Source organism: Streptomyces sp. NPDC001492 (genome assembly GCF_053597275.1).
This window is the reverse complement of record NZ_JBSFHW010000038.1, coordinates 57,672-107,671: the sequence shown is the minus strand read 5'-3', so window position 1 is coordinate 107,671 and position 50,000 is coordinate 57,672. Positions and strand designations below refer to the sequence as shown.

Genomic DNA, 50,000 nt, shown 5'->3' with positions numbered 1-50,000 from the left:
GGTGTACTGCTCCCGTTCTTCTCCTTCATGACGTTCCTCATCGCCGTACCGACCGGCGTGAAGTTCTTCAACTGGATCGGAACGATGTGGAAGGGCTCCCTGTCCTTCGAGACCCCGATGCTCTGGGCGACCGGCTTCCTGGTCACCTTCACCTTCGGTGGTCTGACGGGTGTCATCCTGGCCTCGCCGCCGATGGACTTCCACGTCTCGGACTCGTACTTCGTGGTGGCGCACTTCCACTACGTGGTCTTCGGCACCGTCGTCTTCGCGATGTTCTCCGGATTCCACTTCTGGTGGCCGAAGATGACCGGCAAGATGCTCGACGAGCGCCTCGGCAAGATCACCTTCTGGACGCTGTTCATCGGCTTCCACGGCACCTTCCTGGTCCAGCACTGGCTGGGTGCCGAGGGCATGCCCCGTCGTTACGCGGACTACCTCGCGGCCGACGGCTTCACCGCCCTGAACACGGTCTCGACGATCAGCTCGTTCCTGCTCGGCATGTCGATCCTGCCGTTCCTCTACAACGTGTGGAAGACGGCCAAGTACGGCAAGCCGGTCGGCGTCGACGACCCGTGGGGCTACGGCCGCTCGCTGGAGTGGGCGACGTCCTGCCCGCCGCCGCGGCACAACTTCCTCACCCTGCCGCGGATCCGCAGCGAATCCCCGGCGTTCGACCTGCATCACCCTGAGATCGCCGCTCTCGACCAGCTCGAGAACGCGCCTCACGGTGAGAAGGCTCTGGCTGGTGGCAAGGAGGCCGGCAAGTGAAGATCCAGGGCAAGATGTTCATGTGGCTGAGCATCTTCATCCTCGCCATGGCCGTCGTCTATGGCGTGTGGTCGAAGGAGCCGGCCGGTACCACGGCCCTCTTCCTGGCCTTCGGTCTGTGCATCATGGTCGGCTTCTACCTCGGCTTCACGGCCAAGCGGGTCGACGCCGGTGCGCAGGACAACAAGGAGGCGGACGTCGCCGACGACGCCGGCGAGGTCGGGTTCTTCAGCCCGCACAGCTGGCAGCCGCTGGCCCTCGGGGTCGGTGGTGCGCTCGCCTTCCTGTCGATCGCGATCGGCTGGTGGCTGCTGTACTTCTCGGCGCCGATCATCATGATCGGCCTGTACGGCTGGGTCTTCGAGTACTACCGCGGTGAGAACCGCACCCAGTAGCACGCGCAGGGCGCACAGGGAGCCCGGACACTCCGAAAGGAGCGTCCGGGCTCCCGCTTTTGCCCCAAAACTGTTCCCTCGTACGGATTACTGCGCGCGCCGTCCTTGACGAACGTCCATAGCGTGAGGGACATGAACCACTCTCCGCGCACCCGCACCGTCGTCAGCTGCACTCTGCTGGTGATCGCCCTCGGCGCGGGCGGCACCGCTTGCAGCAGCGGGGGCAACCCGCTGGCCGGCAAGCCGTACGACGCGACGGACCAGCTCTCCTTCAACGGCCTCAAGGGCGGCGCGAAGACGGCCGACCCGGACAAGCCCCTCGAGGTCACCGCCGAGGACGGCGGCCGCATCACGGACGTCACCGCCACGGACGCCGCAGGCCGCTTCGTGGCGGGCGAACTCTCCGCCGACGGCACCCGCTGGCACAGCACCTCCCCGCTCGCCGCCAACGCCCACTACACGGTGCGGGTGAGCACGGAGGACGAGGACGGGGCGCCGGGCCGCAAGGTCCTCACCTTCGACACCAGCACCCCCACCACCAAGAAGAGCCTGGACGTGAAGTTCGGCCCCGACTCCGGCGACTACGGCGTCGGCCAGCCCGTCACCGCCCAGCTGAACCGGCCCGTCAAGGACAGGACCCAACGCGCCATCGTGGAACGGGCGCTGCGGGTGGACTCGGTCCCCGCCGTGCAGGGCGCCTGGCACTGGGTGGACGACAAGGAACTCCACTACCGCCCCAAGGACTACTGGCCCGCCCACGCCGTCGTCCAGGTGCACAGCAACCTGGACGGCATCAAGGTCGGCGACCGTCTGTGGGGCGCCAGGAGCAAGCCGCTGAAGCTCACCATCGGCGACAGCATCATCGCCGTCACCGACGCCTCGGCACACTCCATGACGGTGTACAAGAACGGCGAGGACATCAGGGAAGTCCCCGTCACCACCGGCAAGCCCGGCTTCGAGACCCGCAACGGCGTCAAGGTCGTACTGGGCAAGCAGTCCTTCGTACGCATGCGCAGCGCCACGGTGGGCATCGCCGAAGGCAGCTCCGACTCCTACGACCTGCCCGTCTACTGGGCCACCCGCCTCACCTGGAGCGGCGAGTACGTCCACGCCGCCCCCTGGTCAGTGGGCTCCCAGGGCTACGCCAACGTCAGCCACGGCTGCACCGGCATGAGCACCGCGAACGCCGAGTGGTTCTTCAACACCGTCCACGAGGGCGACGTGGTGAAGGTCATCAACTCCAACGGCGACACCATGGAACCCTTCGGCAACGGCTTCGGCGACTGGAACCTCACCTGGAAGAACTGGCGCACGGGCAGCGCCCTGGTGGGCGGCACTCCGGACGGCCCGAGCCCGGACGATGCGGCACGACTCCGCCCAACGGCAGTGTGAGCGCCCCTGAAAGGGGCGCGGGGCTGTATCGATATGCGGCTCCGCCGCGTGGGCGCGACCAGCCACGACGGGCTCGCAGACGTCTGACTGCCTCGACCGCTACATCCAGCGAAGCGCTTACGCGCTCTGCTGAAGCGCCTTCTGCCGCAACAGCGAAGCCAACGCCGCAGCGAACTCCACAGGCTCCACAGGCAAGGTCACAGCGGCATCCGCCCGACTCCACGTGGCCAGCCAAGCGTCCTGAGGCCGCCCGATGAGCAGCAGCACCGGCGGGCAGTTGAACACCTCGTCCTTGATCTGCCGGCACACCCCCATGCCCCCCATGGGCACGGCCTCGCCGTCCAGGACGCACACGTCGATGCCGCCCCGGTCCAGCTCCTTGATGACGGCGGCCGGCGTCGCACACTCCAGGAACTCGACGACGGGAACGTCGGGAGCGGGCCTGCGCCCGGTCGCGAGCCGCACCTGTTCGCGGGTGTTGGAGTCGTCGCTGTAGACCAGCACCGTGGCGGTCGGCTGCATAGTTCCTCCGAGACGTCAGCGTCGTACGGAAAGGCCCGATGGGGCGGATGTTACTCCGTTCAACACCACGTCAACACCGGTATGGACGGTAGCAACACTCCGAACGGCACCCCCCGGAGTGAGGGCGGGATAAGCGACCGACATAATGTCGGTCGTGGCGACAGCAACGACAGTAGAAACCGGGCACGCGCACCCGTCGGTCAACCGGCCGAACCTCACCAGCGTCGGAACCATCATCTGGCTGAGTTCCGAGCTGATGTTCTTCGCGGCCCTCTTCGCGATGTACTTCACCCTGCGATCGGTGACCGGTCCGGATCACTGGAAGGAGATGGCGAGCCATCTCAACCTTCCGTTCTCCGCGACCAACACCACGATCCTGGTGCTCTCCTCCCTCACCTGCCAGCTCGGCGTGTTCGCCGCCGAGCGCGGGGACGTGAAGAAGCTCCGGGGCTGGTTCATCATCACGTTCGTGATGGGTGCGATCTTCATCGGCGGTCAGATCTTCGAGTACACGGAGCTGGTGAAGAAGGACGGGCTCTCCCTGTCCTCCGACCCGTACGGCTCGGTGTTCTACCTGACCACCGGGTTCCACGGCATGCACGTGACGGGCGGCCTCATCGCCTTCCTGTTCGTTCTCGGCCGCACCTACGCGGCCAAGAGGTTCACCCACGAGCAGGCGACCGCGGCCATCGTCGTGTCCTACTACTGGCACTTCGTCGATGTCGTGTGGATCGGCCTCTTCGCCACGATCTACCTGATCAAGTAGCCGGGCCCGTTCCCGCGTGCGCCCGCGCGGCGCACAACCCACAAGCATCGACGCAGAAGATCCTGACACCGGGGTAATCCGTGAAAAAGCTCTCCGCACGACGACGCCATCCCATGGCGGCTCTCGTCGTCCTACTCCTCGCGCTGGCATGCACCGGGGGGCTGTACGCCGCGTTCGCACCCGCGAGCAAGGCGCAGGCCGATGACACCGCCCAGTCCCTTGCCATCGACGAGGGCAAGAAGCTCTACTCCGTGGGCTGCGCCAGCTGCCACGGCACCGGCGGTCAGGGAACCACCGACGGTCCGAGCCTCATCGGCGTGGGCGCCGCGGCCGTCGACTTCCAGGTCGGCACCGGCCGTATGCCGGCCCAGCAGCCGGGCGCTCAGGTCCCGAAGAAGAAGGTCATCTACTCGCAGGCCGAGATCGACCAGCTCGCCGCGTACATCTCCTCCCTCGGCGCCGGCCCGTCCATCCCGACGAAGGCGCAGTACGGTCCGGACGGTGCCGACATCGCCAAGGGTGGCGAGCTGTTCCGCACCAACTGCGCGCAGTGCCACAACTTCACCGGCAAGGGCGGTGCGCTGACGCACGGCAAGTTCGCCCCCAGCCTCGAGGGCGTCGCCCCGAAGCACATCTACGAGGCCATGCAGACCGGCCCGCAGAACATGCCGTCGTTCCCCGACACCACGATGTCGGAGCAGAACAAGAAGGACATCATCGCGTACCTCCACGCGGTCAACGGAGACGACACCGAGAGCCCCGGCGGCCTTGAGCTGGGCGGACTCGGCCCGGTCTCCGAGGGCCTGTTCGCCTGGATCTTCGGACTCGGCGCGCTGATCGCGGTCGCCGTCTGGGTCGCCGCTCGGACCGCAAAGGCCAAGAAGTCATGAGTAGCCAAGACATTCCAGAAGAGAACCTGCCCGCTGAGCAGGACGCGCACGGCACCGTAAGCCTCGCGGACGAGAAGAACCCGTTCGCGGACCCCGGTCTGCCGCCCCACGAGCACCGGGTGCAGGACATCGACGAGCGGGCCGCCAAGCGGTCCGAGCGTGTGGTGGCCATGCTGTTCACGGTCTCGATGCTGGCCACGGTCGGCTTCATCGCCTCGTATGTGGCGATCCCGCACGACAAGGCGATCTTCGTCTTCCCGATCGGCCACATCAACGCGCTGAACTTCGCGCTGGGCCTGACCCTGGGTCTCGCGCTGTTCGCCATCGGCGCGGGCGCGGTCCACTGGGCCCGCACCCTGATGTCCGACGTGGAGATCGCCGACGAGCGGCACCCGATCGAGGCGTCCCCCGAGGTCAAGGCCAAGGTCATGGCCGACTTCAAGCAGGGCGCCAAGGAGTCCGCGCTCGGCCGCCGCAAGCTCATCCGCAACACGATGTTCGGTGCGCTGGCCCTGTTCCCGCTCTCCGGTGTCATGCTGCTGCGCGACCTCGGACCGCTGCCGGGGACCAAGCTGCGCCACACGCTGTGGTCCAAGGGCAAGCTGCTCGTCAACATGAACACCAACGAGCCGCTGCGTCCCTCCGATGTCGCGGTCGGCTCGCTCACCTTCGTCAAGCCCGAGGGCCTGGAAGAGCACGACGAGAACTTCCAGACCGAGATCGCCAAGGCTGCCCTGATGATCGTCCGGATCCAGCCGGAGAACATCAAGGACAAGCAGGAACTCGACTGGTCCTACCAGGGCATCGTGGCGTACTCGAAGATCTGCACCCACGTCGGTTGCCCGATCTCGCTGTACGAGCAGCAGACGCACCACGTGCTGTGCCCCTGCCACCAGTCCACCTTCGACCTCTCCGACGGTGCCCGGGTGATCTTCGGCCCCGCCGGTCACGCCCTGCCGCAGCTGCGCATCGGCGTGAACGACCAGGGCTACCTCGAGGCGCTCGGCGACTTCGAGGAGCCCGTCGGTCCTGCATTCTGGGAGCGCGGATGAGCACCAACGAGAACAACGAGTCCCGGCGCGGCAAAGCGCCGGCCGGCGAGCGCGTCGCCGACTGGGCCGACGGCCGGCTGGGGATCTACTCCCTGGCCAAGACCAACATGCGCAAGATCTTCCCCGACCACTGGTCGTTCATGTTGGGCGAAGTGTGCATGTACAGCTTCATCATCATCATCCTCACGGGTGTGTATCTGACGCTGTTCTTCCACCCGTCGATGAACGAGGTGGAGTACCACGGCAGCTACATCCCGCTGCAGGGCCAGATGATGTCCGAGGCGTTCAACTCGACCCTGCACATCTCCTTCGATGTGCGCGGTGGTCTGCTGATCCGGCAGATCCACCACTGGGCCGCGCTGATCTTCCTCGCGGGCATGTTCGTGCACATGATGCGTGTGTTCTTCACCGGCGCGTTCCGCAAGCCGCGTGAGGTCAACTGGGTCTTCGGCTTCCTGCTGTTCGTCCTCGGCATGTTCACCGGCTTCACCGGTTACTCGCTCCCGGACGACCTGCTCTCCGGTACCGGTGTCCGCTTCATGGAGGGCGCGATCCTGTCCGTGCCGATCGTCGGCACGTACCTGTCGATGTTCCTCTTCGGCGGCGAGTTCCCGGGCGGCGACTTCGTGGCCCGCTTCTACTCGGTCCACATCCTGCTGCTGCCGGGCATCATGCTCGGCCTGATGGTGGCGCACCTGATCCTGGTCTTCTACCACAAGCACACGCAGTTCGCGGGCCCCGGAAAGACGAACAACAACGTCGTCGGCATGCCCCTGCTGCCCGTGTACATGGCGAAGGCCGGCGGCTTCTTCTTCCTGGTCTTCGGCGTCATCGCGGCCATCGCGGCGATCGCCTCGATCAACCCGATCTGGGCCATGGGCCCCTACCGTCCGGACATGGTGTCCACCGGCGCCCAGCCGGACTGGTACATGGGCTTCTCCGAGGGCCTGATCCGTGTCATGCCGGGCTGGGAGATCAACCTGTGGGGCCACACGCTCGTCCTGGGCGTGTTCATCCCGCTGATCATCTTCCCGCTGGTCCTGGTCACGATCGCGGTCTACCCGTTCATCGAGTCCTGGGTCACCGGCGACAAGCGCGAGCACCACATCCTGGACCGCCCGCGCAACGCCCCGACGCGTACGGGGTTCGGTGCCGCGTGGATCTCCTGGTACTTCGTGCTCCTGGTCGGTGGCGGAAACGACATCTGGGCCACGCACTTCCACCTGTCGATCAACGCGATCACCTGGTTCGTCCGGGTCGCCTTCTTCGTCGTGCCGGTGCTGGTGTTCATCGCCACCAAGCGGATCTGCCTCGGCCTCCAGCGTCGCGACAAGGACAAGGTGCTGCACGGCCGCGAGTCGGGCATCATCAAGCGCCTGCCGCACGGTGAGTTCATCGAGGTCCACGAGCCGCTCAGCCAGGACGCCCTGCACACCCTCACGGCGCACGAGCAGTACAAGCCGGCCGAGATCGGCCCGACGGTCGACGAGAACGGCGTCGAGCGCAAGGTCAAGGGCTCCGAGAAGCTGCGCGCCAAGCTGAGCGAGGCGTACTACGGCGAGGAGTCCCAGATTCCGAAGCCGACCGTCGAGGAGTACAGGGAGATCACGAGCGGCCACGGCCACCACTGATCGCTGCGGCTCGCCACGCCACGGCAGAAGGGCCCCCGTCCGGTTCTCGGACGGGGGCCCTTCTCCATGCCCTGAGCTGGATAGGGTGGCCTCACACTCGTTTTCTTCTTCTACGACGACCAGGAGCGGCCCTATGAGCGCTGTGACCCCCGCTGGAGGCGACACCGCGGCGGGCCGATCCTGGCCCGAGGTACTGAACGCCCTGCTGTACGGCCGTGACCAGAGCGCCGAGGCGACCTTCTGGGCGATGGACCAGATCATGCGGGGCGAGGCGACCGACGCGCAGATCGCCGGGTTCGTGGTGGCGCTCAGGGCCAAGGGCGAGACCGTCGAGGAGATCAACGGGCTGGTCCGGGCGATGTACGAGCACGCCAACGTGATCGAGGTGCCCGGCCGGACCGTCGACATCGTCGGCACCGGCGGTGACGGCGCGAAGACCGTGAACATCTCCACCATGTCCGCGATCGTCATCGCCGGCACGGGCGCGAAGGTCGTCAAGCACGGCAACCGGGCCGCCTCCTCGGCGTCCGGTGCCTCGGACGTCCTGGAGAAGCTCGGCGTCAATCTGGAGCTGACGCCGAAGCGGGTCGCGGAGGTCGCCGAGGAAGCCGGGATCACCTTCTGCTTCGCCATCAAGTTCCACCCGGCACTGCGTCACGTGGGCGCCGCGCGCGGCCAGTTGGGCATCCGTACGGTGTTCAACGCGCTCGGCCCGCTGACCAACCCGGCGCGGGTGAGGGCGCAGGCCGTCGGCGTCGCCGATCCGCGCATGGCGCCGATCATCGCCGGTGTCTTCGCCGAACGCGGCAACTCCTCCCTGGTGTTCCGCGGCGACGACGGCTTCGACGAGCTGACGACGACGGCCACCTCGCGCGTCTGGGTCGTCCGCGACGGCAAGGTCACCGAGGAGGCCTTCGACCCCCGTGACGTCGGCCTCGAACTGGTCCCGGTGGAGGCCCTGCGGGGCGGCGACCCGTCGTACAACGCGGAGGTCGCCCGCAGGCTCCTCGACGGCGAGAAGGGCCCCGTACGGGACGCCGTACTGCTGAACTCGGCGGCGGCCCTCGTGGCCCTCGACCCGGGCCCCGGGACGCTGGCCGAGCAGCTCCGGGCCGGCATGGACAAGGCGGCGGAGTCGATCGACTCCGGCGCGGCCAAGCGGGCGCTGGAGCGCTGGGTGGCGGCCAGCAACGCATAGCAGGAGAGCGCGGTCCCGTAATGCGGACACGGGTTGCGGGACCGCGATCACTTCACGTACGTTCCTGTCCAGGTCATGAGTGACAGTCATGAGGCCCCGGCCGACTGTCCGGCAACCCTCCGTCCGTGGCGGGGTGCCCCGGGTGAAGACCAGGCCGTAGGCAGCGAGGTCTACGGCAAGCGCGGACCCCTCGAGCAACCAGGGGTCCTGGTCGTCGAGGAGCCTTCCGTGAGCAAGCGAATGCGATAGGGCCGCAGAGCCCCGCCTCCGCATCCCCTTTCCTTTTCACGCCCCTGCTTGAGCCGTGCCGCTCGCGGGGCGAATTCCGCCTGCTTCCACGGGAGTTCCGCCATGTCTGTCTCCACCGCTGCCGTCGCCACCTCCATTTGTGCCCCTCTGCCCGTTCTAGGCAGGGATGTCACCGTCCCGCTCGTCACGGGCGGCGAAGTCACCTATGCGGCACTCGACTACGCGGCCAGCGCGCCGGCCCTCCAGCGGGTGTGGGACGACGTCGCGGCGTACGCGCCCTACTACGGCAGCGTCCACCGCGGCGCCGGCTACCTCTCGCAGCTCTCCACCGACCTGTTCGAGAACGCCCGCAGGACGGTCGCCGAGTTCCTCGACTGCCGCCCCGACGACCAGCTGATCTTCACCCGCTCGACCACGGACTCCCTCAACCTGCTGGCGCAGGCCCTTCCGGCCGACTGCCAGGTCTTCGTCTTCGAGACCGAGCACCACGCCAGCCTGCTGCCCTGGAAGGACGCCCGGGTCACCTACCTCAACGCCCCGCGCACCCCGCAGCAGGCCGTCGAGTCCCTGGAGCGCGCCCTCGCCGGCCGGGACCCCTACGGTCCCGCCCTGGTCTGCGTCACCGGCGCCTCCAACGTCACCGGCGAGCTGTGGCCGGTGCGCGAGCTCGCGGCCGCGGCCCACGCGCACGGCGCCCGTATCGTCCTGGACGCCGCCCAGCTCGCCCCGCACCACCCCGTCTCCGTGCAGGACCTCGACGTCGACTGGGTCGCCTTCTCCGGCCACAAGCTGTACGCGCCCTTCGGCTCCGGCGTGCTGGCCGGCCGCGCGGACTGGCTGCAGGCCGCCGACCCCTACCTCGCGGGCGGCGGCGCCAGCCGCAAGGTCACCCGGCGCGAGGACGGCGGCGTCGACGTGGAATGGCACGACAGCGCCGCCCGCCACGAGGCCGGCTCCCCGAACGTGATCGGCGCCTACTCCATCGCCTCCGCCTGCAAGGCGCTCACCGAGGCCGGCTTCGACACCCTGGTCGCCCGCGAGCAGCACCTGATCGAGAAGGTCCGCGCGGGCCTGGCGGAGGTCCCGCAGGTCAAGGTGCTGTCCCTCTTCGGCGACGACGCGCCCCGGGTCGGCGTCCTCTCCTTCGTCGTCGAGGGCTGGAACAGCTCGCACTTCGCCGCCGCGCTCTCCGCCGAGTACGGCATCGGCGTCCGCGACGGCCTCTTCTGCGCCCACCCGCTGGTGCGCACCCTCCTGGGCAGCGACCCCCAGACGCAGGGCGAGTGCGGCGCCCCCGAGGCCGCCCCCGGCGAAAAGTCCCTCAACGCCATCCGCGTCAGCTTCGGCGCCGGCACCCCCGACGAGCACGTCGAGCGCTTCGTCACCGCCGTCAAGGAACTGGTGACGGACGGCGCGAAGTGGCAGTACCGCACGGAGGACGGCCGCTGCGTCCCCGCGGTCTGAGCAGCGGCACCTTTAGGGGCGCGAGGACCTGCGCGACCAGCCCCGACGGGCCGGGAGTCGCACACGAACCGCGCCCCGCAAAGGCCTAGGCGCCCCTCACGAGTCCAGCCCGATGGCAAACGCGGCCTCAAGGTCATGCTGCGAGTACGTCCGAAACGCAACATGCGTGTCCGTGGCCTCGACACCGGGGATCTTGCTGATGCTGCCAGGGATCACATCAGCAAGATCCTCATGCTGCTTCACCCGAACCATCGCGATCAGGTCATACGTCCCGGTCACGGAAAAAACCTCACTCACGCTCTCCAGCGAAGCGATCCGCTCTGCGATCTCGGGGATCCGGTCCACGCTGGTCTTGATGAGGACGATCGCGGTGATCACGGCTGGTTCTCTCCCTTGGGGGCCATTGTTGGGCCTCTCACCCTACTCGCGGTCCAGCCGGCCTGGTCTTTCTGCCGGGGGTCCGGGGGTTGTCCCCCGGGAAGACACAGCAGTGGTACGGCCGAACCGGACCCAGGCGTAGACGAAGCCCAGGCCGAAGCCCACCAGGTGGGCCAGATAGGCCACCCCCGGTCCCGTCGCCGCATGCCTGGCCGCCAGCCACTGCAGGGCCGCCCAGAAGGGCAGCACGATCCAGGCAGGGAAGCGCAGGGGCAGGAAGAACAGGAACGGCAGAAGACTGGTCACCCGTGCCCCGGGGAACAGGTACAGAAACGCGCCCAGGACCGCTGAGATCGCCCCGGACGCGCCGACCAGGGACTGCTGGGACGTGGAGTTCGCCGCCGCGTACCCCAGCAGGGCGAGGTAGCCGCAGCCGACGTAGAAGAGCGTGAACTGGACGCGGCCCATCCGTTCCTCGGTCATCGCCCCGAAGACGTAGAGGAAGAGCATGTTGCCGAGCAGGTGCACCCAGCTGCCGTGCACGAACAGAGCCGTGGCGGGGGTCAGGGCGGCCCTGGGGGAGCCCTGGAACAGCTCGGCCGGGACGACACCCCAGCGGTGGAAATAGGTGCGCTGGGCGGCGAGCAGCGCGTCGCCGGAGCCGTGGGCCGGATCGAGGCCGGCCGCCGGGCCGGTCACGAAGAGCAGACAGCACAGGGTGATCAGCGTGTACGTCATGGGCGCCGAGGGGCGCCGGATCGCTCTGCCGACGGTCGCGCTCCACTTGCCGATCATGAACACAGAGCATGACGTAACGGGACGCAGTCGCACAGACCGCCTCGCCGCCGTGGACGGACGGGCGGCGAGTCCGTGCCAGGCCGTAGGGTACGAGCCACACGCCCGGGGAAGCTCGGGCGTCGTTGACAATAGAAGACCTAGAAGGAAAGAGCACAGGCACGATGACGGTTCCCCTCCCGACCGCCACGACGCGGTGGCGCTGCACCCTCTGCGGCAACCTCACGCGTTTCGACGTGACCCGCTCGTCGAAGGTGGTCGAGTACGTCCACCTCGATCTGGCCGGCGAGCCGAAGGTCGAGGAGCGCGAGGTGGTCAGTGAGACCATCGAGTCGGTGCGCTGTCGCTGGTGCAACGCGGTGGATCAGGTGGAACTCGTGGACAGGCCGGGCGCCGACTCCTGAGCGGAGCGGCCCCACAGGTAATGGGGTGTGACGGATGGTGGAGACCACAGGCGGGGGGCCGGGCGACGGCACCGCTGAGGTGCTTGACCGTCCGCTGCCCGACGGAGTGCGCCGCAGGGTCGTCCAGATCGTCTCGGACGGCTTCGGCGGGCTGACCGTCGGCGAACTGCCCGCACAGCTGAGGCAGTACGCCCGTTTCGCGCCGAACCGGCGGGCCAAGTTCGCCGGCAACGCGATGGCGGCCGCGCTGGAGACCGATCCGCTGTTCCGGCAGCGCATCGGGGAGAAGCTGAGAGAGGCCCAGCCGGAACTCACCGGCGCTCTCGACTCCGGCTCGCCGCCCCCGGCCGCGGATCCGCTCGACGTGGCGGCCGCGGCCTATGTTCTGCGGCCCACCGGCTGGGTGAAGCTGGTGACCGCGGCCGGCGAGGAGGCCCAGCGGGCCGATGCCGAGCGCGCCGACGAGGAGAGCCGGGCCGAGCTGGAGCGGCTGCGTGCGGAGCTCGACCGGGCCCGGGAGCAGACCCGGGTCGACACCGAGCGGCTCCGTGCCGAGCTGGACGCCGCCAAGAAGGAGGCCGACTCGCTGCACCGCAAGCTGCGGGCGGCCCACAGCGACGTCAAGCGGGGCGAGGCCGCCCTGCGCAAGATCCAGGGCGAGGTCGAGACCGTACGCGCCGAGGCGCAGGCCCAGGTGTCCGCCGCCGAGAGCGAGTCCCGGCGGCTGAAGTCGCGGCTCGGGGAGGCGGAGGCCGCCCTGGAGGCCACGCGCAAAGCAGCGCGCGAGGGGCGCAGTGTCGAGGACATGCGCGTGCGCCTGCTTCTGGACACCGTCCTGGACGCGGCCCAGGGACTGCGCAGGGAGCTGGCGCTGCCGCCGGTGTCCGTACGGCCGGCGGAGACCGTCGATGCGGTCGAACCGGGACGAATGACCCCGAAGGACATCGCTGCGCGCGCTTTGTCCGAGAACGACCCCGCGATCCTGGACCAGTTGCTCGCACTGCCGCAGGCGCACCTGGTCGTCGACGGTTACAACGTCACCAAAACGGGTTATCCCCAAATGCCTCTGGAGAAGCAGCGGTTGAGGCTCCTCGGGCAGCTTTCGCAACTCGCTGCACAGACCGGCGCCGAGGTCACCTGTGTCTTCGACGGGGCCGAGCTGGCCGCTCCGGTGCTGCTCGCGCCGCCGCGCGGAGTGCGGGTGCTGTTCTCCAAACCGGGCGTCACGGCGGACGAGTTGATCCGCCAGCTGGTGCGCGCGGAGCCCCCCGGGAGGCCCGTGATCGTGGCTTCCACGGACCGCGAGGTGGCCGACGGAGTGGCCCGCGCGGGGGCGCGGCCCATCGCCTCGGCGATGCTCCTGAAGCGGCTGTCCTGAAGCCGCTTCCCGGGCCGCTGTCCCGTAGGTCGAACTTCTAGGTTTAATGACCGAATTGGCGCAATCGTCACGCAACGTAGCGTCAACCTGGCGTCACCGCATGTGGGTTATGTGCAAAGAATGCATTGCGTCACTAAGATTTTTCACGCGAGGATTTGAAGTGATCACAAGAAGGTCACTAAGGTCGGGCCTCGAACCTCCGAGCGGGTGATCACTCACAAGAAGGAGCCCTCTTCCGTGGCGTCCCATCGTCGACCGAAGCAGCCGAGCCGGGCTCGCGTGACTGTGCTCACCACCGCAGCTGCTGCCGCTGTTGCCATCAGCGCCCAGGCCGCGAACGCAGCGCCGAGCGAGAAGCCCTCCAAGGACGAGGTCAAGGCCAAGGTCGACAAGCTGTACGAGGAGGCCGAGCAGGCCACCGAGAAGTTCAACGGCGCCAAGGAGAAGCAGGAGAAGCTCCAGAAGGAGATCTCCACCATCCAGGACAACGTCGCCCGCGGCCAGGAGGAGCTCAACCAGCTGCGTGACTCCATCGGTCTGGCGGCGGCCGCGCAGTACCGCACCGGCACCATCGACTCGTCCCTCCAGCTCTTCCTGTCGTCGAACCCGAACGACTACCTGGACAAGGCGTCCACCGCCGACCAGCTCAGCGCCCAGCAGGTCGAGGCGCTGAAGAAGATCCAGGAGAAGCAGCGCGAACTCGCCCAGGAGCGCGCCGAGGCCTCCGACAAGCTCAAGGACCTCGCGGCCACCCGCACCGAGCTGGGCAACAAGAAGAAGGACATCCAGGGCAAGCTGGCCGAGGCGCAGAAGCTGCTCAACTCGCTGACGGCCGCGGAGCGGGCCGCGCTCGCCGCCGCCGACGCCCGCGCCAGCCGCTCGGCCAGCGAGCGGGTCGACCTCGGCGACGCGACCGCCGCCTCCGCCCGGGCCCAGGCGGCCTTCGACGCCGCCAAGACCCAGATCGGCAAGCCGTACGTCTACGGCGCCACCGGCACCGCCTCCTACGACTGCTCGGGCCTGACCTCCTGGGCCTACGCCCAGGCCGGCGTCTCGATACCGCGCACCTCGCAGGCGCAGGCCAACGCCGGCACGCGGATCTACTCCGAGGGCCAGCTCCAGGTCGGCGACCTCGTGCTCTTCTACGGCGACCTGCACCACGTCGCCCTCTACGCGGGCAACGGCATGGTGCTGCACGCCCCGCGCACCGGCACGACCGTGCGCTACGAGTCGATCAACAACATGCCGTTCCAGTTCGGTGTCCGCATCTGACACGCGCCCCTGAGGATCCGTTCCAAGATCAGGACACCGGTCCGCCCGAACGGGCGAATTACGTGAACCCGCACTGACCCCACGCCCCGCCCATGACCTGCGTCAGAGGCGGGGCGTCGCGTTTTGTGTGCCCGCAGAGGTCGCTGGCCGCCGCGCACTCACGTGGCTAGCATCACCGCGTCCCTCGACGGAAGTCGTCGGACCTACCGCCGGACGGGCGGGAAGTCACGCCTGCGGAGGCCGCGCAAGACCTGCCCACCTGGGCCGGCGGAGGCCTGTGAAACAGGAACCCGTGGTGGCATCGCGAAGCGGTGCGGACCGGAATCTCCTGCCCTCCGGGGTCGGAGAGGGCGTCAATGTCCGCCGTCTTTCCCCCGGCGTCCGGGGGAGGCCGGTGGCGTCCGGCAATGGAAGGAGCGTCGCTACTCGTGAGGTCCCACCGCCGCCCTGCACCGTCCGGGTTCAACCGGGGCGCCGGCACCGCCCTGTGCGTGCTGTCCGCCGCGGCCTCCGCCCTCGGGGCCGTCCCGGCCGACGCCGCTCCGTACGACCACACCCGGGCCGAGGTGGACCGCCTCTACGCGGAGGCCGAGAAGGCGACCGAGGCCTACAACAAGGCCGACGAAACCGCAGGCAGGCTGCAGAAGCAGGTGCACGACGCGCAGGACCTGATCGCCCGGCAGCAGGAGCGCATCAACTCCGTGCGGGAGTCGCTCGGTTCGCTGGCCGTCGCCCAGTACCGCTCCGGCGGCATCGACCCGACCCTCGCCCTGCTCTTCTCCGACAACCCGTCCGACTACCTCGACAAGGCCTCCGTCCTGGACCGGATCAACGCCCATCAGGCGGGCGAGCTCAGAGACCTCCAGTCCTCGATGCGGGACGTGGCCCAGGAGCGTGCCGAAGCGGTCGGCAAGCTGGCCGAGCTGGAGAAGAGCCGCAAGGCCGTCGCCTTCCACAAGAGGATCGTGGAGAAGAAGCTCGCCGAGGCCCGTCGGCTGCTCAACTCCCTGCCGTACGGGGAGCGTGCCGCCTACAGCCGCGCCTCCCGGGGCGACCGCGGCGAGCTCTTCCCCGACTTGGGCGGCGCCGTGCCGGCCTCGGCCCGCGCGGCCGCCGCCATGGCCGCCGCCCGCTCCGCCCTCGGCATGCCGTACGTCTGGGGCGCCACCGGTCCCTACGGCTTCGACTGTTCGGGGTTGATGCAGTGGTCGTACGCGCAGGCCGGGGTCCAGCTGCCGCGCACCTCGCAGGAGCAGGCGTACGCCGGCCGGCAGATCCCGCTCTCCGAGGCACGCCCCGGGGACCTGGTCGTCTACCGTTCCGACGCCAGCCATGTCGGGATGTACATGGGCAACGGCCAGGTGATCCACGCGCCCTATCCCGGCGCGCCCGTGCGCTACGACCCGGTGGACATGCTGCCGGTGTCCTCGGTCACCAGGGTCTGACCAACCGGCCCTGTCGGCCTTACGATCGGAAAGTGGCTGGTCGTGGGCGGGCGTCGAAGTTCTCGGTGGTGGCGCTCGTGCTGCTGCTCGTCTCTTTGGTGGCGTGCGGCGGGCAGCCCGCCGGCGGCGGTGCCGGGGCCGATCTGCAGCGGGTCCTCGACCGGCGCTCCACCGCCGTCCTCGACCGCGACCGGGCGGCCTTCCTGAAGACGGGCGCCCCGGGCTGGTTCGAGAACCTGCGCGGAGTGCCGCTGGCGTCCTGGTCGTACCGCGTGACCGCCCTGCACCGCACCGGCGACGAGGCGACCGCCGACGCCGAACTGCGCTACCGCATCGAGGGATACGACAACGCGCCCGTGACCGTCGGCCGCACCCTGAGCCTCTCCCGAGGGAGCGACGGGCAGTGGTACGTGGACGCGGACAGGCCCGCCAGGAAGTCCGCCCAGCAGCTGTGGGACCAGGGCGCGGTGACCGTCGTACGCGGCAGCCACAGCATCGTTCTGGGCACGGGGCAGTCCAGCGAGGCGCTGCACTCCTACGCGGACCTCGCGGACCGTGCGGTGCCCGCCGTGTCCGGGGCCTGGGGCGGCGACTGGGCGGGACACGTGGTGGTGCTCGTGCCGGGGTCGGTGCAGGGCATGGCGGGGCTGCTCGGTTCGCCCGCCTCCCAGTACCGCGGGATCGCGGCGGTCACCACGGGCGAGGTGGGCGGCCCGCCGACCGCGCCCGCGGACCGCATCATCGTCAACCCGGACGCGTACGCCCTCCTCGGCCCGCTGGGCAAGCAGGTCGTCCTCACCCACGAGACGACCCATGTCGCGACCCGTGCCCACACCAATGCGGCCACCCCGCTGTGGCTGTCCGAGGGGTACGCCGACTGGATCGGCTACCTGGGCACCGGCCGCACTTCGCCCGAGGCCGCGCCCGAGCTGGCGCGGGCGGTGAGCGAGGGGCGGGTGCCGGAACATCTGCCCACCGACAAGGACTTCGGCTTCAGCGGCGACGCGACGAAGCTGGCGCAGGCCTACGAGGGCGGCTGGATGGCCTGCCGGCTGATCGCCCAGCAGTGGGGTCCTGAGCGGCTCGGGCGGTTCTACCGCGCGGTCGGCGACCACCGGCAGCGGGCGGGCTCGGTGGCGGGCGCGATGCAGAAGGTGCTGGGGACGACACCGGAGAAGTTCACCCGGCAGTGGCGGGCCTACCTCCGGGCCCGACTCGGCTGATCAAGCCGGGTACCGGCGTCGCGGGGTGGGTCAGGGGGAGGTCGAGGTCTCCCTGGTGCGCGTCGCCTGAGTGGGCAGGGGCGGTACGGGCTCGCGGGAGACCGTCGACTGCCACAGTTCCACGGCCCCGAGCACGGCGGCGACGACCAGCAGGCCGTTGCGGACGACGAGCAGGGCGACGCCGAGGGTGTCGCTCATGACGACGTGCTGGAACCAGAGGGGGAACTCCAGCACCGTCACGAACGAGGCCGCGAGGACCAGAGCAACCGGCACCTTCATCCGGCTGCTGCGGAAGCACAGGCAGACGGCCGCGAGACCGACCAGCCACACCAGGTACTGCGGGCTGATCACCCGGCTGGTGACCGTGAACATCAGCACCGCCACGAAGGCCGCGTCCGCGAGCGTGTTCGGCAGGAACCGGGTCGCCATCAGCCGCCACAGCAGCAGCCAGCCGAAGACGACGCCGGTCAGGCACAGGGCCGCGGAGCTGACGAGGCCGACGTACGGGCCGAGGAACTCGATCGAGCCGTAGTTCAGCAGCACCTGGCCGTTCCAGCCGAACTGCCGGGCGATGTGGAAGACGAGGGAGCCCAGCGACTCCACCTCGGTGCCCCTGCTGCGCTGAAAGGTCAGAAAGGCGAACGCGCCGGGCATGGTCACCGCGAACAGCGCCGCCAGCGCGGCCACGGTCGCCGCCGCCCAGGCCCAGGTGCCGCGTTTGCGGGCGCCGACCAGCAGCAGCGCCGGCCACACCTTCAGCATCGCCCCGAAGCCCACGAGGAGGCCCATCACGCGCGGATGCCGGGCGCCCGCGAGCAGCCCGGCCACGGCCACCGCGGTGACCATCACGTCGTAGCGTGCGTACACCGTCGGACCGAGCAGCGGTACCCCCAGCACCCACACCCAGGCGCCGCGCACGGTCTTGCCGGGCCGCAGCCCCGCGTACAGCAGCAGCGACAGCACGACCAGGTCCGCCAGGAAGGCGAGGACGAAGAAGGCCGTCGCGTAGTCGAGGAAGCCCAGCAGCGCGGGGGAGAGGATCGGGAGGGCGGCGGCGGGCGGGTACTGCCAGGTGACGTCGTCCAGCGGGAAGGTGCCGTGGCGCAGGGTCTCGTACCAGCCCTGGTAGATCACGGACACGTCGGTCGTGACGTCCGGGCCGGGGAAGACGAACACCTTGAGGACGAACAGCAGCAGCACCAGCCTGGTCAGGCCCCAGGTCACCAGCAGTCCCGCGAGGGACCGCCTTCCGCCCGCAATGTCCACCGGAGCCCCGTTTCCGTCTGCTTTCCCGTTCCGGTCTTGAGGGGAACATGATGTCCTGTGCAGGTGTGTGCTTGCCATAAACGTGGCCGTGCCGAGCTGTGCGCGACCGTTGGATGCCCGTTGGATAGGGTCGGCGGCGATGCACAAGACCCTGATCGTGACGAACGACTTCCCGCCCCGCCCGGGCGGTATCCAGGCGTTCCTGCACAACATGGCGCTACGGCTCGACCCGGACCGCCTCGTCGTCTACGCGTCCACCTGGAAGCGCAGCCGGGAGGGGATCGAGGCCACGGCCGCCTTCGACGCCGAGCAGCCCTTCACCGTCGTACGCGACCCCACGACGATGCTGCTGCCCACGCCGGGCGCCACCCGGCGGGCGGTCGGGCTGCTGCGGGAGCACGGCTGTACGTCGGTGTGGTTCGGGGCGGCGGCGCCGCTCGGGCTGATGGCGCCGGCGCTGCGCAAGGCGGGTGCCGAGCGGCTGGTGGCCACGACCCACGGTCATGAGGCGGGGTGGGCACAGCTCCCCGCCGCCCGGCAGCTGCTGCGCCGGATCGGGGAGTCGACGGACACGATCACCTACCTCGGCGAGTACACGCGCTCGCGGATCGCCACTGCCCTGACCCCTGCGGCGGCCGGGCGGATGGTGCAGCTGCCGCCGGGCGTCGACGAGAAGATCTTCCACCCGGAGTCGGGCGGCGCCGCGATCCGGGCGCGGCTCGGCCTCACCGACCGGCCGGTGGTCGTGTGTGTGTCCCGCCTGGTGCCGCGCAAGGGCCAGGACACCCTCATCCTCGCCATGCCGCAGATCCTGGCCGCCGAGCCGGATGCGGTGCTGCTGATCGTCGGCGGCGGCCCGTACGAGAAGGACCTGCGGCGGCTGGCCCACGAGACCGGCGTGGCCGACTCGGTGCGCTTCACGGGCCCGGTCCCCTGGTCCGACCTCCCGGCCCACTACGGCGCCGGCGACGTCTTCGCGATGCCGTGCCGGACGCGGCGGGGCGGGCTGGACGTGGAGGGGCTGGGGATCGTGTACCTGGAGGCATCGGCGACAGGCCTGCCGGTCGTGGCGGGTGACTCGGGCGGCGCCCCCGACGCGGTACTCGACGGCGAGACGGGCTGGGTGGTGCGGGGCGGCTCCGCCGAGGAGGCAGCCGAGCGCATCGTCGTACTCCTGGGCGATGCCGAGCTGCGGCGGCGCATGGGGGAGCGGGGCCGGGAGTGGGTCGAGGAAAAGTGGCGGTGGGACTTGCTCGCCGAGCAGCTGAAGCGGCTTTTCTAGGGGCGCGGGGAACTGCGCGACAAGCCACATACAGCCCGCGGTCGCCAGATTGAGCACGAGGCACCCCGGATGGCGTCCCAAAACCCGCACCACCTCTAGGCGGAACCGGAAAATCCGCACATGCTGCGCGCATGACAGCAAAACTGATGCAACGTCAGCTGACGAGACGTCAAATCCTGGGCATGATAGCCCTACAGACGGCCGCGGCAGCGGGCCTCACCCGCATAGGCCTCGAATCCGCCCACGCCGCCGAGCCCGACGCAGTCGATTCCGCCCCGGCGATAGTGGTCGGCTCCGGCTACGGCGGCGCCGTCGCCGCCCTCCGCCTGGGCCAGGCCGGCATCCGCACCCTCGTCCTGGAGATGGGCCGCCTCTGGAACACCCCCGGCCCCGACGGCAAGGTCTTCTGCAACACCGCCAACCCGGACCAGCGCTCCATGTGGTTCCGCAGCCGCACCGAAGCCCCGCTGGCCAGCTTCCTGTGGCTGGACGTCGTCAACAAGGACATCACCCCGTACCCCGGCGCCCTGGACCGCGTGCACTACGACAACATGTCCGTGTACGTCGGCCGCGGCGTCGGCGGAGGCTCCCTGGTCAACGGCGGCATGGCGGTCACCCCGCTCCAGTCGTACTTCACGGAGCAGTTCCCGACCGTGGACGCGGGCGAGATGTACAACACGTACTTCCCGCGGGCCCGTTCCATGCTCGGAGTCAACACCGTCGACCCCGCGTGGTTCGAGTCCACCGAGTGGTACCAGTTCACCCGGACCTCCCGTAAGGCCGCGGCGAAGACCGGTCTGAGGACCACCTTCGTCCCGAACGTCTACGACTTCGACTACATGCAGCGCGAGGCGGCCGGCACGGCCACCAGGTCCGCGCTCGGGCAGGAGGTCATCTACGGCAACAACCACGGCAAGCGCAGCCTCGACAAGACGTACCTGGCCTCGGCGCTCGGCACCGGGAACGTCACCATCAACACCCTGGAGAAGGTGAAGGCCATCGGCCGGGCGAGCGACGGGAGCTGGACCCTGACCGCGGACCGGATCGACAACACCGGCGCCGTCGTCGAGACCAAGCAGTACAGCTGCACGTACCTCTTCCTGGGCGGCGGCAGCCTCGGCACCACCGAACTCCTCGTCCGGGCCCGGGACACGGGCGCCCTGCCCGCGCTGAACTCCAGCGTCGGCGCCGGCTGGGGCACCAACGGCAACACCATGCTCGGCCGCGCCAACCACATCTGGGACACCACCGGCGCCAACCAGTCGACCATGCCGGTCATGGGCATCGACGACTGGGCCAACACCGCCAACCCGGTCTTCGCGGAGATCGCCCCGCTGCCCATCGGGTTCGAGACCTGGGTCAGCCTCTATCTGGCGATCACCAAGAACCCGGAGCGGGCGAGCTTCACGTACGACTCCTCGACCGGTGGGGTCAAGCTCGGCTGGAGTGCCGCGCAGAGCGCCGTCTCGGTCGCCATGGCCAAGAAGCTGTTCGACCGGATCAACTCGGCCAACGCGACCATCTACCGCTACGACCTCTTCGGCTCGTCCAACAAGGTCTTCGCCGACGACTTCTGCTACCACCCGCTGGGCGGCTGCGTCCTCGGCAAGGCGACCGACAACTACGGCCGGGTGAAGGGGTATTCGAAGCTGTACGTCACCGACGGCTCGCTGGTGCCGGGGTCGATCGGCGTGAACCCGTTCGTGACGATCACCGCGCTCGCCGAACGGACGATGGCGCGGGTCCTCGTGGAGGACACCGCGCCATGAGCCGTCGTCGGACCGGGGTGAGCTACTTCGCGTAGATCGCCTCGATCTCGTCCGCGTAGTCCTTCGCCACCACATTGCGCTTGAGCTTCAGCGACGGCGTCAGGTGGCCGGACTCCTCGGTGAACTGGGAGGACAGAATGCGGAACTTCCGCACCGATTCCGCCTTCGACACCGCGGCGTTGCCGTCGTCGATTGCCGACTGGATCGCGGCCTGCAGGTCCGCGTCCTCGCGCAGCGACGCCGCGGTGGAACCCGCCGGCTTGCCGTGCTCGTCGGCCCAGCGGCCCAGGAACTCCTCGTCGACGGTGACCAGCGCGCCCACGAACGGCCGCCCGTCGCCGACCACCATGCACTCCGCGACCAGGGCGTGCGCCCGGATGCGGTCCTCGATCACGGCCGGGGCGACGTTCTTGCCGCCCGCGGTGACGATGATCTCCTTCTTGCGGCCGGTGATCCTGAGGTAGCCGTCCTCGTCCAGGGTGCCGATGTCACCGGTGTGGAACCAGCCGTCGGCCAGCGCCTCCGCGGTCGCCGCCTCGTTGTTCCAGTACCCCTTGAACAGGTGCTCGCCGTGCAGCAGCACCTCGCCGTCGTCCGCGATACGGATCACCGAACCCGGCAGCGGCTGCCCGACCGTGCCGATCTTCTGGCGGTCCCAGGGGTTGAAGGCGGTGGCGGCACAGGACTCGGTCAGGCCGTAGCCCTCCAGGACCGAGAAGCCGATACCGCGGAAGAAGTGACCCAGGCGCTCGCCCAGCGGGGCGCCGCCGGAGATCGCGTACTCGCCGCGGCCGCCGAGCACCGCGCGCAGCTTGCTGTAGACCAGCTTGTCGAACGTCTTGTACTTGATCTTCAGGCCGAGCGACGGGCCGGACGGCGTGTCCAGCGCGCGGCTGTACGCGATCGCGGTGTCCGCCGCCTTGTCGAAGATCTTGCCCTTGCCGTCCGCCTGCGCCTTGGCGCGCGCCGAGTTGTAGACCTTCTCGAAGACGCGCGGGACACCGAGGATCAACGTCGGCCGGAACGAGGCCAGTTCGTCGGTGAGGTTCTTGATGTCCGGGACCAGGCCCAGCTTGATCGGCGCCATCATCGGCGCGATCTGCACCAGCCGGCCGAAGACGTGCGCGAGCGGCAGGAACAGCAGGACGGAACACTCACCGGTACGGAACAGCGGGCGCAGCCGTTCCACGATGTTGCCGCACTCGGCGAAGAAGCTGCGGTGGGTGAGCACACAGCCCTTGGGGCGGCCGGTGGTGCCGGAGGTGTAGACGATCGTCGCCGGGTCGTCGGCCCGCGCCAGCGAGCTGCGGTCCTCGACCATCGCGTCGGTGACGTCCTTGCCGGCGTTGCCGAGCTCCGAGAGCGCGCCGGCCTCGATCTGCCAGACGTGCTTGAGGGCGGGCAGCGACTCGCGCACCGACTCGACGGCGGCCGCGTGGTTGTCCAGCTCGACGATCATGGCGGTCGCGCCCGAGTCGGACAGGATCCACTGCACCTGCTCCGGCGAGCTGGTCTCGTACACCGGCACGGTGACCGCGCCCGCGCTCCAGATCGCGAAGTCCAGCAGCGTCCACTCGTAGCGGGTGCGGGACATCAGGCCGACCCTGTCGCCGGGCTGCACGCCGGAGGCGATGAGGCCCTTGGCGGCCGCGTGCACCTCGGCCAGGAAGGCCGTCGCCGTCACGTCCTGCCACTGACCGCCGACCTTGCGGGCGATCACGGCCACGTCGGGATGCTGCGCGGCGTTTCTGCGGACGATGTCGGTGAGATTGCCGTCCGCAGGGACCTCGTACAAAGCCGGAAGGCTGAACTCGCGCAAGACTGCTGCTCCTAATAAGGCGCCGGCGCCACGACGTTGTGTGATGCGACGGTGGGTCCAAGGCTCGGGCAGGTGCTCAGAGATCCAGTGGTTGAAATGCTGAGCACGACTGGACTGCCCGGACGTTACCCGCCGGTATGGCTTCTTCGACAGGGGGTCCCGGCGAGATGTTCGCTGCGTCACACAGGTTGGTGTTCCTTTGCGTACGGTAGTCCACCCGTTAACTGACTGGCCAGTAACGGCAGGACCGGCCGCCACTGTTCACGTACACCGCACACGCTTACCCTTGATCGTCATGGCATCCACACCGCCCGGCAACCGCAGGACACGCGTCCACGTGGTCAGCGACGTGCACGGCAACGCCCGTGACCTGGCCCGAGCCGGCGAGGGTGCCGATGCCCTGATCTGTCTGGGCGACCTGGTCCTCTTCCTCGACTACGCCGACCACTCGCGCGGGATCTTCCCCGACCTGTTCGGCGAGGAGAACGCCGACCGCATCGTCGAGCTGCGCACCGCCCGGCGCTTCCAGGAGGCGCGGGAGTTCGGCGCCCGGCTGTGGGGCGGCATCGGCACGGACCGGGCCGCCGCGATCGAGCAGGCGGTGCGCAAGCAATACGCCGAGATGTTCGCGGCCTTCCCGACACCGACGTACGCCACCTACGGCAATGTCGACATGCCGCCCCTGTGGCCCGAGTACGCCGGCCCCGGCACGACCGTGCTCGACGGCGAGCGCGTGGAGATCGGCGGCCGCACCTTCGGCTTCGTCGGCGGCGGCCTCAAGTCCCCCATGCGCACCCCGTACGAGATCAGCGACGAGGAGTACGCCGCGAAGATCGAGGCCGTCGGCGAGGTGGACGTGCTGTGCACCCACATCCCGCCGGAGGTTCCCGAGCTGGTCTACGACACGGTGGCGCGCCGCTTCGAGCGGGGCAGCCGGGCGCTCCTGGACGCGATCCGCCGCACCCGCCCCCGGTACGCGCTGTTCGGTCACGTCCACCAGCCCCTGGCACGGCGCATGCGGATCGGGGCCACGGAGTGCGTGAACGTGGGGCACTTCGCGGGGACCGGGAAGCCCTGGGCTCTTGAATGGTGAAGGAACGCAGGTGGGGGTGAAGGCGGCCGCCGACGTGCGCGGTAGCCTTCACGCTGCGCGCACCGTGCGCACGACGACCTCTTTACCGGCCCGCATCTGGAGGAGCCACAGCGATGGCGGAACACACCAGCTCGAGCATCACGATCGAGGCGGCACCGGCCGATGTCATGGGGGTGATCGCAGACTTCGCCCGCTACCCGGACTGGACCGGTGAGGTGAAGGAGGCGGAGGTCCTCGAGACGGACGCCCAGGGCCGGGCCGAGCAGGTCCGCCTCGTCATGGACGCCGGCGCGATCAAGGACGACCAGGTGCTGGCCTACACCTGGACCGGTGAGAACTCGGTTTCCTGGACCCTGGTCAAGTCGCAGATGCTGCGGGCGCTCGACGGGTCGTACATCTTGAAGGCGGTGGGGGCCGGGGCGACCGAGGTCACCTATCAGCTGACGGTGGACGTCAAGATCCCGATGCTCGGGATGATCAAGCGGAAGGCTGAGAAGGTCATCATTGACCGGGCCCTGGCCGGGCTCAAGAAGCGGGTGGAGTCGGGGGAGAAGTAGGGGTCCCGCCGTAGGGGTGCGTCCGGCTTGCGGGGTCTCGGTTACCGTTCAGCCTCATGCGCACCATCCTGATCACTGGCCCTGGCGGTTCCGGGCGTACGACCGTTGCCGCCGCGACCGCCCTGCGGGCCGCCGGCAACGGCACCCGCACCCTCGTCCTCAGTGCCGACCGCACTGACACCCTGGGTGCCGTGCTCGGTGCGGCGACGGGACCGGCCCCGGTCACCGTCGCCCCGAACCTCACCGCCTGGCGCCCCGACGCCGCTGCCGGCTTTCGGGATGATCTCAGCGCTTTTCAGGAACGCGCGGCCAACGTCCTCGATCTGCTCGGGGCCTCTCGGCTGGATGCCGAGGAGGTCACGCCCCTTCCCGGCGCCGAGGAGCTGAACCTGCTGCGGGCGCTGCGGGACGCGGCTCTCGCGGAGGCCCATGACCTGCTGGTCGTCGATCTGCCTCCGACCCCCCAGGCGCTCGCCCTGCTCGCCCTGCCCGAAGAGCTGCGCCGCTATCTGCGCCGGCTGCTGCCGCCCGAGCGGCAGGCGGCGCGGGCCCTGCGGCCCGTCCTCGGGCGGCTGGCCGGGGTCCCGATGCCCTCCGAGTGGCTGTACGAGACGGCCGCCCGCTGGGACACGGAGCTCGGCGCCGTCGAGGCGGTCCTCGCCGACCGGGACACCGTCGTACGGCTGGTCGCCGAACCCGGGCCGGCCGGCGCCGACGCCGTACACTCCGCCGGCCTCGCCCTCGCCCTGCGCGGACTGCGCACCGACGTCCTGGTCGCCAACCGGGTGCTGCCCGAGGCGAACGGCTGGCTCGCCGGGCTCGTCGCCCAGCAGCGCAAGGTCCTGGACGAGTGGCAGGAGCCGTACGACGTCCGGACGGTCGCCCACCTCGGCCGGGACCCGCGCGGCACGGACGACCTCGCCGCGCTCGCCGTCACCGGCACCCTGGACGTCAACGGCACGACCTCCACCGTCGAGTGGCCCGTCGCCGACCGGCTCGCCGACGACGGCGTGCTCGTGTGGCACCTCCCGCTGCCCGGCGCCATACGCGACGACCTGGACCTCATCAGGCGCGGCGACGAACTCGTCGTCGCGGCAGGCCCGTTCCGCCGTATCGTGCCGCTGCCGTCCGTCCTGCGCCGCTGCACCGTGGACGGGGCCGCGCTGCGGGAGGGCGAACTGCGCATCCGGTTCGCGCCCGACCCGGATCTGTGGCCGGAGAGGCCGTGAACCGGCTACGCCCATTCGGGTAACGTCGTAGAGACGAACCGTAGTCAGGAGGTCGTCATGAGCGAAGAGCTCCCCCCGTCAGACTCCGGCAACGACGTGGTCGACGATGGGGCTCCCCCCGCGCGAGCGAATTCGAGCGTGGGGGAGCGGGCGACCGACGCCGACGCCTGGGCGAAGGCGTGCGCCGAGGACCTCGCGGCGGAGAAGGCCCGCCGCCGCGCCGAGCACGGCCAGCCGCCGATCTCGGCCGGCGAGGAACTGCGCAAACTGGTCGACGCCGTCTCGGAGAAGCTGTCGTCGATCCAGTCGCCGCTGCTCGGAGCCGTCGCCGGACCGGCCGCCCAGCAGGTGGTGAAGCAGGTCGTCCAGCAGGCGAAGGCCGCGGTCGAACCCGTCATCGAACGCAATCCGGACGTCTTCGACCACCTCGCCGCCGCGGGCAACGAACTGCTTGCCGCCTACCGCTCCGCGGTCCAGGCCCAGGAACAGCGCTGGACGACCCGTACGACGGACCTGCACAAGGATCTGGACGAGCGCCGGGACGGCGACGAGGGCGGCACCGGCCCCGGGCAACGCATCGACCTGGACTGACTCCCTCGACCCCTCCCTCAGGCCTTGTCGTTCGGTCCCCGCCTTCCCAGCGATTGGACGTCGAGGCCTTGGCGGCAGGGCCTCGGGTACGGTTGGCCGTAGCGGGGCTCGACCGAAACTGAGGGATTCATGGGACTCACCATCGGCGTCGACATCGGCGGCACCAAGATCGCGGCCGGCGTGGTCGATGAGGAAGGCAACATCCTCTCCACGTTCAAGGTGCCGACCCCGGGCACGCCCGAGGCGATCGTGGACGCCATCGCCTCCGCCGTGGAGGGCGCGCACGCCGGGCACGAGATCGTGGGCGTGGGCATCGGTGCGGCCGGTTACGTCAACCGCCAGCGCTCGGAGGTCTACTTCGCGCCCAACATCGACTGGCGCAACGAGCCGCTGAAGGCCAAGGTCGAGGCCCGCGTGGGCCTCCCGGTCGTCGTGGAGAACGACGCCAACGCGGCCGCATGGGGCGAGTACAAGTTCGGCGCGGGCAAGGGCCACCGCAACGTCATCTGCATCACCCTCGGCACCGGCCTCGGCGGCGGCATCATCATCGGCAACAAGCTGCGCCGCGGGCACTACGGCGTGGCCGCCGAGTTCGGCCACATCCGCATGGTGCCCGACGGCCTGCTGTGCGGCTGCGGCAGCCAGGGCTGCTGGGAGCAGTACGCCTCCGGACGCGCCCTCGTCAGATACGCCAAGCAGCGCGCCAACGCCACCCCCGAGAGCGCCGAGATCCTGCTCGGCCTCGGTGACGGCAGCCCCGACGGCATCGAGGGCAAGCACATCTCCATGGCCGCCCGCCAGGGCGACCCGGTCGCCGTCGACTCCTACCGCGAACTCGCCCGCTGGGCCGGCGCGGGCCTCGCGGACCTCGCCTCCCTCTTCGACCCCTCCGCCTTCATCGTCGGCGGCGGCCTCTCGGACGAGGGCGAACTGGTCCTCGACCCGATCCGCAAGTCCTACAAGCGCTGGCTGGTGGGCGGCAACTGGCGCCCGGTGGCCGAGGTCATCGCCGCCCAACTGGGCAACAAGGCGGGGCTGGTCGGAGCAGCGGACCTGGCCCGCGAGCCCGACCCCATCATGTGACGTTCACTTTTCCGGCTGCGGCGCCTGGATGTTTGAGGGGCGCGAGGAACTGCGCGACAAGCCACATACGACCGGTAGTCGCCCATGAACCTCGCGCCTCGGGCCATTGGGCGTAGATTGATCCACATGGAGCTGCTGCCCAACTCCCACACGGAACCGGACGGTTCAGCCGTCATCAGGGTCCTGAGCTACAACATCCGCTCGATGCGCGACGACACAGCGGCCCTGGCCCGCATCATCAGTGCCTGCGCCCCCGACCTGGTCCTCATCCAGGAAGCCCCCCGCTTCTTCCGCTGGCGCAAGAAACTGGCCCGTCTGGCATCGGCCGCAGGCCAGGTCGTCCTCACCGGAGGCGCCACCGCCTCCGGCCCGGCGATCCTCTGCACGCTCCGCGCCACCGTCGAGCGCACCGAGGACGTCCTCCTCCCGCTCACCCCCGGCCTGCACCGCCGCGGCTTCGCCACCGCAGTGGTCCGCTTCGGTGGCGCACGCCTCGGTGTGGTCAGCTACCACCTCTCCCTGCAGGCGGACGAGCGGTACGAGCAGGGCGGCATGCTCCTCGACCGTCTGGCCGGCCTCGGAGTGGAGCACGCGATCGCGGGGGGCGACCTCAACGACCGTCCCACCGGCCGCACCTTCCGCCGCCTCGCCGACGGTCTGCAGGACTGCTGGGCCACCTCCCCCTGGGGCAGCGAGTACACCTCGACGCCCGCGACCCCGTACCAGCGCATCGACGCGATCTTCGCCACCAAGGGCATCGAGGTGCTCGGCTGCGGTGTCCCCGTCGGCCACCCCGGAGTGACGGAGACAGACCTGAGGGCGGCCACGGACCACCTTCCGGTCCTGGCCGCCCTCAAGATCCCTGCCCGCGATGTCCCTGCTGGTTAGACGACGGCTCCGCGCCCCGGATCGTCGTCGTCCTCGTCGTCCGTCTTCATCCGCATCACCAGCGTGGCGAAGCCGCCCAGGAAGCCGCCGATGCCGAGCGTGGCCAGCCACCAGGTCATGTCCCAGCTGAGCAGCACCGCCAGCAGGAGCAGGATCGGACCGCCGATCACGCCCAGCCAGGCGAACTTCGCGGTCGTGTCGGCGGTCGGCAGCGGCGGCGGCTCCGGCGGGACGAAGTGGCCCTCGTCGTCCTCGTCGAAGTCGTCCTCGGACGGCTCGGCGGCCGTGTAGTCGCGCGGGCCGACGCCGGGCGCGAAGGACACCGAGCCGCCCAGGGGCTTCTTCGGCTTCTCCTGCCTCGGCGCCTCACCCTCGGAGTCGTCGTTGGTCTCCGGCTCCAGCAGCGCCAGGTCCTCGATCGACTTGAACGGCTTGGTGCCCGGTGGGTCCTTCGGCTCCTCGCCGTACCCGGCGACGATCGCGGCCCATGCGGCGTCCTCGTCGAAGGGGACGCCCTGCTCCTCCGGCTCGCGGTCCTCGCGGTCCGAGTCGTGCTCAGCCACCTGCGGCCGTCCCTTCCTTGCCGACACTGGGTGCGAGCCGGCCGATGAACGCGAGGCTCTCTTCGAAAATCCGGTCCGCATCGTGGTCCAACGTCGCCACGTGGTAGCTCTGTTCCAGGAGTATCTCCGTCACATCCCTCGACGAGACCCGGCCGAGGATCCGCGCCGAGTCGGCCGGCGGTACGACATGGTCCTGCGGGCTGCGCAGCACCAGCAGCGGCTGTGTGACCTGCGGCAGGTCGCCGTCGACCAGCCGGAAGAAGTTCCGCAGGGAGTGCGCCGCGTGCAGCGGAATCCGGTCGTACCCCAGCTCGGCGCTGCCCTCCTTCGCGATGTCGCTGACGATCCCCTTCGAGGTGCGCACGAGATGGCGGGCCACGGGAAGGGCGTACGGGGAAAAGCCGTGCATGCGGTTCGCCGGGTTGACGACCATCACGCCGGCGACCGCCTCCCCGTGCTTCGCCGCCAGACGCAGCGCCAGGGTGGCGCCCATGGACAGGCCGGCCAGGAACACCTCGCTGCAGCGCTCGCGCAGGGACCGCAGCTCGCGGTCCACCTCGGCGTACCAGTCCTGCCAGCCGGTGAGCTGCATGTCCTCCCAGCGGGTGCCGTGCCCGGGCAGCAGCGGCAGCGAGACCGTGAGGCCGTGCTCGGCGAGATACTCGGCCCAGGGGCGCAGCGACTGGGGGGAACCGGTGAAGCCGTGGCAGAGCAGGACGCCGACCTCCCCGCCCTCGTGGCGGTACGGCTCGGCTCCAGGAAGGACCGGCACCATCGGTCTCCTGTTCATGAGAGTGACGTGAAGTCCAGGTGCTTCACCGTACGCGACCGCACTGACACCGACCAGGGTCGTCGGATCCTTCGACAGTGCTCCGGGTTAAGGTCTGACCGACGGAAACAGGAGGCACACGGGTGTTGTACGGCACGATGAAGGTTGCCATCGGGGGACCGCTGAAGGTCGCCTTCAGGCCCTGGGTGGAAGGCCTGGAGAACATTCCGGCGGAGGGCGCCGCCATCCTGGCGAGCAACCATCTCTCCTTCTCCGACTCGTTCTTCCTGCCCGCGGTCCTCGACCGCAAGGTCACCTTCATCGCGAAGGCCGAGTACTTCACCACGCCGGGCGTCAAGGGCCGGCTGACGGCCGCCTTCTTCAAGGGCGTCGGCCAGCTCCCGGTGGACCGCTCCGGCGCGCGCGGCGCGGGCGAGGCGGCCATCAAGAGCGGCCTGGAGGTCCTGGAGCGCGGCGAGCTGTTCGGCATCTACCCCGAGGGCACGCGCTCGCCCGACGGCCGCCTCTACCGGGGCAAGCCCGGCGGCCTCGCGCGCGTGGCGCTCGCCTCCGGCGCGCCGGTCATCCCGGTCGCGATGATCGACACGGAGAAGATCCAGCCGCCGGGGAAGGTCATGCCCAAGCTGATGCGCCCCGGCATCCGCATCGGCAAGCCCCTCGACTTCAGCCGTTACCAGGGCATGGAGCACGACCGCTTCGTGCTGCGCGCGGTCACCGACGAGGTCATGTACGAGATCATGAAGCTCTCCGGCCAGGAGTACGTCGACATGTACGCGACCGCGGCGAAGAGGCAGATCGCGGAGGCGGCGAAGGCCGAGAAGGAGCAGGCCAAGGAGCAGGCCAAGGAACAGGCCAAGGAACAGGCCAAGAAGGAGAAGTCCGGGGCCTAGGCTCTCGGTCGAGGGGGGTGGGGGACATGCCCAAGCGCGAGCGTGTCATGAGGATGTCGGTCGAGCAGCCGCTGTGGCGTGCGCTCACCGCCTACCGGGTGCTCACGATGCTCTACGCGGTCGGCCTGTTCGCCACCGCCTACGACGAGTACGACCACGCGGGCGTCGCCATCGCCTACTACGTCGTCCTGTTCCTGTGGACGCTCGCCACCCTGCCCCGCGTCCAGAGCGCGGCCGCCTGCACCAAGCGCTTCCTCGCGGTCGACCTCGCCGTCGCGCTCACCGGCATCCTCCTCACCCCGCTCGCCGCCAACGGCCAGCACATCCACAACGGCGGCCCCACCCTGCCGTCGATATGGACCGCCGGCTCGGTCCTCGCGTACGCCATCAAGGGCGGCTGGCGCTGGGCCGCGTTCGCGTCGACGCCGGTCGCCGCAGCCAATCTGATCGAGCGCGGCGCCCCCGCCCGCGACACCGTCCACAACGTGATCCTGGTCTGGGTCGCCTCCATCGCCATCGGCTACGTCGTCGAGGTCGCCCGCGCCTCCGAGCGCACCCTCGCCCGGGCCCTGGAGATCGAGGCCGCGACCCGGGAGCGGGAGCGGCTCGCCCGGGACATCCACGACGGCGTACTGCAGGTGCTGGCCATGGTGCAGCGCAGGGGCACGGTCCTCGGCGGCGAGGCGGCCGAGCTGGGCCGGATGGCGGGCGAGCAGGAGGTCGCGCTGCGCACCCTGGTCTCCGGCGGGCTGGTCCCCGTCTCCCGGGTGTCGGAGGACGCCGCCGAGGGAGCGGTCGTACGGGCCGTGGAGGAGCCCTCGTACGACGAGGACGGCCCGGTCGATCTGCGGGCGCTGCTCGCCCCGTACGCCGCCGCGAAGGTCAGCTTCGCCGAACCGGGAGCGGCTGTTCTGCTGCCCAGGGCCGCGGCGAGGGAACTGGCCGCGGCCGTCGGCGCCGCCCTGGACAACGTGCGCAGGCATGCCGGCGAGGACGCGCGCGCGTGGATCCTCGTCGAGGACGAGCCCGGTGAGGTCGTGGTGACCGTACGGGACGACGGACCCGGCATCCCCGAGGGCCGGCTCGCGCAGGCCGAGGGGGAGGGGCGGCTCGGCGTCGCCCTGTCGATCCGCGGCCGGCTGCGCGACCTCGGCGGCAGCGCCGAACTGATCTCGGTGCCCGGGCAGGGCACGGAGGTCGAACTGAAAGTACCGAAGGACGCGAAGGACCCACGGGGGAAGGCAGAGCGGCGATGACGGACTCGACCGACGAGCGGCAGGGCGCGATCAAGGTCATGGTGGTCGACGACCACCCCATGTGGCGCGACGCCGTCGCCCGCGACCTGACCGAGTCCGGCTTCGACGTGGTCGCCACCGCGGGCGACGGCGACCAGGCCGTGCGCCGCGCCAAGGCCGCCGGCCCCGATGTGCTCGTGCTCGACCTGAACCTGCCCGCCAAGCCCGGCGTCCAGGTCTGCAAGGAGCTCGTCGGCCACAACCCCGCGCTGCGCGTCCTCGTGCTGTCGGCGAGCGGTGAGCACGCCGACGTCCTGGAGGCGGTGAAGTCCGGCGCCACCGGCTATCTGCTGAAGTCGGCGTCCACGGACGAGCTGCTGGACGCGGTGCGCCGCACGGCCGTCGGCGACCCGGTGTTCACTCCGGGCCTGGCCGGGCTGGTCCTCGGCGAGTACCGCCGGCTCGCCTCCGAGCCCGCGCCCGCCGCGGACACCGACCAGCCGGGCGCCCCGCAGCTCACCGACCGTGAGACCGAGGTGCTGCGCCTGGTCGCCAAGGGCCTGAGCTACAAGCAGATCGCCGAACGCCTGGTCATCTCCCACCGCACGGTCCAGAACCACGTCCAGAACACCCTCGGCAAGCTCCAGCTGCACAACAGGGTGGAGCTCGTCCGGTACGCCATAGAGCGCGGACTCGACGACGAGTGACAGTGCCACGGGAGCTTGACGGCGGGTAAACCAACCGCCCGCCGATTCACCGGAATTGCCCTTCCCGCCCATCCCTCTGTGACCTGGATCACCATTAGCGTGGCTGTCACCAGGCAACTGCGGCGAAGGGACATTTCCATGCGGGTCGGAGTACTGACCGGAGGCGGCGACTGCCCCGGACTCAACGCCGTCATCCGGGGCATCGTCCGCAAGGGCGTGCAGGAGTACGGCTACGACTTCGTCGGCTACCGGGACGGCTGGCGCGGACCCCTCGAAGGCGACACCGTCCGCCTCGACATCCCCGCCGTGCGCGGCATCCTGCCGCGCGGCGGCACCATCCTCGGCTCCTCGCGCACGAATCCGCTGAAGCAGGAGAACGGCATCCGCCGGATCAAGGAGAACCTCGCCAAGCAGGAGGTCGAGGCGCTCATCGCGATCGGCGGCGAGGACACCCTGGGCGTCGCGGCGCGCCTCACCGACGAGTACGGCGTCCCCGTCGTCGGCGTACCGAAGACCATCGACAACGACCTGTCCGCCACCGACTACACCTTCGGCTTCGACACCGCGGTCGGCATCGCCACCGAGGCCATCGACCGTCTGCACACCACCGCCGAGTCCCACATGCGCGTCCTGGTCTGCGAGGTGATGGGCCGGCACGCCGGCTGGATCGCCCTGCACTCCGGCCTCGCCGGCGGCGCCAACGTGATCCTCATCCCCGAGCAGCGCTTCGACCTCGAACAGGTCTGCGCCTGGATCACCTCCCGCTTCAAGGCCTCGTACGCCCCGATCGTGGTCGTCGCCGAGGGCGCCATGCCCAAGGACGGCGACGTGGTCCTCAAGGACGAGTCGCTGGACTCCTTCGGGCATGTCCGCCTGTCCGGGGTCGGCGAATGGCTCGCCAAGGAGATCGAGAAGCGCACCGGCAAGGAAGCCCGCACGACCGTCCTCGGTCACATCCAGCGCGGCGGCACCCCCAGCGCCTTCGACCGCTGGCTCGCCACCCGCTTCGGCCTGCACGCCATCGAAGCCGTCCACGAGGGCGACTTCGGCAAGATGGTCGCCCTGCGCGGCACCGACATCGTCCGCGTCCCGATCGCGGAGGCGACGGCGAAGCTGAAGACGGTGGACCCCGAGCTGTACGAGGAGGTCGGGGTCTTCTTCGGCTGACGGCAGTCCCCGGACGGCTACACGGTCGTGCGGTGCAGCTGGCCGATCAGCTCCCGCACGATCGCCGTCCCGTTCAGTGTCAGCACCGACTCCGGGTGGAACTGGACGCCCGCGAACCGCGGACCGCGCAGCGCGTGCACCTCCCCGTTCGCCGCCCGGCTCACCTCGACCCCGTGCGCCGCCAGCTCCTGCGCCCCCTCGTCGTCGCAGCGCGCCACGAAGCTGTTGTAGAAGCCGACGGTCTCCGTCCGCCCGAACAGCTCGATCGTCGTCTGCGCCCCCTGGTACGGCACTTCCTTCCGTACGATCTCAAGACCCAGCTCGGCCGCGATCAGCTCGTGCCCGAGGCAGACCCCGAGCACACCGTGCCGGTGCTCACGGATGACCCGCGCGGTGAGGTCGCCCAGGAACCGCATCTTGGGGTCGTCCAGGTCGGACGGGTCACCCGGGCCGGGACCCAGCACGAGTGGGCCCTCGTGCGCGAGCACCGCCTCCCGCAGCCCCGGCTCGTCGTAGCGCCGGACGGTCACCTCCAGCCCGGCCGAGCGCAGCACATGCGCGAGCATCGAGGTGAAGGTGTCCTCGCCGTCGACCACGAAGGCATGCCCTCCGAGCTCGTGGGACCGCTCCTGCATCCGCAGCCAGAACGGCGCCAGCGAGGCCCGGCGCCCGTCGAGCGCGGCACGCACGCGTGGGTCGTCGGCGAGCCGCACGCGCGCGTGCTCCTCGCCCGGCCGTGACGGACGTACGCCCAGGGCCGCCAGCACGCCCGCCGCCTTCGCATGCGTCTCGGCGACCTCGCTCGCCGGGTCCGAGCCGCGGACGAGGGTGGCGCCGACCGGCACCCGCAGATGCCCCTGGGAGGAGATGTCGGCCGTACGGATCAGGATGGGGGAGTCGAGGGTCTGGGCGCCGCCGGCGTCCCGGCCCAGCAGCGCCAGCGCGCCCGCGTAGTACCCGCGCCCGCCGACCTCGTGCCGCTCGATGACCCGGCAGGCGTTCTGCACCGGCGAGCCGGTGACGGTCGCCGCGAACATGGTCTCCTTCAGCACCTCGCGCACGTCCAGCGAGGACTTCCCGCGCAACTCGTACTCGGTGTGCGCGAGGTGGGCCATCTCCTTCAGCCGCGGGCCGACGACGACCCCGCCCATGTCGCCGACGGTGCACATCATCTTGAGCTCCTCGTCGACGACCATCGACAGCTCCTCGATCTCCTTGCCGTCGGCGAGGAAGTCCAGCAGGTGCTCGGGCGTCGGGCCCTCGGCGGGATATCGGTACGTCCCGCTGATCGGGTTCATCACGACCGTGCCGCCGGACATCCGCACATGCACCTCGGGACTGGCCCCGACCAGCGTGCGCTCCCCGGTGTGCACGACGAACGTCCAGTACGCGCCCCGCTCGCCCTCCAGCAGCCGCCGGAACAGCGCGAGGGCGTCCGTGCGGGAGAACCCCGGGATCCCGCCCTCGTACGTCCGCCGGATCACGAAGTTGGCGCCCTCGCCCTGTCCGATCTCCTCCCGCAGCACCCGGCCGACGATCTCGCCGTACTCCTCGTCGTCGACGTCGAAGCCGCCGCCCGTCACGCGCACGTCGTGCGCCGGGAGCTGTGCGAGGGCATCGGTGAGCGGGATCTCGTACGACTCCTCGGGAGCGAGGAAGGTCAGCGGTGTCCCGTCGTCGCGGACGTCGAAGCCGCGTTCGCGGATCTGGCGGAAGGGGACGAGTGCGAGGCCCTGGTCGGGGAGGTCGGCCAGCCGGTCGTACGTGGTGACCGGGCCCAGGAACAGCTCGACCGTCTGCTCGTCGTGGCCGGGGGCGCGGCGGCGAAGCAGGGCGAAAGGGCGGGGGTCCTGCAGGAGCCGTACGAGATCCATGGTTCCTCTTCCGTCGATGTCGAGCGATGTCGAGTCGATGCGATGTCGGTGAGGAACGACCCCGGAAAACGCCGAAGGCCGCCCCTCGGGCGGCCTTCGCGAAGTCTTGCGTACGCGCAGTCAGTGGGCCGCCGGATGAGCGGTCCACCACCAGTTCTGGGTCGAAAGCGCGAACATGCGGTGCACCCTACCGCACCACCGCGCCGTCCGTACGGTGATCCCTCCGTCTCACCAGTCGAGCGGGAGGAAAAGCACTCGACACGACCCCGTAATGTTTACGGGGTGACCGTGAACGCTAAGACCAGCGCGAGCGCTGGCAACACCTGGCGAGATCTGCCCGCGGCGCAGCAGCCCGAGTACCCCGACACCGAGGCTCTGCGCGCAGTCGTTGCGGACCTCGAGTCGTATCCGCCGCTCGTCTTCGCGGGCGAGTGCGACCAGCTGCGCGCCCGGATGGCGGCCGTCGCCAAGGGAGAGGCGTTCCTCCTCCAGGGCGGCGACTGTGCCGAGGCCTTCGACGGGGTGTCCGCCGACCACATCCGCAACAAGCTCAAGACGCTGCTGCAGATGGGCGCCGTGCTGACGTACGCCGCCTCGGTGCCGGTCGTGAAGGTCGGCCGTATCGCCGGCCAGTACTCCAAGCCGCGCTCCAAGCCGACCGAGACCCGCGACGGGGTGACGTTGCCGACCTACCGCGGCGACTCCGTCAACGGCTTCGACTTCACCGAGGCCGCCCGGATCCCGGATCCGGAGCGGCTGAAGCGGATGTACCACGCGTCCGCCTCCACGCTGAACCTGGTGCGCGCCTTCACCACGGGCGGTTACGCGGACCTGCGCCAGGTGCACGCCTGGAACCAGGACTTCGTGAAGTCGTCCCCCTCCGGCCAGCGCTACGAGCAGCTGGCCCGGGAGATCGACAACGCGCTGAACTTCATGCGGGCCTGCGGCACCGACCCGGAGGAGTTCAAGACCGTCGAGTTCTACTCCTCGCACGAGGCGCTGCTGCTGGACTACGAGTCCGCGCTCACCCGCGTCGACTCGCGCACCGGGCAGCTGTACGACGTCTCCGGGCACATGGTGTGGATCGGTGAGCGCACCCGGCAGCTGGACGGTGCGCACATCGAGTTCGCCTCGAAGATCCGCAACCCGATCGGCATCAAGCTCGGCCCGACCACCACGGCCGAGGAGGCGCTGCAGTACATCGACCGCCTCGACCCGGACCGCGAGCCGGGCCGGCTGACCTTCATCGTCCGCATGGGCGCGGACAAGATCCGCGACAAGCTCCCCGAGCTGGTCGAGAAGGTCACCGCCTCCGGTGCCACCGTGGCCTGGGTGACCGACCCGATGCACGGCAACACCTTCGAGGCGGCCTCCGGCCACAAGACCCGCCGCTTCGACGACGTGCTGGACGAGGTCAAGGGCTTCTTCGAGGTCCACAAGGGCCTCGGCACCCACCCGGGCGGCATCCACGTCGAGCTCACCGGTGACGATGTCACCGAGTGCGTGGGCGGCGGCGACGAGATCTTCGTCGACGATCTGCACCAGCGCTACGAGACGGCCTGCGACCCGCGTCTGAACCGCAGCCAGTCCCTCGACCTGGCGTTCCTCGTCGCGGAGATGTACCGGGACCAGTAACGGCTGGTCACAGCGATGGGGCGCGGATCACATGCGATCCGCGCCCCTCTGCACTTTTGCGGGAACAGAGCGCCGGGTAAGGTTAGGTTAGCCTCACCGATCAATCGGGACGGCACCACTTCGATCCCGGCGGGAGGTGAACCGCGTGTTCGTCTGCAGTTGCTTCGGCATCACGGAACAGCAGGTCAAGAAGCACGCGGAGGACGGTGCCTGCACCCCACGTCAGATAGCGTCGGCCTGCAAGGCGGGCACGGACTGCGGTTCGTGCGTACGGCGCATCCAGGTGCTGCTGGGCCGGGGTGAGTGGCCCCGCCGTGAACTCGCGGACCAGGGCAAGCCGGCCCTGAGCGCGCTGGACGAGGCGGCCTAGCTCTCCGGCTGCTCGATCAGCTGCGCGATGTACAGCGCCTCACCGAGCTTCTCCACCAGTTCCAGCTGGGTGTCGAGGTAGTCGATGTGGTGCTCCTCGTCCTCGAGGATCGACTCGAAGATGTTCGCGGACGTGATGTCGCCCTTGTTCCGCATCACCTCGATGCCCCGCTTGAGGCGGTCGATCGCCTCGACCTCGATCTGCCGGTCCGCCTCGAACATCTCCCTGACGGTCTGTCCCACGCGCACATGGAAGAGGCGCTGGTAGTTCGGCAGCCCCTCCAGGAAGAGGATCCGGTCGGTGAGCACCTCCGCGTGCTTCATCTCGTCGAACGACTCGTGCCGCGTGTACTTGGCCAGCTTCGTCCAGCCGAAGTTCTCCTGCATCTTCGCGTGCAGAAAGTACTGGTTGATCGCGGTCAGCTCGCCGGTGAGCTGCTCATTGAGGAATTCGATGACCTCGGGGTCGCCCTGCATCGCTAAGGCTCCTTCCAAGCGGGGGGAACTGGCAGGTTGCGCCGCATGATTGCACCGGCAACGAAGATCGTCCAGTAAGTGTTCGCTTAGTAAGTAAGTGCATGCTTAGTGCTAATTGCCCCGGTTTGGCGGGGGCGGTCAAGTGCACCGTCCGCGGTCTGTCAGGATGGAGTCATGGGTCAGCCGGTGGAGCGTGAATCGGGAGAACGCGATTCAGGAGGAGCAGCACAGTCCGAGCTTCCCCCGGGCCAGCGTCTGCAGCGCGGCTGGCCGGTCACGCATTACGGGCCCGTTCCCAAGTTCCGCCCGGAGCGCTGGGAGTTCAGGGTCTTCGGCGCCACCGCGGACGGCGAGAAGCACTGCTGGACCCACGAGGAGTTCACGGCTCTGCCGTACACCACCGTCGTGGCCGACCTGCACTGCGTCACGAAGTTCAGCATGCTCGGCGCCGAATGGGGCGGCATTCCGGCTCGTACGATCCTTGAGATCGCACCGCCCGCACCCACGGTCACCCATGTGATGGTGTGGGCCGAGTACGGGTTCAGTGCGAACCTACGCCTGGCGGATTTCGCCTCCGAGCGGACCATCTTCGCCACCCACAAGGACGGCGAACTGCTGACCGCGGAACACGGCTTCCCGCTGCGCCTCGTCGTGCCCCATCTGTATGCCTGGAAGGGCCCCAAGTGGGTGCGCGGCGTGGAGTACATGACCGCCGACCGCCGGGGCTTCTGGGAGGAGCGCGGCTACCACAACGTCGGCGACCCGTGGAAGGAGCAGCGCTACTCCTACCAGGAGGAGCCCGGGGAGGGCCCCGAGCTCTGATCCCGGTCCTCGGCGGTCAGTGGTGGTACCCGTGCACCACGGCATGGCCCTTGCCGCGGCCGATCATCCACTTGTTGACGGGCGTCGTCACGAAGAAGGCGAGCGCCAGCGAGATCGCGAGCGACCCCCAGAAGAGCAGGTCGGCCAGTTCCGCGTCCATGGCGTCCGGCCACAGCACGATCACGCCGTTGTCGATCAGCTCCATCACGGCGATGGACAGGGTGTCCGCGGCCAGCGCCACCCGGAAGGCCGTACGGAAGTCGACGCCGGCCCGCAGCACCCCGCGCAGCGTGAGCGAGTAGCCGAAGAGGAACGCGAGCACGATCGCCAGCACCGTCGTCGCCACGTTGCCCCAGCCGAAGGCCGTGCCGATCACCATGCCCAGCACCTCACCGATGGCGCAGCCGGTGAGGCAGTGGAGGGTGGCCTGCGCGGCCATGCTCCAGGTGGCGGCCGCCGGGTGATGGTGCGCGTCCGCGTGGGCGGGTGTGTGCGCGTGTGCCTCGTGCTGCATGACTGCCCCCAGTGTCAGGTGACGGTTCCTGTACCGAGCAGGAACCGTATACCCCCCAGGGGTATTCCGGAACGGATCAGGAATCGCGCAGTTTCTTCAGCCGCTCCACATCGGCCGCATGCCCTTCCTTGCCACCGGGCGTCTCGATGATCAGCGGTACGCCCTCGGTGGCGGGGTGGGTCATCAGCGCCCGGAACGGGTCCTCGCCGATGTGACCTGCGCCGATGTTCTCGTGCCGGTCCTTGTGCGCGCCGACCACGTCCTTGGAGTCGTTCGCGTGGATCAGCTTCAGCCGGCCCTCGCCGACCGTGTCCACCAGCAGATCGAGGGTCTGGTGCATACCGCTCGGGCCGGTCAGGTCGTGGCCGGCCGCGAAGATGTGGCAGGTGTCGAGGCAGACGCCCAGCCTCGGATGGGCGTCCAGGGCCTCGAAATACGGCCCGAAGTCCCAGGTCCGCGAGCAGAGCGAGGCGCCCTGCCCGGCCGTCGACTCCAGCAGCAGGAACGGATCGTCGTCGTGGGTGAGTTCGTCCAGCAGCGGCAGCAGATGCTCCCGTACCTGCTTCAGGGCCACGGACCGGTCCCGGCGGCCCGTCGCGCTGCCCGTGTGCACGACCACGCCGAGCGCCCCGATCTCCCGCCCGCGCCGCAGCGAGTGCCGAAGCGACTCCACCGACTTCTCCACGGTCGCCTCGGTGTGCGAGCCGAAGTTGATCAGGTACGGGGCGTGGACGTACGCCGGGATCGACTCGGTCGCGCACACCTCGCGGAACGCCTCGTCCTGCCGCGGATTGCCGGCGGGCGTGGCCCAGCCGCGCGGGTTGGCGACGAAGACCTGCACGGTCTCGGCCTTGAGATCGTGGGCGTAGGACAGACCGACGGAGTGGAGGCCGCCGGCCACGGGGACGTGGCCGCCGACGGGGTTGCGGGACTGCTGACTCTTCACCCGTTCAGGGTGTCATGCGCTGCGACCTGCTCCGTCACCGGATCTTGATGGTGATCGTCGACCCCTTGGGTGCCGTGTCCCCGCCCTTCACGGACTGGTTCTTGACGGTGTCGCCGAACAGGCCGAGCAGACCGCGGTCCTCGTCGACCTTGAAGCCGGCGCCCTCCAGGGCCTTGTGCGCGTCGTCCACGCTGTCACCGGTGACGTCCGGAACCTCGACCATCTCGGGGCCCTTGGACAGCGTGAGCGTCACCGTGTCGCCGTCGGCGGCCTTGCTGTCGCCCGCGGGCGTCTGCGCCGCGACCTGGCCCTTGTCGTACTCGGAGTTGATCCGCGCGGAGGCGACCTTCACCGTCAGGCCGGCGTCCTCCAGGTCGGACTTCGCGCTTTCCAGGTCCTCGCCCGTGACGTCCGGGACGTCCACAGGGCTGCCCTTGCTGACGACCAGGGCGATCGCCGCACCCGCGTGCCGCTCGGTGCCCGCCTCGGGGGTCGTGGAGATCACCGAGCCCTTGGGGACGTCCTCGCTGAACTCCCGGGTGACCATGCCCGGCTCGAGCCCGCTCTTCTTCAGCCGGGCCCTCGCCTCGGCCAGCGTCCGCGCCGACACGTCGGGCACCCGCACGGTCTCCGGGCCGTCGGAGATGGTGAGCGCCACCGCCCTGTTGTCGCGGACGCGGGTGCCGGGCGCGGGGTCCGAGCTGATGACCGTGCCCCGCTGCACCGTGTCGCTGTACGCGTGCTTGACCGCGCCGAGATCGAGGCCCGCCTTCTGCAGTTGCTGGGTGGCCTGCGTCTGGGTCTTCGCCAGCACGTACGGGACCTTGGTGAACTGGCCCGAGTTGATGTACCACACGCCCGTGCCGACTCCGAGGACCAGCAGTACGGCGACGAGGATCGCGAGCGGACCGCGCCGGGAGCGAGCAGTGCGGCGCCGCGTAGGCAGGGGCGGGGGACTCTCCAGCAGGCTGGTGCGGTGGATCCCGCCGTCGTCCTCGTTCACCGGCAGCGGGCGCGGCACCGTCAGCGAGCGCGGGATCACGCTCGTACGGTCCTCGGAGATGTTCCGGTGGTCCGCGCCGACGGCCTGCGGCGGCACCGCGTCCAGCTGGTCCTGGCCGAGCGCGGCGCGCACCTCGCGAGCCTGCGCGAGCAGCGACACCGCGTCCTGCGGACGCATGTCCGGGACGCGCGCGGTCGCCGACGCGACCAGCTGGTCCAGGGGGTACGCCAACCCCGGCACGGCGGCCGACGGGGGCGGCACGTCCTCGTGGATGTGCTTGTAGAGGACGGTGGCCGGGGAGTCCCCGCCGTGCGGCCGGTCGCCGGTCAGCATCTCGTACAGGACGACACCGCACGCGTACACGTCGACCCGGGGGTCGGCCGTGCCGTGTTCTATCTGCTCGGGAGCGAGGTAGGAGACCGTGCCGAGGACGCTGCCGGTGGTGTTGGTGACCGTGTCCACGGACCGCACGAGCCCGAAGTCGGCGACCTTGACCCGGCCGTCGTCCCCTATCAGCACGTTCTCCGGCTTCATGTCCCGGTGCACGAACCCGGCGCGGTGCGCGGCGCCGAGCGCGGCGAGCACCGGCTCCAGGATGTCCAGGGCGGCGCGCGGCTGCAGCGCCCCGCGCTCGCGCAGCACGTCACGCAGGGTGCAGCCGGCGATGTACTCCATGGCGAGGTAGACGTACGACCCGTCGGTGCCCTGGTCGAAGACCTGCACCACGTTCGGGTGCGCGAGCCTTGCGACCGACTTCGCCTCGCGGATGAACCGGTCGACGAAGGTGCCGTCGGCCGCGAGCGTCGGGTGCATCACCTTGAGCGCGAGCACGCGGTCGAGGCGGGTGTCCAGGGCCCGGTAGACCGTGGCCATCCCGCCGACCGCGATGCGCGCGTCCACGCGATAGCGCCCGTCGAGCACCTGCCCGACCAGAGGGTCCTGAAGGGTCGTATCCACGCAGGTGAGTGTACGAGCCGCGACTGACAGGGCTGCCGGTTCGGGTGAGATCGGAGCGGGACTGCAGCCGAGCTGTGACGGACGTCGCACCGACTTCCGGATCCTGTCGAACGCGCGTTCAGAACGCGGGGCGCTCGGGATCCAGGTGCGCACGCCCCTCGTGCGGCGAGGACGCCTCCGCGAAGTGGCGGCGCGGGATACGGCCCGCCCGGTACGCAAGGCGGCCCGCCTCCACCGCGTGCTTCATGGCCTCGGCCATCAGCTGCGGCTCCTGCGCCCGCGTCACCGCCGAGGCGAGCATCACACCGGCGCACCCCAGCTCCATGGCGAGCGCCGCGTCCGAGGCCGTACCGGCGCCCGCGTCCAGGATCACCGGCACGCGCGCGTGCTCGGTGATCAGCTGGAAGTTGTGCGGGTTGCGGATGCCGAGCCCGGAGCCGATCGGCGAGCCCAGCGGCATGATCGCCGCGCAGCCGACGTCCTCCAGCCTGCGGGCGAGGACCGGGTCGTCGTTGGTGTACGGCAGCACGGTGAAGCCGTCGTCGACCAGGGTCTCGGCCGCGTCCAGCAGCTCGATCGGGTCCGGCAGCAGGGTGCGCTCGTCGGCGATCACTTCAAGTTTGATCAGTTCGGTGCCGAGCGCCTCGCGCGCGAGGCGGGCGGTCAGCACGGCCTCCCCGGCGGTGAAGCAGCCCGCCGTGTTCGGCAGCACGCGGATCCCGAGCTTCTCCAGGACGGACAGCACCGAGCCGTGCACCGAGGGGTCCACGCGCCGCATCGCGACCGTCGTCAGCTCCGTGCCGGACGCCACCAGCGCCCGCTCCAGCACATCGAGGCTCGGGGCACCGCCGGTGCCCATGATCAGGCGGGACGTGAAGGACGTACCGCCGATGACAAAGGGGTCGTCGGCCATGGGTCAGCCTCCTTGGACGGCGGTGAGGACCTCGACGCGGTCCCCTTCGGACAGGGACGTCGACGGCCACTGCGCGCGCGGGACGACGGTTTCGTTCAGGGCGGCTGCCACTCCTGAGGGAGCCGGGGTCAGCGCGCGGACGACGGTGTCGAGAGCCGTGCCGGAAGCGAACTGGCGGGGCTCCCCGTTGACGGAGATGATCATGCGGGCTGCTCCAGGAGCGCGAAACGCTTGGGAGTGAACGGGCGTGCCTCGTCCGGGAGTTCACCGGTGGCCAGGGCGTGCGCCATCGCGTCGCCGGTGACCGGGGTGAGCAGCACGCCGTTGCGGTAGTGGCCGGTGGCCAGCAGCAGACCGGGCAGCTGTGTCGGGCCGAGCAAGGGCGCGTTGTCCGGGGAGCCGGGGCGCAGACCGGCCCGGGTCTCCGTCAGCGGCAGCTCGGTGATGCCGGGGACCAGCTCGTGCGCGTCGCGCAGCAGCTCGTACACGCCGCCCGCGGTCACCGTCGTGTCCCAGCCCAGCTCCTCGCTGGTCGCGCCGATCACCAGCTCGCCGTTCTCGCGCGGCACCAGGTAGACGTGACTGCCGCGGACCACCGCGCGCACCGTGCGGCTCAGGAACGGCGCGTACCGCTTCGGCACGGTCAGCCGCAGCACCTGCCCCTTCACCGGCCGCACGGGCGGCAGGACGTCGTCCGGGACGCCCGGCAGCCGCCCGCTGAGGCTGCCCGCGGCCAGCACCACCTGGCCCGCGCCCAGCTCGGTGCCGTCGGTCGTGGTGATGCCGGCGGCCCGGTCCCGTACGACATGGAACCGCTCGGCCCACGCCCGGTGGAACACCACTCCGGCCCGCTCGCACGCGACGACCAGCGCGCGTGCCAGCCTTCGAGGGTCGATCTGGTGGTCGCCGTCCACCCGGAGGCCACCGCGCACGCCAGGGGCGAGCATCGGCTCCAGGCGTCGGCACTCGCGCCCCGACAGCCACTCCGACTCCAGACCCGACTCCCGCTGCAGCGCGTGCAGTTCGCGCAGATGGGCGCGGTCGTCGGCGTCCAGGGCGACCGCGAGCGTGCCGCACTGGCGGTAGCCGAGGTCCTGGCCGGTGAGGTCGGTGAGCTCGGCCGCGAAGTCCGGGTAGCGGCGGGCCGACTCCAGATTCAGGCCGAGCAGGGTCTGCTCGCCGTAGTGCAGCTCCGTGACCGCGGCCAGCATCCCCGCGGCCACCTGGGCGGCCCCGCCACCCGGCTCGGGGTCCACGACGGCCGTGGCGAAACCGCGCTGCGCGGCCCGCCAGGCCGTGACCAGGCCGATGATTCCGCCCCCGATGACGAGGACGTCTGACGTACGTGACGACATGGGCGTCCAGCCCCTCCCTTCGCCGGCATGACCCGGATCAGGTTCGTACGGTCGGAGGCCGCCAGCCTCCCTCTCAGCCCGGTGCGTCCGGGCTCCCGCGAGTGCTTGTACGTTGGCCACCCTAGCCCGACCCGCCGCGCCTCTGTAAGGGAGCCTTCCGTCATGCCGCGTTCGCTGGACGGCCTCGTCCTCGCCCCCGTCGCCGACCAGGCCCCAGGTCAGGTGGGTACGCGGACCCGGTTCAGGTACCACGAGCAGGGCGGCGAGATCTGGGCCGAGTACGCGGGCGGCGACGTCGTGCGCGGGCATCTGGTGGGTACTCGGTCAGGTGACCGGCTGGACTTCCGGTACGTCCAGCTGAAGAACGACGGGACGACCTCCTCGGGGCACTGCGTCTCGGCTGTCGTGGAGCTGCCGGACGGCCGGGTGCGGCTGGAGGAGACCTGGCAGTGGGAGTCGCAGTCCGGCAGCGGAACGAGTGTTGTGGAGCAGGTCACTGAGCACGACTCCTGACTGACGAATAGTCAGTTGTCTATGGTGATCAGGTGAGCGAGCAGACGCGGGAAGAGAGCACGTCACCGGGGCGGCGCGTGGTCGTCGTCGGTGCGGGCATGGCCGGTGTCCAGACCGCGGTCGCCCTGCGCGAACAGGGCTTCACCGGGACCGTGACGGTGCTCGGCGCCGAGCCCCATCAGCCCTACGACCGGCCGCCGCTGTCCAAGGCCGTCCTGCTCGGCAAGTCCGAGGGGTCCGCCTTCGACGTCGACTTCGAGGCGCTCGGCATCGAACTGCGGCTGGGGTGCGAAGTGCTCGGCGTTCGTCCCGGCGAGCACGAACTGGACACCGAGACCGGGACCGTGCCGTACGACGTCCTGGTCCTCGCGACCGGTGCCGAACCGATCACGCTGCCCGGCACCGAGGGTGTGCCCGGCGTGCATCTGCTGCGCACCCTGGACGACGCCGAGCGGCTGCGGCCCGTGCTGGCCAGGCAGCACGACATCGTGGTCGTCGGGGCGGGCTGGATCGGCGCGGAGTTCGCCACGGCCGCGCGCGAGGCGGGCTGTGCGGTGACCGTCGTCGAGGCCGCGGACCGGCCGCTCGCCGGCGCGCTGCCGGCCGAGGTGGCCGCCCCTATGGCCGCCTGGTACGCCGACGCGGGCGCCGAACTGCGTACGCACGCGCGCGTGGAGCACATCGAGCCCGGCGCGGTCGTCCTCGACGACGGCTCCCGGCTGCCCGCCGGTGCCGTCGTGGTCGGCATCGGCGCACGCCCCGCCACGGCCTGGCTGGCAGGCGCCGGCATCGAGCTCGGCGCGCACCACGAGGTCCTCGCCGACGCCCGCCTGCGCACCTCGGCACCGGACGTCTACGCCGTCGGCGACTGCGCCTCCTTCCCTTCGGGGCGGTACGGCGAACGGCTGCTGGTCCACCACTGGGACAACGCCCTCCAGGGCCCGCGCACGGTGGCCGCGAACATCATCGGCGAGGCCACCGCGGAGCCGCCCGCCGTCTACGACCCGGTCCCCTACTTCTGGTCCGAGCAGTTCGGCCGCTTCGTCCAGTACGCCGGCCACCACGCCGCCGCCGACACGACCCTGTGGCGCGGCGACCCCTCGGGCCCCGCCTGGTCCGTCTGCTGGCTGCGCGAGAGCCGCCTGATCGCCCTGCTGGCGGTCGGCAGGCCGAGGGATCTCGCGCAGGGCAGACGGCTGATCGAGGCGGGCACCCCGATGGACCCGGAGCTGCTCGCGGACCCGGCGCGGCCCATGAAGACGGCCACGGCGTAGTACGCAGGACGGCGGCCACGAGGGCCGGCGAAACCCCAGGTCGGGCGGTTCTGGCTTCCGACTGTCAGTGCGGGATGGCAGGCTTGAGTGCGTGACCGAGATTGACGCAAAGATCGATGCTCTCGTCCCCGCCTGGCTCACCCTGCCCGACATCGCAGAGATGCTCGATGTCGAGGTGACGCGTGTGCGACAGCTGGTCAAGGAGGGCCAGCTCATCGCCGTACGCCGAGGTGAGAACCGCGCACTGCACGTCCCCGCCGCATTCATCGACGAGGCCGAGCAGAAGGTCGTCAAGGGCCTGACCGGCACCCTGACGCTCTTGAGGGACGACGGCTTCACCGACGAAGAGATGATCGAGTGGCTCTTCACCCCCGACGACAGCCTGCCCGGCACCCCCGCGCAGGCGCTGAGCGAGAATCGCGGTACGGAGGTGAAGCGCCGGGCCCAGGCGCTCGCCGTCTGATCCGAACAGACTGAACCGAACACCGTCCGGCGTACGGGCCGCGGTCCGCGCAGGCAAGGCCGCGGCCGTGGTCCACTGCGGCCCGCAGAACCCACGGCCACGGCCGGCCCGTAGCCCGTACGCCGCCGACCAGGAACGACACCCACGGGGGACGCTCGTATGCCCGACACCGCCACCGCCGCACGCGCCGAGCTCGCCGACGCCCGCGTCTACCTCTGCACGGACGCTCGCAGGCGCCAGGGCGACCTGCCGGAGTTCCTGGACGCCGTCCTTGCGGGCGGGGTCGACATCGTGCAGTTGCGCGACAAGGGCATGGAGGCCGCCGAGGAGCTGGAGCACCTGAAGGTCTTCGCCGACGCCTGCGCCCGCCACGGCAAGCTGCTCGCCGTCAACGACCGCGCGGACGTCGCGCATGCCGCCGGCGCCGACGTGCTCCACCTCGGCCAGGGCGACCTCCCGGTCCCCGCGGCCCGCGCGATCCTCGGTGAGGCCGTCCTCATCGGCCGCTCCACCCACGCCGAGTCCGAGGCCGCCGCGGCCGCCGTCCAGGAGGGCGTCGACTACTTCTGCACCGGCCCCTGCTGGCCGACCCCCACCAAGCCCGGCCGCCACGCCCCCGGTCTCGACCTGGTCCGGTACACCGCCTCCCTGGGCACCGAGCGCCCCTGGTTCGCCATCGGCGGCATCGACCTCGGCAACCTCGATGAGGTGCTCGAAGCGGGCGCCCGCCGCGTCGTGGTCGTCCGCGCGATCACGGAGGCCGACGATCCGGGCGCGGCGGCGCAGGAGTTCGCGAAGCGACTGCGAAGCGCGTAGCGCGGCCCGATCCGGGACCGTCGTGGCGCAGGTCCGGTCGAGGCCCGCCGTCCGCCGTATTGTCCGATGGGCGTCAGACGGATTGTCGGATGAGAATCCGGCAGGTTGTCCGACGGAATGCGTGGCAGCTTGTCGGACGGAATGTCCGGCTGCTTGTCCGAAAAATGTCCGCCAGGTTGTCCGATAGGTGGACAACAAATAGACAAATCCGGCAAATGTCCCCCATCCGGTTGGGGAGCCGCCGCCCCCTGACTAACCTGCGGGTATGGCCCTCGGAACCTCATCCACCAGGACTGACCACGCGCGCACGGTGCGCGACATGCTCGCGACCGGCAAGACGACGTTCTCGTTCGAGTTCTGGGCTCCCAAGACGGAGAAGGGCGAACGCAACCTCTGGAACGCGCTGCGCAGGGTCGAGGCCGTGGCCCCCAGCTTCGTCTCCGTGACGTACGGGGCGGGCGGCTCCACGCGCGCGGGCACGGTGAGGGCGACCGAGCAGATCGCCGCCGACACCACGCTCACCCCGGTCGCCCACCTCACCGCGGTCAACCATTCCATCGCCGAGCTGCGCAACATCATCGGCCAGTACGCCGACGCCGGGATCCGCAACATGCTCGCCGTGCGTGGCGACCCGCCCGGTGACCCCATGGGCGACTGGGTGCCGCACCCGACGGGACTGACCTACGCCGCCGAACTCGTCCAGCTCATCAAGGAGTCGGGTGACTTCTGCGTCGGCGTCGCGGCCTTCCCGGAGATGCACCCGCGTTCCGAGGACTGGGACACGGACGTCGCCCACTTCGTCGACAAGTGCCGGGCCGGCGCCGACTACGCCATCACACAGATGTTCTTCCAGCCGGAGTCCTATCTGCGGCTGCGTGACCGGGTCGACGCGGCCGGCTGCGACACCCCTGTCATCCCCGAGGTCATGCCGGTGACCAGCGTGAAGATGCTGGAGCGGTTGCCGCAACTCAGCAACGCCGTCATCCCCTCCGCCCTGAAAGAGCGGATCCTCACAGCAAAAGACGATCCGACCGCTGTACGCTCCATTGGCATCGAATTCGCCACGGAGTTCTGCGCACGGCTGCTGGCCGAGGGAGTGCCCGGACTGCACTTCATCACGCTCAACAACTCCACGGCGACTCTGGAAATCTACGAAAACCTGGGCCTGCACCACCCCCCGCAGGCCTAGACCGGCCGCACGGGTATACGACACACTGCGTAGCGGCGACTCGGAGAGGGGCGTACATGGGCTGGACGGTCCTCTACATCGCGTTCGGCATCGTCGCGCTGTGGCTGCTGGGCGAGGTGCTGCTGCAGTACAAGGCGCGCTTGCGCTGGCGGCTGCTCGCCTTCGCCGGGTTCCTCGGCGTGGTGCTCGGGGTGCTGATCCCCTCGGTGATCGTCATCGGTCTGGGCGCTGCCGCGTTCGCGGTCGGCCAGACCTACGTCACGCTGTCCTTCCGCCGCGGTTTCGCGTCGGGCTGGGCGGTCAGCCGGACCGGCATCCCCGGAGTCGGCAAGCGCGGCCACGGCGAACCGGACCACCAGGACCCGACCCTGGAGGTCTCCGACCTCGAGCCGGGCGACGGCGGCCACGACGACCAGGACGTCTACCACCGCGACAGCGTGTCCTACGGCAACGAGGACGACTACGACCGCGACGACGTCTTCACGCCCGCCCGCCCCGCCCCCGCCGAGGCCACCGCGGTCTACGAGCCGCAGCCCCTGCCCGAGGACACCGGCTCCTACGGCATATACAGCGACTCCGCGTACGCCGCCGCCGACGCGTCCTACGCGAACACGGGGCAGGCCCAGGACCAGTACGCGACGGCCGCCCAGGGCGCCGACCAGTCCTACGGGTACGACTACTCCGGCTACAACCAGCAGCAGTACGGCTACGACACCACAGGCCAGCAGC

At 69.9% G+C, this 50,000-nt stretch carries 51 protein-coding genes and 2 riboswitches (1 of these 53 only partly in view); of the genes, 35 read left to right on the top strand and 16 right to left on the bottom strand.

All coding sequences use genetic code 11. The features are described from left to right. From ACWC1K_RS37075 to ACWC1K_RS37065, 3 genes are all read left to right on the top strand, one after another. Nucleotides 1-768, top strand: a 768-nt coding sequence (locus tag ACWC1K_RS37075; protein ID WP_450837291.1) for a cytochrome c oxidase subunit I, incomplete at its 5' end; no start/stop codon positions are given. Continuing rightward, entirely contained in the window at nt 765-1,163 is a 399-nt protein-coding gene (locus ACWC1K_RS37070; protein WP_450837290.1) for a cytochrome c oxidase subunit 4, read from the top strand. The genes ACWC1K_RS37075 and ACWC1K_RS37070, both read left to right, overlap by 4 nt. Before the next feature lie 132 nt (nt 1,164-1,295). Continuing rightward, nucleotides 1,296-2,555 (top strand): Ig-like domain-containing protein, encoded by a 1,260-nt coding sequence (locus tag ACWC1K_RS37065; RefSeq protein WP_450837289.1) that lies wholly within the window; start codon nt 1,296-1,298, stop codon nt 2,553-2,555. 117 nt (nt 2,556-2,672) lie between these two features. On the opposite strand, the gene ACWC1K_RS37060 is transcribed toward ACWC1K_RS37065, so the two are convergent. Next, on the bottom strand, nt 2,673-3,077 hold the full coding sequence (locus ACWC1K_RS37060; RefSeq protein ID WP_099928237.1) for a response regulator: 405 nt from the start codon (nt 3,075-3,077) through the stop codon (nt 2,673-2,675). Between the two features lie 145 nt (nt 3,078-3,222). On the opposite strand from ACWC1K_RS37060, the gene ctaE reads away from it, so the two are divergent. The 6 genes from ctaE (at nt 3,223) to ACWC1K_RS37030 (ending at nt 10,327) form a co-directional block, all read left to right on the top strand. Continuing rightward, nucleotides 3,223-3,843, top strand: coding sequence for an aa3-type cytochrome oxidase subunit III (gene ctaE, locus ACWC1K_RS37055; protein ID WP_019067823.1), 621 nt, complete (start codon nt 3,223-3,225; stop codon nt 3,841-3,843). A gap of 80 nt (nt 3,844-3,923) precedes the next feature. Beyond that, nucleotides 3,924-4,733, top strand: coding sequence for a cytochrome bc1 complex diheme cytochrome c subunit (qcrC, locus tag ACWC1K_RS37050; RefSeq protein WP_450837288.1), 810 nt, complete (start codon nt 3,924-3,926; stop codon nt 4,731-4,733). After that, nucleotides 4,730-5,785: a cytochrome bc1 complex Rieske iron-sulfur subunit gene (qcrA, locus tag ACWC1K_RS37045; RefSeq protein ID WP_450837287.1), complete on the top strand. Its 1,056-nt coding sequence runs from the start codon at nt 4,730-4,732 to the stop codon at nt 5,783-5,785. The genes qcrC and qcrA overlap by 4 nt, the downstream gene beginning before the upstream one ends. Beyond that, complete coding sequence (gene qcrB, locus ACWC1K_RS37040) at nt 5,782-7,416, top strand: cytochrome bc1 complex cytochrome b subunit (RefSeq protein ID WP_450837286.1); 1,635 nt, start codon at nt 5,782-5,784, stop codon at nt 7,414-7,416. The genes qcrA and qcrB overlap by 4 nt, the downstream gene beginning before the upstream one ends. 133 nt (nt 7,417-7,549) lie before the next feature. Next, nucleotides 7,550-8,614: an anthranilate phosphoribosyltransferase gene (trpD, locus tag ACWC1K_RS37035; RefSeq protein ID WP_450837285.1), complete on the top strand. Its 1,065-nt coding sequence runs from the start codon at nt 7,550-7,552 to the stop codon at nt 8,612-8,614. A 71-nt stretch (nt 8,615-8,685) separates the two neighbouring features. Then, a riboswitch (SAM riboswitch) is annotated at nt 8,686-8,802 on the top strand. A gap of 163 nt (nt 8,803-8,965) precedes the next feature. Then, nucleotides 8,966-10,327, top strand: coding sequence for an aminotransferase class V-fold PLP-dependent enzyme (locus tag ACWC1K_RS37030; protein WP_450837284.1), 1,362 nt, complete (start codon nt 8,966-8,968; stop codon nt 10,325-10,327). Nucleotides 10,328-10,423: 96 nt separating this feature from the next. Here the strand turns inward: ACWC1K_RS37030 and ACWC1K_RS37025 are convergent, their stop codons facing one another. Together ACWC1K_RS37025 and ACWC1K_RS37020 are read right to left on the bottom strand one after the other, a co-directional pair. After that, entirely contained in the window at nt 10,424-10,705 is a 282-nt protein-coding gene (locus ACWC1K_RS37025) for an Lrp/AsnC family transcriptional regulator (RefSeq protein WP_099928230.1), read from the bottom strand. Nucleotides 10,706-10,747: 42 nt separating this feature from the next. After that, nucleotides 10,748-11,500, bottom strand: coding sequence for a rhomboid family intramembrane serine protease (locus tag ACWC1K_RS37020; protein ID WP_450837283.1), 753 nt, complete (start codon nt 11,498-11,500; stop codon nt 10,748-10,750). A 164-nt stretch (nt 11,501-11,664) separates the two neighbouring features. Here ACWC1K_RS37020 and ACWC1K_RS37015 point away from each other — a divergent pair, with 164 nt between their 5' ends. The 5 genes from ACWC1K_RS37015 to ACWC1K_RS36995 all read left to right on the top strand — a co-directional run bounded on the left by ACWC1K_RS37015 (nt 11,665) and on the right by ACWC1K_RS36995 (nt 17,222). After that, on the top strand, nt 11,665-11,904 hold the full coding sequence (locus tag ACWC1K_RS37015; protein WP_009309707.1) for a hypothetical protein: 240 nt from the start codon (nt 11,665-11,667) through the stop codon (nt 11,902-11,904). A 34-nt stretch (nt 11,905-11,938) separates the two neighbouring features. Beyond that, nucleotides 11,939-13,282 carry an NYN domain-containing protein gene (locus ACWC1K_RS37010; protein WP_450837282.1) on the top strand — a complete coding sequence of 448 codons (1,344 nt, stop codon included), beginning with the start codon at nt 11,939-11,941 and terminating at the stop codon, nt 13,280-13,282. Nucleotides 13,283-13,519: 237 nt separating this feature from the next. Further along, entirely contained in the window at nt 13,520-14,554 is a 1,035-nt protein-coding gene (locus ACWC1K_RS37005) for an NlpC/P60 family protein (protein ID WP_450837281.1), read from the top strand. 428 nt (nt 14,555-14,982) lie between these two features. Beyond that, nucleotides 14,983-15,999, top strand: a complete 1,017-nt coding sequence (locus ACWC1K_RS37000) for an NlpC/P60 family protein (protein ID WP_450837280.1) — start codon at nt 14,983-14,985, stop codon at nt 15,997-15,999. Nucleotides 16,000-16,031: 32 nt separating this feature from the next. Continuing rightward, nucleotides 16,032-17,222 (top strand): hypothetical protein, encoded by a 1,191-nt coding sequence (locus ACWC1K_RS36995; protein ID WP_450837279.1) that lies wholly within the window; start codon nt 16,032-16,034, stop codon nt 17,220-17,222. Nucleotides 17,223-17,252: 30 nt separating this feature from the next. On the opposite strand, the gene ACWC1K_RS36990 is transcribed toward ACWC1K_RS36995, so the two are convergent. Then, a complete protein-coding gene (locus ACWC1K_RS36990) occupies nt 17,253-18,488 on the bottom strand; it encodes a glycosyltransferase 87 family protein (RefSeq protein ID WP_450837278.1) in 1,236 nt (411 codons plus the stop codon). Nucleotides 18,489-18,627: 139 nt separating this feature from the next. On the opposite strand from ACWC1K_RS36990, the gene ACWC1K_RS36985 reads away from it, so the two are divergent. Next, complete coding sequence (locus tag ACWC1K_RS36985) at nt 18,628-19,770, top strand: glycosyltransferase family 4 protein (RefSeq protein WP_450837277.1); 1,143 nt, start codon at nt 18,628-18,630, stop codon at nt 19,768-19,770. A 146-nt stretch (nt 19,771-19,916) separates the two neighbouring features. After that, the gene (locus ACWC1K_RS36980) at nt 19,917-21,539 is read left to right on the top strand and encodes a GMC oxidoreductase (protein WP_450837297.1); all 1,623 of its coding nucleotides are present in this window, start codon (nt 19,917-19,919) and stop codon (nt 21,537-21,539) included. 22 nt (nt 21,540-21,561) lie between these two features. Here ACWC1K_RS36980 and ACWC1K_RS36975 read toward each other — a convergent pair whose 3' ends face one another. Further along, nucleotides 21,562-23,358 carry an AMP-dependent synthetase/ligase gene (locus ACWC1K_RS36975; RefSeq protein ID WP_450837276.1) on the bottom strand — a complete coding sequence of 599 codons (1,797 nt, stop codon included), beginning with the start codon at nt 23,356-23,358 and terminating at the stop codon, nt 21,562-21,564. A gap of 337 nt (nt 23,359-23,695) precedes the next feature. On the opposite strand from ACWC1K_RS36975, the gene ACWC1K_RS36970 reads away from it, so the two are divergent. The 6 genes from ACWC1K_RS36970 to ACWC1K_RS36945 all read left to right on the top strand — a co-directional run bounded on the left by ACWC1K_RS36970 (nt 23,696) and on the right by ACWC1K_RS36945 (nt 28,799). Further along, nucleotides 23,696-24,451, top strand: a complete 756-nt coding sequence (locus ACWC1K_RS36970) for a metallophosphoesterase family protein (RefSeq protein ID WP_185124410.1) — start codon at nt 23,696-23,698, stop codon at nt 24,449-24,451. Nucleotides 24,452-24,564: 113 nt separating this feature from the next. Continuing rightward, complete coding sequence (locus ACWC1K_RS36965) at nt 24,565-25,008, top strand: SRPBCC family protein (protein WP_389069545.1); 444 nt, start codon at nt 24,565-24,567, stop codon at nt 25,006-25,008. 56 nt (nt 25,009-25,064) lie between these two features. Continuing rightward, complete coding sequence (locus ACWC1K_RS36960; RefSeq protein ID WP_450837275.1) at nt 25,065-26,237, top strand: ArsA family ATPase; 1,173 nt, start codon at nt 25,065-25,067, stop codon at nt 26,235-26,237. 57 nt (nt 26,238-26,294) lie between these two features. Continuing rightward, a complete protein-coding gene (locus tag ACWC1K_RS36955) occupies nt 26,295-26,828 on the top strand; it encodes a DUF5304 domain-containing protein (RefSeq protein WP_450837274.1) in 534 nt (177 codons plus the stop codon). 129 nt (nt 26,829-26,957) lie between these two features. Then, nucleotides 26,958-27,911, top strand: a complete 954-nt coding sequence (locus ACWC1K_RS36950; RefSeq protein ID WP_450837273.1) for an ROK family glucokinase — start codon at nt 26,958-26,960, stop codon at nt 27,909-27,911. Between the two features lie 126 nt (nt 27,912-28,037). Then, nucleotides 28,038-28,799, top strand: coding sequence for an endonuclease/exonuclease/phosphatase family protein (locus ACWC1K_RS36945; protein ID WP_450837272.1), 762 nt, complete (start codon nt 28,038-28,040; stop codon nt 28,797-28,799). Here the strand turns inward: ACWC1K_RS36945 and ACWC1K_RS36940 are convergent. Both ACWC1K_RS36940 and ACWC1K_RS36935 read right to left on the bottom strand, forming a co-directional pair. Beyond that, nucleotides 28,796-29,362 (bottom strand): hypothetical protein, encoded by a 567-nt coding sequence (locus ACWC1K_RS36940; protein WP_450837271.1) that lies wholly within the window; start codon nt 29,360-29,362, stop codon nt 28,796-28,798. The genes ACWC1K_RS36945 and ACWC1K_RS36940 overlap by 4 nt on opposite strands. Continuing rightward, a complete protein-coding gene (locus ACWC1K_RS36935) occupies nt 29,355-30,134 on the bottom strand; it encodes an alpha/beta hydrolase (protein ID WP_450837296.1) in 780 nt (259 codons plus the stop codon). The genes ACWC1K_RS36940 and ACWC1K_RS36935 overlap by 8 nt, the downstream gene beginning before the upstream one ends. 155 nt (nt 30,135-30,289) lie before the next feature. On the opposite strand from ACWC1K_RS36935, the gene ACWC1K_RS36930 reads away from it, so the two are divergent. The 4 genes from ACWC1K_RS36930 (at nt 30,290) to ACWC1K_RS36915 (ending at nt 34,151) form a co-directional block, all read left to right on the top strand. Further along, entirely contained in the window at nt 30,290-31,042 is a 753-nt protein-coding gene (locus ACWC1K_RS36930; RefSeq protein WP_450837295.1) for a 1-acyl-sn-glycerol-3-phosphate acyltransferase, read from the top strand. A 26-nt stretch (nt 31,043-31,068) separates the two neighbouring features. Beyond that, entirely contained in the window at nt 31,069-32,298 is a 1,230-nt protein-coding gene (macS, locus tag ACWC1K_RS36925; protein ID WP_450837270.1) for a MacS family sensor histidine kinase, read from the top strand. Further along, on the top strand, nt 32,295-32,984 hold the full coding sequence (locus tag ACWC1K_RS36920) for a response regulator (protein WP_450837269.1): 690 nt from the start codon (nt 32,295-32,297) through the stop codon (nt 32,982-32,984). The genes macS and ACWC1K_RS36920 overlap by 4 nt, the downstream gene beginning before the upstream one ends. Nucleotides 32,985-33,122: 138 nt before the next feature. After that, nucleotides 33,123-34,151, top strand: coding sequence for a 6-phosphofructokinase (locus ACWC1K_RS36915; protein ID WP_389069525.1), 1,029 nt, complete (start codon nt 33,123-33,125; stop codon nt 34,149-34,151). Nucleotides 34,152-34,168: 17 nt separating this feature from the next. On the opposite strand, the gene ACWC1K_RS36910 is transcribed toward ACWC1K_RS36915, so the two are convergent. Then, on the bottom strand, nt 34,169-36,025 hold the full coding sequence (locus ACWC1K_RS36910) for an anthranilate synthase family protein (RefSeq protein ID WP_450837268.1): 1,857 nt from the start codon (nt 36,023-36,025) through the stop codon (nt 34,169-34,171). A gap of 120 nt (nt 36,026-36,145) precedes the next feature. Continuing rightward, a complete protein-coding gene (locus ACWC1K_RS36905; protein WP_078912442.1) occupies nt 36,146-36,202 on the bottom strand; it encodes a trp operon leader peptide in 57 nt (18 codons plus the stop codon). A gap of 105 nt (nt 36,203-36,307) precedes the next feature. Between ACWC1K_RS36905 and ACWC1K_RS36900 the strand changes: the two genes are divergently transcribed. Continuing rightward, entirely contained in the window at nt 36,308-37,660 is a 1,353-nt protein-coding gene (locus ACWC1K_RS36900; RefSeq protein ID WP_450837267.1) for a class II 3-deoxy-7-phosphoheptulonate synthase, read from the top strand. Nucleotides 37,661-37,796: 136 nt separating this feature from the next. Beyond that, nucleotides 37,797-38,030 (top strand): (2Fe-2S)-binding protein, encoded by a 234-nt coding sequence (locus ACWC1K_RS36895; RefSeq protein ID WP_450837266.1) that lies wholly within the window; start codon nt 37,797-37,799, stop codon nt 38,028-38,030. Here the strand turns inward: ACWC1K_RS36895 and bfr are convergent. Next, nucleotides 38,027-38,506, bottom strand: coding sequence for a bacterioferritin (bfr, locus tag ACWC1K_RS36890; protein ID WP_351469901.1), 480 nt, complete (start codon nt 38,504-38,506; stop codon nt 38,027-38,029). The genes ACWC1K_RS36895 and bfr overlap by 4 nt on opposite strands. Before the next feature lie 174 nt (nt 38,507-38,680). On the opposite strand from bfr, the gene ACWC1K_RS36885 reads away from it, so the two are divergent. Further along, complete coding sequence (locus tag ACWC1K_RS36885; RefSeq protein WP_450837265.1) at nt 38,681-39,328, top strand: sulfite oxidase-like oxidoreductase; 648 nt, start codon at nt 38,681-38,683, stop codon at nt 39,326-39,328. 16 nt (nt 39,329-39,344) lie between these two features. On the opposite strand, the gene ACWC1K_RS36880 is transcribed toward ACWC1K_RS36885, so the two are convergent. The 6 genes from ACWC1K_RS36880 to thiO form a co-directional block, all read right to left on the bottom strand. Then, nucleotides 39,345-39,842 (bottom strand): DUF4396 domain-containing protein, encoded by a 498-nt coding sequence (locus ACWC1K_RS36880; protein WP_450837264.1) that lies wholly within the window; start codon nt 39,840-39,842, stop codon nt 39,345-39,347. Between the two features lie 76 nt (nt 39,843-39,918). Continuing rightward, the gene (locus tag ACWC1K_RS36875) at nt 39,919-40,788 is read right to left on the bottom strand and encodes a deoxyribonuclease IV (RefSeq protein ID WP_450837263.1); all 870 of its coding nucleotides are present in this window, start codon (nt 40,786-40,788) and stop codon (nt 39,919-39,921) included. 34 nt (nt 40,789-40,822) lie between these two features. Next, nucleotides 40,823-42,748 (bottom strand): Stk1 family PASTA domain-containing Ser/Thr kinase, encoded by a 1,926-nt coding sequence (gene pknB / locus ACWC1K_RS36870; RefSeq protein ID WP_450837262.1) that lies wholly within the window; start codon nt 42,746-42,748, stop codon nt 40,823-40,825. Nucleotides 42,749-42,866: 118 nt separating this feature from the next. Next, nucleotides 42,867-43,661, bottom strand: a complete 795-nt coding sequence (locus ACWC1K_RS36865; RefSeq protein ID WP_365838123.1) for a thiazole synthase — start codon at nt 43,659-43,661, stop codon at nt 42,867-42,869. 3 nt (nt 43,662-43,664) lie between these two features. Continuing rightward, the gene (thiS, locus tag ACWC1K_RS36860) at nt 43,665-43,865 is read right to left on the bottom strand and encodes a sulfur carrier protein ThiS (protein WP_450837261.1); all 201 of its coding nucleotides are present in this window, start codon (nt 43,863-43,865) and stop codon (nt 43,665-43,667) included. Next, nucleotides 43,862-45,016: a glycine oxidase ThiO gene (gene thiO / locus ACWC1K_RS36855; protein WP_450837260.1), complete on the bottom strand. Its 1,155-nt coding sequence runs from the start codon at nt 45,014-45,016 to the stop codon at nt 43,862-43,864. The genes thiS and thiO overlap by 4 nt, the downstream gene beginning before the upstream one ends. Next, a riboswitch (TPP riboswitch) is annotated at nt 45,014-45,125 on the bottom strand. It overlaps the preceding gene by 3 nt. A gap of 53 nt (nt 45,126-45,178) precedes the next feature. Between thiO and ACWC1K_RS36850 the strand changes: the two genes are divergently transcribed. The 6 genes from ACWC1K_RS36850 to ACWC1K_RS36825 all read left to right on the top strand — a co-directional run. Then, nucleotides 45,179-45,529 carry a hypothetical protein gene (locus tag ACWC1K_RS36850; protein WP_450837259.1) on the top strand — a complete coding sequence of 117 codons (351 nt, stop codon included), beginning with the start codon at nt 45,179-45,181 and terminating at the stop codon, nt 45,527-45,529. A gap of 32 nt (nt 45,530-45,561) precedes the next feature. Beyond that, nucleotides 45,562-46,803 (top strand): NAD(P)/FAD-dependent oxidoreductase, encoded by a 1,242-nt coding sequence (locus tag ACWC1K_RS36845; RefSeq protein WP_450837258.1) that lies wholly within the window; start codon nt 45,562-45,564, stop codon nt 46,801-46,803. Nucleotides 46,804-46,894: 91 nt separating this feature from the next. Then, entirely contained in the window at nt 46,895-47,266 is a 372-nt protein-coding gene (locus ACWC1K_RS36840) for an Rv2175c family DNA-binding protein (RefSeq protein ID WP_351469871.1), read from the top strand. Nucleotides 47,267-47,425: 159 nt separating this feature from the next. Then, the gene (gene thiE / locus ACWC1K_RS36835; protein WP_450837257.1) at nt 47,426-48,082 is read left to right on the top strand and encodes a thiamine phosphate synthase; all 657 of its coding nucleotides are present in this window, start codon (nt 47,426-47,428) and stop codon (nt 48,080-48,082) included. A 265-nt stretch (nt 48,083-48,347) separates the two neighbouring features. Continuing rightward, nucleotides 48,348-49,271, top strand: coding sequence for a methylenetetrahydrofolate reductase [NAD(P)H] (metF, locus tag ACWC1K_RS36830; RefSeq protein ID WP_450837256.1), 924 nt, complete (start codon nt 48,348-48,350; stop codon nt 49,269-49,271). Nucleotides 49,272-49,327: 56 nt separating this feature from the next. Further along, on the top strand, nt 49,328-50,000 hold the 5' portion of the coding sequence (locus ACWC1K_RS36825) for an SCO2102 family sporulation regulator (protein WP_450837255.1). Its footprint extends 293 nt past the window's final position; the window shows 673 of its 966 coding nt (coding positions 1-673); its start codon is at nt 49,328-49,330; the stop codon falls past the right edge of the window.

Excerpts from the sequence above, each read along its gene's own strand:
- ACWC1K_RS37065 (WP_450837289.1), top strand. The coding sequence starts at position 1,296 with ATGAACCACTCTCCGCGCACCCGCACCGTCGTCAGCTGCACTCTGCTG.
- ACWC1K_RS36960 (WP_450837275.1), top strand. The coding sequence starts at position 25,065 with ATGCGCACCATCCTGATCACTGGCCCTGGCGGTTCCGGGCGTACGACC.
- metF (WP_450837256.1), top strand. The coding sequence starts at position 48,348 with ATGGCCCTCGGAACCTCATCCACCAGGACTGACCACGCGCGCACGGTG.
- ACWC1K_RS36910 (WP_450837268.1), bottom strand. The coding sequence starts at position 36,025 with ATGGATCTCGTACGGCTCCTGCAGGACCCCCGCCCTTTCGCCCTGCTT.
- ACWC1K_RS36980 (WP_450837297.1), top strand. The coding sequence starts at position 19,917 with ATGCAACGTCAGCTGACGAGACGTCAAATCCTGGGCATGATAGCCCTA.
- ACWC1K_RS37030 (WP_450837284.1), top strand. The coding sequence starts at position 8,966 with ATGTCTGTCTCCACCGCTGCCGTCGCCACCTCCATTTGTGCCCCTCTG.
- ACWC1K_RS36965 (WP_389069545.1), top strand. The coding sequence starts at position 24,565 with ATGGCGGAACACACCAGCTCGAGCATCACGATCGAGGCGGCACCGGCC.
- ACWC1K_RS37015 (WP_009309707.1), top strand. The coding sequence starts at position 11,665 with ATGACGGTTCCCCTCCCGACCGCCACGACGCGGTGGCGCTGCACCCTC.
- ACWC1K_RS36930 (WP_450837295.1), top strand. The coding sequence starts at position 30,290 with ATGAAGGTTGCCATCGGGGGACCGCTGAAGGTCGCCTTCAGGCCCTGG.
- ACWC1K_RS36950 (WP_450837273.1), top strand. The coding sequence starts at position 26,958 with ATGGGACTCACCATCGGCGTCGACATCGGCGGCACCAAGATCGCGGCC.
- ACWC1K_RS36945 (WP_450837272.1), top strand. The coding sequence starts at position 28,038 with ATGGAGCTGCTGCCCAACTCCCACACGGAACCGGACGGTTCAGCCGTC.
- ACWC1K_RS37020 (WP_450837283.1), bottom strand. The coding sequence starts at position 11,500 with ATGATCGGCAAGTGGAGCGCGACCGTCGGCAGAGCGATCCGGCGCCCC.
- qcrA (WP_450837287.1), top strand. The coding sequence starts at position 4,730 with ATGAGTAGCCAAGACATTCCAGAAGAGAACCTGCCCGCTGAGCAGGAC.
- ACWC1K_RS36885 (WP_450837265.1), top strand. The coding sequence starts at position 38,681 with ATGGGTCAGCCGGTGGAGCGTGAATCGGGAGAACGCGATTCAGGAGGA.
- ACWC1K_RS36920 (WP_450837269.1), top strand. The coding sequence starts at position 32,295 with ATGACGGACTCGACCGACGAGCGGCAGGGCGCGATCAAGGTCATGGTG.
- thiS (WP_450837261.1), bottom strand. The coding sequence starts at position 43,865 with ATGATCATCTCCGTCAACGGGGAGCCCCGCCAGTTCGCTTCCGGCACG.
- trpD (WP_450837285.1), top strand. The coding sequence starts at position 7,550 with ATGAGCGCTGTGACCCCCGCTGGAGGCGACACCGCGGCGGGCCGATCC.
- ACWC1K_RS36955 (WP_450837274.1), top strand. The coding sequence starts at position 26,295 with ATGAGCGAAGAGCTCCCCCCGTCAGACTCCGGCAACGACGTGGTCGAC.
- ACWC1K_RS37060 (WP_099928237.1), bottom strand. The coding sequence starts at position 3,077 with ATGCAGCCGACCGCCACGGTGCTGGTCTACAGCGACGACTCCAACACC.
- thiE (WP_450837257.1), top strand. The coding sequence starts at position 47,426 with ATGCCCGACACCGCCACCGCCGCACGCGCCGAGCTCGCCGACGCCCGC.
- ACWC1K_RS36880 (WP_450837264.1), bottom strand. The coding sequence starts at position 39,842 with ATGCAGCACGAGGCACACGCGCACACACCCGCCCACGCGGACGCGCAC.
- bfr (WP_351469901.1), bottom strand. The coding sequence starts at position 38,506 with ATGCAGGGCGACCCCGAGGTCATCGAATTCCTCAATGAGCAGCTCACC.
- ctaE (WP_019067823.1), top strand. The coding sequence starts at position 3,223 with ATGTCGGTCGTGGCGACAGCAACGACAGTAGAAACCGGGCACGCGCAC.
- ACWC1K_RS36985 (WP_450837277.1), top strand. The coding sequence starts at position 18,628 with ATGCACAAGACCCTGATCGTGACGAACGACTTCCCGCCCCGCCCGGGC.
- ACWC1K_RS37010 (WP_450837282.1), top strand. The coding sequence starts at position 11,939 with ATGGTGGAGACCACAGGCGGGGGGCCGGGCGACGGCACCGCTGAGGTG.
- thiO (WP_450837260.1), bottom strand. The coding sequence starts at position 45,016 with ATGTCGTCACGTACGTCAGACGTCCTCGTCATCGGGGGCGGAATCATC.
- ACWC1K_RS36865 (WP_365838123.1), bottom strand. The coding sequence starts at position 43,661 with ATGGCCGACGACCCCTTTGTCATCGGCGGTACGTCCTTCACGTCCCGC.
- ACWC1K_RS36850 (WP_450837259.1), top strand. The coding sequence starts at position 45,179 with ATGCCGCGTTCGCTGGACGGCCTCGTCCTCGCCCCCGTCGCCGACCAG.
- macS (WP_450837270.1), top strand. The coding sequence starts at position 31,069 with ATGCCCAAGCGCGAGCGTGTCATGAGGATGTCGGTCGAGCAGCCGCTG.
- qcrB (WP_450837286.1), top strand. The coding sequence starts at position 5,782 with ATGAGCACCAACGAGAACAACGAGTCCCGGCGCGGCAAAGCGCCGGCC.
- ACWC1K_RS36915 (WP_389069525.1), top strand. The coding sequence starts at position 33,123 with ATGCGGGTCGGAGTACTGACCGGAGGCGGCGACTGCCCCGGACTCAAC.